Source organism: Marinobacter sp. CH_CUG1437-1, from assembly GCF_037029655.1.
In the GTDB taxonomy this organism is placed as follows: Bacteria; Pseudomonadota; Gammaproteobacteria; order Pseudomonadales; family Oleiphilaceae; genus Marinobacter; species Marinobacter salsuginis.
Window position 1 is genome coordinate 1 of record NZ_JAYMEW010000002.1, and the last position, 56,963, is coordinate 56,963.

A 56,963-nucleotide genomic window follows, 5' to 3' on the forward strand; every position below is an offset into this window, starting at 1 on the left:
GACAAGTACTGTTCCGATTAAGATAGTGGCGAGACCTGTGGAACCTACCACCAGGTTAAAACTCCAGTTTTTCTGAGCTTCTCCCTGAGCTTCAAGCCCTCCTTCATTAAATCCCAAAACGACAAAAGCTAGCCCGATACTGATCACGGCCAGCCCAATCATCATGACGGTGGTTTTCATTCTCTGCTTATTGATGAACGTGTGGTTGAATGAAAGGTTTCTGACTAGAGCCGTATAAAGAACGTAATCATTGTATTCGTTCAAATTTGGATGGATTTTGAGAAAAGCATCACTGGGAGCTGAAGCTTTGTAGTAAAGCTCTGTGCTGGTCTCAGAAAGAGATCCTGCGGAAACCATCAAAAAATAGAGAGGGATCAGAACACCCATTACCAGTGCCGCTATAAGACGTATACGCCCTAGAGTTATCTCATGCGATTCTTTTACTAGTGATGGCAGCAGCTTTTGCCGGAAAGACTTTTTATTCTCACTCATAATTACTCGGACTCCCTGTATTTCTGCGCTCGGTCTATTCCTGACCACTTCCATGAGCCCACACAAACAATATAGCACCAAAAATTTTTTCGGCACCCATTCAGACAAAGAAGCTGACCAGAAACAAATCTCTCAGTGTCCTCCATAGACCCAAAATTTAGGTTCGGCAAAGGTATTGGGAGTGGCTATGGAAACCTGGTAACCTATAGCTATATTGTTGTTATAGAAACTTTTTTTAGGGGTTGGCCGTGGCCATTTTCGTGAGATTTTAAGAGTGAACACCAGCGAAATTAACTTAGAGGAATCAAGAAATGGAAACTCAAATCTCACTCAAGAATCTGACCCTGTCACCGCTCAACGTCCGGAAAGTTAAAACCTCAGCAGTAGAAGAAGCCCAGCTCCGCGCTCTGATCGAATCGCAGGGTATTCTCCAGAATCTCATTGTCATTTCATCATCCGATGCCGAGGGACGGTATGAGGTTATTGCCGGTGGACGTCGACTCAGCGCCCTGAACCACCTTCTTGCCGAAGGAAAGATCAATGCTGACTTTCCAGTCCGATGTGTCGTGAAGACCGAATCCGAAGCCATTGAAGCAAGTCTGGCCGAAAACTATCGCTCGGACATGCATCCCGCTGACCGCTTCGTTGCCCATAAGGCCATGCTGGGTGCAGGACGATCCATCGAGGACATCGCGAAACGATTCGGTAAGCCTGTCACCAAAGTCCTAAAGCTTCTGAAACTTGGGGCTGTCTCGCCGGTGATTCTGGACGTATTCAGAGCACAGGAGATGAGCTTTGACATGGTCGTGGCCTTTACCGTCAGCGACGATCACAAGGCTCAGGAATCCGTCTACGCAGAGGTAAAAGATGAGTAAACCCCTCTCCCCGATTTGTGCGGTAAAAGCTGCTGAAAACCGATGTTACAGCTGAGGACACAAGCTTTAAATTTGTCGGGCAGGAAGCCTATGAGGCAGCCGATGGCACCCTTTCAGAGGATTTGTTCGCAGATAGCCATTACGTCAACGACGTAGATCTCCTGAATAGATTGACCGATGTCTTCGATTCTGTGCTAATCCAACATACGGTCTTTATAGGCCGAGAATAGTTTCCTCTTGTCGTTGATCGCATTTAAAAGGTCGACTGTGAAATAAAGGCCGGTTTCGCCGCTACCGTATTGAGAAACACCGAAGGAGTACCGGTTATCAAAGTGAAACATTAGACTTATTCCAATATCATCTGTGTCGGGCCGATCGACAAAAGAGCTGGCCAAGGATACTCCAAAAGGTAAAGGCAATGGCGAGTCTTCCTCTCGCCAATAGTTTACGCCAACGATTTCCAGCGCAATGCCGGGCTTGGTTTCAAATCCATCAGGTGCCTCGGACAAATGCTCGTAGACGATGCTGGGATGTAAAAAGAACCACTGCCGGCTTGGAGGGCCAACCAAATAACCTTGTTGGAAATGCTTTGATTCACGTCGGGTGTTAAAACCCAAGTCAAAAAGAGTTTGAGACCGGGCAGTCTGTAAAAATCTCCCCCAGTCTTCACTGAGGTCATCAATCTGGTCTAGTGTCCGACCCGCAGTTATCTTAGTGTATGCGCTTTTATATTGAGTAAACGCTTGGCCATACTCCTGAAGAAGCGCATCGCACGTTTTCTCGAACTGAGCTACACAGGCCTCGTTATCTCCCATTCGAATGCGGGCGCTTTCTGCGCGATCCTGAAAATGGAATAAGACCGATCCATCGATGCCCCGATCAACTGAAAACCCCGGTAAGGACATTGAATTGACATCGTCTTGATTCAACTTTTCACGAAGCTGAGCGAATGGACGATCAAAGTTCTCTATCGATACGACTTCTGCGATTCGAAGCGCCTGACTTCTAGACGTTTCTGCAAAGCTCAGCAAAATTTTTCGCCACTCTGCTTCGTAGGCTTGCAGCTCGGCCCAGCCACCTCGACCAAGAGGTTTAAAAAGAGCACTGCAAAAGTTCCTGTTAATGGCAGCACTGGCCTCCGCCAATTTCTCGAAATTTGGAGAATCAACAGGGGTGATACCGTCACAGTAGATGCCTGCCTTGGTTGTTTCAGCGCTTTCTTGTGCAACACCTGGCTGGCAAACAAACATCACCAAAAGCGCGAAAAACGAAACTCTCATTTTGCCCTTCCCTCTCGCCCTAGTGGACGCTTCAAGATTTCAAGCCTTGTACCGTGCCGTAGAATTTTTTTGCTATCTGAAGAAACGCTCTCAGTGATCCGGTATCGGTCACTTCAAGCCCTTTGAATGCGTCCTTCAACTCGGACGCAGCTCCAAGAAGGTGATTTGACCTGTACTTCTCAAAAATGATATCGCGTTCAGCAGGCTTTGGAATGACTCGCAAAATGACTCGCAATAGTGGGAGAGCTACTTTAGGGTTGTTCAAATAATGCTCAAAGTCATGGGTGTTATATTGCGTAACAGCGTCGATATCAACCAACTGATACCCGGCTTCATAATCATCGAAAGCGATCCAAGTACCATCGTTTGGCGGATCAAACCGACATGGATATGTGAAGGGATCAAAACGGTGTCTGATATTGGCCATGTATACTGCACAACCAGAATCACCGGGGTTCACGACAGATTTGTAGGGATTACTGATATTAGTGACTTGGTTTAACAACGCCGCCACATTGGCTATAGTCCAGACTGATTGGAGTTTGTGGGTCTCGGGATCGAGATCTGGAATTTCATCGTCAGCGACAAAGTCGCCTCTGTATAGCTGGGAAAGCGTGTCATGAACCGCAGCGGTTCCAAGACTATGTGCAATAACATGAATCTCACGCTCTGGCATGTAGTCTCTAACGAGGGTGGCAAGCTTTTTACCAATATCGACTCGGATTTTTGCGCCCAGCAAAGTCGTATAGAAAACCACGTCTAGCCAGTGTGTGTAGAAGAACTCATCGGAACCGAACTCCTGTTCGAAGGCGTTTAACTTCGAAGTGAGTTGACCCAAACCATGCCCCTGAAGCAAAGAGATTCCAGCCAGGCGCTCCCCGACCTGCTTGGCATTGTCCGCCATCTTCTGCCGCATCTCATCTAGAAAACCGCTGTAATTGATTTCAACAATCTCTGCCAGGTCACCAATGCTCTTGCTTTTCAACCCCTGAATCTGCGTAAGAGTATGGTCTATTGCCTTAACAAAGGTTTTTGTCATCTCGCCGGGCTCGTGGGAGCCCATGCCGTGAACCAGAACAATAATCGGACGATCGGACATGAGTGTTCCTCAAAAGGTTGCTCAAGTGAGGGAACAAGAGGAAATGCGTGGGAAGGAAGGAATACAAAACCAAGGAGTTTCCCTACTCCGTCTGTTCTTTATTGAGCGTAGCCCTGTATAGAGCATAATTCTAGTATCGGTGTGGCAATCAAACTTAATCGCTCTTCATGCTCAAAGTACCCCCGTTAGCTGAACCGATGTCTCCCTTTAACGGGTCAGACTGTGAGCCGTTGACCTGCCCCCTCTAGCTGATCCACTTTCTGTTAGTAAGGTCACCCTGTTCGCTTAATTTGTGATCATATTTTGAACAAATAGTGGAAGTGGACTAAATAAATCCTATACGAGGCAGATTTAGCTATCGGTATAGGAGGTACCATGCTGGTTATTATCCATGGATGGAGCGACGAGGCCTCATCGTTCAACCCACTCGCACGAAAACTCACAGCTCCCGGACCGGATCGACTCTACTCATCGGGGGTCCGCCAACTAAGGCTCGCCGACTACATATCTTTAGATGACGAGATTGGCTATAACGACCTTGTTGAGGCTATGCAGAGAGCCTGGCTAAAGGAAGGGCTTCCGACAGCTCCTCGAAGTGTGGATGTGGTTATTCACAGCACTGGAGGCCTACTGGTTCGTCACTGGCTCACCAACTATTTCAAACCCGAGACTTCGCCCATTAAACGGCTGTTGATGTTGGCACCGGCCAATTTTGGCTCTCCCCTCGCTCATACCGGGAGGAGCATGATTGGGCGTGCGATCAAAGGTTGGAAAGGCACTCGCCTATTCGAAACCGGCACCCAGATATTGAAAGGTCTTGAAATAGCAAGCCCGTACTCTTGGAGTCTTGCTGGAAAAGACATTTTCGCCGATCAGCAATACTATGGTCCGGGTTATATTCTCTGTACCGTTTTGGTTGGCAATACCGGATACAATGGGATATCTGCGCTTGCCAACAAACCCGGAACCGACGGGACTGTAAGGGTCTCCACCGCAAATTTAAACGCAACGAAAATCGACCTCGACTTCACAATGGCTCAAGAGTCCGTCGCTATCACTGGGCGTCAGGACCACGGATCTACAGCCTTTGGCATTGCCGATCAAGAGGACCACAGCTCCATTGCGGCGAAGGACGGAGGGCCCCATAGGAAATCGACCTGGAATCTCATCCGGGAAGCTTTACAAGTTGAGGATAGTGATTTTTCCAAGTGGCAAGACACGCTCACGAAGCACAACCAAGAGGTAACTCAGAAGGCCGAAAGACGACGAGGCTCTCACCATGACAGTTACCAGAATACTGTAATTAGAGTTATTGATAATCAAGGTTCCTCTGTTCAAGACTATGTTATTGAGTTTTTTGTTAACGATGACAGTGGTCGACGTAACCGCCACAGAACGAGATTAATCCAAGAAAGCGTGGTAGCCAACGTACACGCTTGGTGTGACGATCCCTCCTACCGAAGCTTTCTTGTCAATTGCACCGAGCTTCCCAAAATTTTGGATCAAGAATCAGACGATCTAAACATCAGTATTACTGCCTCACCAGATATTATGAGTAGGCCAGTCGGGTACAGAACTTACACTGATGAAGACATCGCGACTCTACGTTTAGACCAAAACGCAATTAGGGATTTGTTTAAAGCTCATCGAACGATTTTGATTACTATTAAAATCAAGCGCTATCAGAGTGATAAGGTTTACCAGTTTAAAACTATAAAATAGGGAAACTGTTTTTTTAATTATTTTCGAATTAATTTCAAGAATAAGTAATTAATTATTATAGGTCAACTAACATACCCAAAATCGGATAGTAAACAATTATGGATAAAAGCTGGTCAAATGCCGAGTGTTGGGCATGGGAAAGAATATGCGCAGGCAAACCCGCAGATTTCGATTATCGTGAATCGAGAGCCGATAAACTGCTAGCAGCGAATGACGTCAATAGATGGACTCCAGAAAGGATACTTCGAGTTCAATTTCTCAACGAAATTCTTTTTTCCGATGGGCTAAATTCAAAGGTATCTAGAAAAGGCATCAGGATATCCGGAGCGTGGTTTCAAGAAAAAATAGATCTCGAGAATGGTCATATTAGGCACGACCTCTGGCTCGATCATTGTCGATTCGATGACTCGTTAAATTTGAGCGCTATCGAAATTGAAGCGACTTTATCCCTGGAAGGCTCATTTCTAACGAAACCTAATGCTGAGTTAGATCTAAGTCATACGCGCATCGGCCATCAGCTAAACCTAAGCTGGCTACGAACCAAAGGAAATATCTATATCTCAAATGCGTATATAGAAAATTCGGTGCTTATGGAAGGAGTGTATTGTAAAGAAAACGTGAGCCTACACTACTCTAAAATTGGAGGGCGGTTAGACCTTGAGGCGAGTTCGATAGAGGGGGAGCTCAGAATGGGGATGTTGGAAGTTGGTAGCTCAGCCTTTCTTGAAAAAGTTTCTATCTTTGGCGGCATCGACTTAATGCATTCATCAATTGGAAAGAACCTTTATCTTAGCAGCGGTGATATTAGGCGTAGCTTGAATATGAATTGCATAAAGGTTGGTAGCATCATATTTATGGATGAAGAGGGCAAATATGACCTAGTCGACCTGACAGGAGCAAGGATTGGAAGTGAAGTTACGTTTGCCACTTCAAGGATTGCAGAGTCCTTGCTCATGAATGGAATGGAGGCTCCTGAGGTCAAACTAAATGAAGGGGCAAAATTTCGTGATATCCATTTTTCCGACGCTAGAATCGAAGGCGACGTAAGTATGTCAGGAGCTAGTGTCACTGAAACCTTTGATATGGTCTCAACGGTCATTGGCGGATTCCTATCAATGCATAAAGGAGCAACTTTCAAAAACATTTTTTTATATCGATCGCGAATCGGGGGGGACCTAGATTTATCGACCTCGCATGTGAAAGAAGATCTTGTTTTGAAGGCGCTAGAAATTTCAGGAAATCTTTTCCTTGATGAAGGAGCTCGACTAGTAAATGTTGACGTATCCGAAACAAAAGTCTCTGGATTAACTAGCTTCGCAAAATCAAAAGTGACCGGGCTTCTAAATATGAACAGCTTTGATTGCGCGGGAAGCTTGCTTTTTAAAGACGAATCTAGTTTTGACAACGTTGAACTGTCAGGAGCACATATTGGTCGTCAATTGATTATAGCCGAATCGGCTTTCCTTGGCACCTTAAAATTACACGCAATACAGATAGCAGGTTCACTACTATGTAGAAGTCAATCCCACTTTTATTCCGTGGACCTTTCTTCGGCTCATGTTTCCAGGGATGTTAGTTTTGAATTCTCCACGATTGAAAATTTTTTTAACTTTCGTGATCTCATCATCAATGGCGATTTGAATATTAAAAATTGCAAGGTCAAAGGTCCACTGCAAGCCGCCTTTGTTCGAATACAATCGAACCTAAATCTTACGGGCAATGACTTAGGCTCCGCCGATCTGAGTGGTGCTCGGGTTGGAGGAGAGCTTTGTTTGGGCGCAAAAGAAGAACCGAGGAATGACTGGATTTTCGACGACACGCCTATTTTAAAGCTTCGCAATGCTCAGGTCGGTGCATTACAAGATAGGAGAGATTGGGACCAATCCCAACGACGTTGGGTAGATAGCTGGCCCACTAGTCTTGAGTTGGACGGTTTTACGTATCTGAATCTGGGAGGTGGTGATGGTGCGCAAGGATGGATCTCCAAAAATCGTGAATCCAGTCTTGAAGATGTAAACATGAATAAACGTGATGTTGGTTGGTATATAGAGTGGCTCCAGAGAAATACCGAATACAGTTCACAACCCTTTGTTCAACTGGCAGAGGTCTTCAGAGTCGCCGGCGACTCAACAAAGGCCAACAGGATCCTTTATGAAAACAGAAGGCAAGAAAGGATTGAGGCATGGCGACAAAAAAGGCTTACAAAATGGCTTGGTTCGACTCTCCTGAACCTCACCATCGGTTATGGAATTGGCGGACGCTATTTTCGGGCCCTGGTTTGGGTCTTGGGATTCGCTCTGATTGGGGCATCGCTTTTGCATTTTTCCAATCAATCACATGTTGGGTTAGCTTCAGATTTCAGTGATAGGCTAATCTACAGTTTAGATATTCTCTTGCCCATCGTAGAGCTACGAGGCCATGAGAATGTTGCGCTTAAAGGAGGTATCGAAGTCTACTTTTATTTTCAGAAACTGCTTGGATGGATTCTGGGCTCATTTCTCATCGCTGGACTTGCGGGGCTTACCCAGAAGCAATAAACAAAGTTAAAAATTGATTCTCCTCTACCGAGATCGCCCTCCAGTGCAAGCAGTGCTCCTGTACCTAAAATCGCAAGCGTTATTTTTCTTGGGCAGTGCATGCCTTGCCACCGAAATCTGTCAACGTAGCTATTCCATTTAAGTCATCAACTCTTTAAAAAGTAGCCGCCTCTTACAGATTTAGGGTCCCTGATAGGGCTAGCTGAAGTTGCGGATAGGTACCGCCCAGCGTCGTGTCCTAGGTTAAGGTTTCCCTCATCCAATAGGCTCAAACGAAGATCATTTCATCGGTATTGACTGTCCAACCCGAATATCCGGTTTGCGATCATTCGATCGTTTCTGACTGTCCGCTTTCGTTTGCATTGCGTCCCCTGCTCACAAGGCTTGTTGCTAGCCTCCAATCTTTCAGTTCCGGTGAGACTATTCCGAACGCCGAGTCGGACGCCGAATTTAGGACTTTGTGTGGAAACCAGATTGCACGCGCCATTCAAGAATCTACTTTAAGTTTATTTAGCACTTTGTGTTGAATTTGGCTGGTAGGTATTTGATTTGTGGTATCTGGAATTTAGCACTTTCTGTGGTCGTCCATTTGTCTGCCGAATGCCCTTGCCGATTTCTAAAAATCATCGTCGATGTTATTTTGTTATACAGGTGTTCGTGCTGGAGCGCTTCTGAATACATGAACAAATGTGCCCTTGATGAGATGCGAACATGAGTGAAAAGAGTATTCTGGATAGGCTAACGGTAGCTGTCACCGAAAGCTCCGACATGGAAGAATTGGTCCGGCCTTTCCTAGAGATTTTAGAAGAAGTGACTGGGCTTGAATCAACCTACCTGACCCGAATAGATAAGGACAAGGGTCGTCAATACATCGTCTTTTCCCACAACACTAAGACACATCAGCTAAACATACCTGAGGGACTGTCAGTTGATTGGAGTGACACGCTCTGTAAGCGTGCCTTGGACGAGGAAAAACCATTTTCTAACGACGTGGCAGAATCCTGGAGTGACTCAGAAGCGGCATGTGAACTGGGCATTGGGACTTACCTGAGTGAACCAATTTGCCTGGACTCTGGTGCTCTGTACGGGACTTTGTGCGGTGCCAGTGGATCTCGCGTAGACGTCAGTCCAGAAGCCGGCAGGTTGTTATCCCTGCTTGCCAAGCTTATTTCACGCCAGATTGAACGCGACCTTCTTATTAAACAGTTGAAAAGAGAAAACCTGGCATACAGTACACAGGCACTTTCAGATCCGCTTACGGGCATTCCAAACCGACGAGCCCTTTTTGAGGAGCTGTCGAGAAGCCTCGCCTACAGGCAGCGTAGCGGTGAAGAGCTGTTTCTTGCATTCATTGATCTCGATGGTTTTAAAGGGATTAATGATCAATATGGACACGACGCAGGAGACCGTTTTTTGCTTCAAATCGCACAGAGGCTCACAAACCAATTAAGAGAAAGCGACTTCGTGGCTCGGTATGGAGGTGACGAGTTTGTTTTCGTTGGTCACGCAGAAGGTCGTGATCCAGCTAAGACTTGTCGGATTATTCGCGAGCGAATTGAGGAAGCAACATCTGGAACGTTTGACCTGAATGGCGAGAGCTTGATTTATAAGGGTGCCAGCGTCGGTGTCGTAGTATCTGTTCCGGGAGAGACGGATCGTGAAGCTCTTATTGCGCGAGCTGATCAGGAAATGTATCGCGTCAAGCAATCTCGCAAGCAAAGCTGATTTTTGTCATCTGTTTAGAATCCTCAAAGGGCCGTGGAGTCTCTTGAAAGCCTATATAAATCCACCCTGCTCCGTTTTTCAATGGCAAGGTCGTTGGCAGCCTCAGCATTCCAAGCTTTTTCGATAACTTCGATGTCGATCTCGGCGAGCTGACGAATAGCGATCTGGTTGAAAAGCTTGAAAGTGTATTGAGTGCCTTTGCCTCTGAACCCCAGACCGCCTGAAGAAAGCACCAGCGACCAAGCGGATGGTTGAAGTTATATTCCATCTGTCTGGGCTAGATTCAGAGACACAAAAAATCCGGCCCCGTGGGGCCGGACATCACGATCACTGTTTAGCCCTAGATTTCTCCAGAGCTGGGTTCGTTGCCTTTAAATCGCCTTCCTAACAACATCTTGGCGCCCTGCTCTCACGAGTGTGAAAACGGAACTCACAAATACCCAGCCGAATCCAATCACGCCAACATTAATGCCAAACGCAGTCTTCTCAGTACCATCCGGATGCACCATCGAGCCGTCGTACAACCCCTGCATGGCATAAGCCGCCAGGAACCCTCCGGTGATTAATAGTGCGATCACACTCGCTTTGCCCCTGCCATCAGTAGACACCCAGGTAAGCCACAGGGCGACCGCTCCAAGGGAAGAGTTGGTGATCAACTGCCAGACTTCGTGCAATTTTGCGTGGGCTACCCAGTCCGGATTGAACACATGGGTGTCGTTAATTTCCAAATACGGGACAGCAATTGCGTAAAGCACAATTGATATGGTTAACAGTATCTTATCGAGCATTTTTAATATTCTCTGTGCTATAGACTTTGAAGGGCACGAGGTTTGACAGCCCCTGTTAACGACTATCAAACCTTCATGATTTTGCGGGCGCCGCCGCCTTCAGCGTTCTTCCCAGATACCGGTCCTGGCCACTTCCTCTGCGAACGCAGCGAAGTCTTTCGGTGGTCTGCCAAGAGCCTGTTGAACGCCGTCGGTCAAATGGGCGTTGCGGCCATCAAGAACCGTTGCGAAGAGATAATCCAGCATCCAGACCACATCCTCGGGCGCTCCAGCGTTCTCCATCTCGGTGATAAAGGCCTTGTGCGGCACGTCTATGAATGAAATTTCGCGGCCGGTCGCGCGGGAAAGGTCCTTGGCCACGTCGGCGAAGGTTATGAGGCGTGGCCCTGTCACTTCATAGATACGGCCGTTGTGGTTGTCTTCAGTCAGCGCAGCAACAGCGACGTCTGCAATGTCATCGACATCAACGAAAGGCTCGACCTGGTCGCCCGCTGGCAGAGTAATGGCACCATTTAACACCATGTCGATGAATGCGCCTTCAGAAAAGTTCTGGTTGAACCAGCTTGCGCGGACAATGGTCCACTCGATGCCAGATTCCTGAACAATGGCTTCGCAGGCTTGAGCCTCAGCTTCGCCACGCCCGGACAACAGAACGAGTCGCTTCACTCCGCGTCGCTTTGCCAGGCCAACAAAGGCCTGGATGGCGTCCGTGGCACCCGGCATCGCGAGGTCTGGCGAGTAGGTAATATAAGCCGACGTGACACCGGAAAGGCAGGCATCCCAGCCTTTCTCGTTGCCCCAATCAAAAGATGGAATAGCCGAGCGGGATCCCACTCGAACCTCATAACCGTTATCTTTCAGTTGATCAACGACGCGTTTCCCGGTTTTCCCGGTACCGCCTACGACAAGAATTGTTTGATGTGCCTGGTTGGATGATTTCATTGACTTGCTCCCTTTGATGTAAGTGCAAGTCTATTCTCGTGAAACAGCGTCGCGTGTTATTGCCTCAGCATGTCACAGTTTGTGCAGAGGGCGACAACTTGGGACTCAGCACCGACGGTAGGAAAGTCGATAGGATCGAGGAGTCTGCCCTGCCCAACGCTTGAAAGCACGAGTAAATCCACTCTGCTCCGCAAAACCGGTCAAAAAGGCCACCTCGGCAAGACTGTAATCAGTCTCCCGGAGCAGCCTTTGAGCGAGATCTCTCTGCGCCATATCAACAACGTTCTGAAAGGAGTAGCCCTGCTCCGACAACCTCCTCTGCAACGTCCGGGCGCCCATTTTCAGTTCGGATGCAATCCGTGACAGCCTGGGCACACCCTCACTGAGCACGTTCACGACAACGCGCCTGACTTGTTGCTGCAGGTCTATGTCGCTTTTGAGCGAATTCAGTTGCTGTTCAAGATGTTGGTCAAAGAACCGGGCAATCGTCTCGTCGCCCAGTTTATTGGGACTTTCAATACTTTCTTTACTCGCAAGTACAGCATCTCGTCCAGTCTCGAAATGAACCGGGCAACCGAAATGGGTTTCGTAAACTCTGGTATCGCCCCTCGGCGCATGCTTGAAACAGATCGCCAAAGGAACAAAGTTCGATGAACTGACTTCTCTGCTGATGGTGTTCACCGCAGCCATGCTGGCCTCATTGGAAAGCAGCATTCCAGGGCAACCATCGCCAGCCTTCTCAAGGTTGAAGAGGAACCCCTCCGCGGTTTCTTCAAGCGAATACGTCTCTGCACTGCCCAGAACATGCCCGTACCGCTCTGCCCGTTTGAAAGAGCCGCGCAGGGTCGGCGCGGATTTCCAGGCCAGACCGAAAGCGCCGTACTCGTCGCTTCGCATCGAGGCACCGATCTTCAGCGGTAATAAAAGGCCGTTGGGGTCACGATCAACCAGAGCAGCAAAAAAATCATAATACTCCGATGAAGACACCATCTGGGTCGGATCGATGGGGCCCTCCATCGAAAGGCCAAGTTTGCCCATCAAGTCCCCCGTTTCGACACCCGAGGTTGCCAGACTTAAGACTTTATAAACATACAGTGACGTTATTTGGGCCATGAGGATATAAATAATCCAAACTCGAGTGATTGTGCAACTTCTTGAGCTGGGAGAGATTCCAGTGCTTTTTCGTAGCTCACCTTATTGTCTAGCTCATCCTGCGAGAGGATCCGCGCGGCCCTCACGAGACAAAAAGCGTCGTCTTTGGCCCATCATGTATCGATACATCTTTAGGGCGAAGACGAGGTATATGGATAAGAATGGCAGGAAGAACCACAACGGCTCACTGAGATAATGCTGCATGAGGCGCCATACAATCATGTTTTCCAGCGTCATCCCCATTGGATAGAGCACTATAAAACCGCTGTATCGGAGCCACGCCCAAACACGGTTGGTTTTTTGGAGGTAGTAAAGGTAGCGCAACGTATCCGCGCCAGCCCACGCCACGCCCAACAGCATAACCATCCAGTGCGGCCCCACCGGCAGGAAAAAGAACAGGAGACCAGAAACTGCGATCCGGGCACCAACCTGAATACTGCTTGCGGCCAACGTTGACCCTGTACTGCCTTTGGCGGCCGAGATAACCTCAATCACAGCCAATATCTGAGACAAGGCTATGGCGAGCACTAACCAGATAAGTTTGACCGAACCAGCCACTGACAGGATCAACACCAGCACGATCAGGCCCTGTAAGATCAGCTGGGCGAGGTTATAACGAGTTATTGCTTTCGGCTGCATACAGTGCCCTCAAATACACCTAACCGTTCAATAAACAACTGGTTGTTTACCCCTTTTCCCTGGATATAGGGGTATGTCCATACGCGCGGTAATGGTTTCTGCCTACAAACCAGTGCACATCTTCCTCGTATACTAATACTGAGCTTACACACTAGTTTCGGCAATACTTCTGAGTAAATGAGGTCTAGCCGACAACGGATCGTTTGGAGGTTTTACCCCATGAACATTTTTCCCTTAATTACTCTGTTCGGCGGCTTGGCAGCATTTTTCACCCTGGCAGTTGCCCTGAGGTTCTTAGTTGCCAAAACCCAAACGCCCGCAAAACAAGAGGGCAAACCGTTGGCCGGTTAAGGATCAACGGTTTGTCAGGTGTAAATCAAAAAAGGGTGGCCCTGAGGGTCACCCTTTTTTGCACGTTTTTCTGGACAGGTTATTCAAAACCTTCCAATACAATCTTACCTATCGCTGTGCCACCTTCCAGCTCGGCGTGCGCTGAACGCAGATTCCCCGAATTGATCAGCCCGAGATTCTTTCCGGCGGTTGTGCGAATGTGACCCTCGTCGACCAGGCTCGCGACTTTTTCCAACAGATCGTGCTGTACCTGCACATCATCGGCGCTGTGCATGGAGCGAGCGAACATGAACTCAATATGAAGCGACAGGCTCTTCGGCTTGATTTTCATCACATCCAAAGTGTTCGGGTCGTCAATCATGGCGATTTTGCCAAATGGCTTGAGCACCGCCACGTAGTCATCGAAGTACTGCTCCGTCGCATTAAGGCTCGCGACATGAGTAATGGGACTGATTTTGTTGTCAGACACGAGCTGGTCAATCTGCTGCTGCAGAGACTCGCGGTGGTTTATCACGAAATCTGCGCCCAGTGATTCAACCCACTGGCGAGATTCAGGCCGGGAGGCCGTGGCAACCACGGTGGCGCCTGTGAGTTTCTTGGCCAACTGGATCAGTATGGAACCAACGCCACCAGCCGCGCCAACTACCAGAATAACGTCTTTAGTTGGACTGATTTTCTCTGGTTGCTGCTGTTCGAGGCCCAAATGGTCGAAGAGCATTTCCCAAGCGGTGATGGTAGTCAACGGCAGTGCTGCCGCCTCCGCATCACTCAGGCTGGCAGGCTTACGACCTACAATTCGCTCATCAACGATCTGATACTCTGCATTGCTCCCCTGGCGGGTAACATCGCCTGCGTAGTACACCTCATCGCCCGGTTTGAATAATGAAACGTCCTCGCCCGTCGCGATAACTTCGCCGACGGCGTCCCAGCCCAGAATTTTAAATTGCCCCGCTTCAGCCGCCGCCCGCTTCCGCACCTTGCAATCAACCGGATTGACGCCAATCGCCCTGACCCGCACCAAGAGGTCTCTGCCCTCAGCAACTGGTTTGGGCAACTCAACATCCTGCAGCGATTTCGGATCGTCGATGGGTAGTGACTCAGTGTATCCGACAGCTTTCATGCTTTTCTCCAAAACAGGTTTCTAATGACGAGCAGTTTGACCGACCTTTACACTATGAAAAACAGGCCAATCCCATAAACATATTCAAAGATTTTTTGAAAATGACATTCGACGATCTTACCGTTGTGCTCAAAGTAGCGGAATTCAGGAACATTTCGGCGGCCGCCACCAGTCTCGACATGCGCCCGGCAACGGCCAGCGCGGCGGTTAAACGCGTTGAAAAGTCGCTAGGGGCTGAGTTGTTTGTTCGCTCAACCCGACAGCTTCGACTTTCAGCCGCTGGGGAAAAGTATCTGCCTCAATGTCAACAAGCTCTGGCATTGCTGGACGAGGCCCGCCAGAACATCCGGTCAGGGACGGAGGCCGTGGAAGGAGAGATTCGGCTTTCAGTGTCATCCGATCTGGGGCGAAACCTGGTGGTTCCCTGGATAGATGAACTCTTGGTGTTCCACCCGGGGCTCAGTCTGCGGGTTCAGATCACAGACAGCAATGTAGATTTTTTCCGGGATTCGGTCGATATGGCTCTTCGCTACGGGTCACCCGATGATTCCAATCTGTATGGCTTCAAGATCTGTGATGTCCCTCGCCTATTGTGCGCCGCACCGAGTTACCTGAACGAGCGTGGCGTGCCGATGCACCCAAAGGATCTTGCAGGGCACAACGGGTTGTTTTATCAGCTTCAGGACATCCCCTACGATCTGTGGGCTTTCAAGAAAGGCGACGAAGAATTTCGGGTGAAAATGAGGGGCAACCGGGCGTCTAACGATGGCGACCTGGTAAGACGGTGGTGCGTGGCCGGTCACGGCATTGCAGTGAAATCCTGCCTGGATATGTCGCACGATTTGCTCTCTGGCCGAGTCACCAATGTCATGCCGAGCTATGCCCCGCCCGTCTCGGAATTATGGTTGATTTGTCCAACAAGGCAATCCGTGACCCCATCCGTGCGTTTGCTGCGGGATACTCTGAAACAGAGGTGCCACGCGCTCATCGAGCGTATGACCCAAAAAGGTATTATCTCTTCCGACGTTTAATATGCCTTGGCAGAGCATACGGAATGCGGCTCGACGATTGGCGACCGCAGGACGCTAGCCGTCTTAAACTGTGCGCCAGGACTCGCCGTCTACCTTCTTGTTATTCCAACTTTCTACCCAGCTGGGCACGGCATTGCTCGGCATCGGTTTGGCAATACCGAAGCCCTGGCCGAAATAGCACCCGATTTCAATTAACTTTGCGCTGTGTTCTGCGGTCTCTACTCCCTCGGCAATGACTGCAAGATCAAAGGAGCTAGCCAGACCCAGCACGCCTTGTACGATTGCGAAATCGTTTGCGTCTTGCAGCATATCGCGAACAAAACTCATATCGATCTTCAGACGCTCAACCGGCAACCGGCGGAGGTAAGACAGCGACGAGTACCCGGTCCCGAAATCATCCAGCGAAAAGCTTACTCCCATCCGCTGGCATTCACTTATTAAGCCAGACACTGTCTCAAGGTTTTCTAGCGCCGAAGTTTCAACAATTTCCAGTTCCAGATCTCCAGGGCGCATTAATGGATGCTGTTTCAATATGTCTCTCAGACGGCTGGCGAAGTTAAGTTGTCGGAGATGAAACGAATTAATATTCACACTGATTGGCATATGAATGCCCTGCTTTCGCCACTCATCCATTTGCGACAACGCACTGTTCAGAACCCACTCGCCGATTTCCACGCTCAGGACATGGTGCTCAATCAAAGGCAGAAAATCGCTCGGCGGAACCAATCCCCGAGTGGGATGAGTCCAACGTATGAGCGCTTCCGCCCCGATGATTTCAGTGGTTTTCAGGTTCACCTTCGGCTGGTAGAAGAGCGAAAACTCGTTGTTCTTAAGGGCAGCGCCAATTTCAGCCACAATTTCATGGAATTGCCGAACGGCCTTATCGTTATCCATGTCAAAATACTGGTAGCAGTTACGCCCACGTTGCTTTGCGGCATACATAGCCTGGTCCGCCTGTCGGAGAACCTGGTCAGCGTCGAGCGACTCTTTCTGGGGATAAAAAGCAACGCCTATGCTTGCAGTGATTTGCAGTTCGCGATCGGCCAACAGGATTTTCTCCTCGACGGCAGTAAGAATCCGTCGCACAACGTCATCAACGGTTTCTGCATTCTCCAGCTCTGGTAAAACAACCACGAACTCATCGCCGCCAAATCTGGAAAATGTGTCGGTATCTCGGAGCTGGCTCGAAATGCGACTGGTAACAACCTTCAGCAACTCATCACCAGCCTCGTGCCCCATCGTGTCGTTCACTTTTTTGAAACCATCAAGGTCGATAAAAAGAACCGCAAGGCGGTCCCGGTTCCTGTCAGCCTTCCGCATAGCCTGATCCAGGCGATCTCCCAGCAACACCCGATTTGGCAACTGCGTAAGCCCATCATAGTGGGCCATGTTTTCGAGCTGACGTTGGTATTCCTTGAGTTCAGTAATATCGCTTATCAAAAATATATACCCACTGGGTTCTCCCAGCTCGTCAGGTATGGTGCTGATACTTAGCGAGAGATAAACCTCCCGTCCGTTTCCATTCTCGATCGAAGTTTCGCCTTGCCACTGGCCAAACTGATTCAGTGCGCTAACTACACTTGATGAGAAAAGGGCAGTACCCTGATTTGAAATGAAGCTGTTAGCCTTCTGGCCGATGATTTCGCTGCCAGTGAAGCCAGTAATCGTAGAAAAAGCAGCATTGACATCCAGTACCAGAAAGTCCGCATCGGTGATAAAAATCCCCTCATCAACGCAACTAAAAACGCTGGCAGTTTCCTGCAATTTTCTGTCGGACCAAAAACGTTCCGTAGCTATCGCAATCAACTGACTGGCTCGGTTGCCAAACTCCAATTCCCGACCGGGATGAGTGTTCCTGTAACGGTGTAAAATTCGAAAAGTCCCCATATGCTCGCCATTTGAGTTAACTATGGGGATTGAGTGCAATGGACTTTGGGAAGGTAATCGATAATTGCCGTCTTCAATGTTTAAATAACAGGCTTTGGGCAGGTAACTATTGTCCCCGCATCCACTTCCACCCAATTCAATAACACACCTCACCGGAAGAATTGATTCAACATTGTGCAAAACGGTTTGGTAAATATCTTCCAGTGATTCTTTCTTCGCCAGTTTTTCCAGCGCTTCACGGCCAAACAGTTCAAGTTCCTTGATTTGCTTTTGTTCAGTCACATCCGTTTCAACCGCAATGTAGCCCTGACTCTTCCCGCTCTCCCCTCTCAACGGCTCGCAATTGATGTGAACCCAATATGGCCGACCATCTTTGCCATAGTTGACCATTTCTTCATCAAACTTGCGCTCCTCCACAAGCGATGAACGAATTCTGTCCACCGTTTCCGGGTCTGTACCAATGCCCTGGAGTATCGCTCCAGGTTTTTTCCCTTTCATGTCTTCTATGGAGTAGCCAGAGATCTTGCCAAAACCCTTGTTGATCCACTCAACCTCACCTTCGAGGTTAGTAATAACGATGCCATTCGTTGAGCTGTCCAACGCTGCCGACAGTCTCCAGATCGGAGCCGTCAGCACTCGGCTCAAAACCTGCGAGACAATTATTCCCAACACTAAGAGGACCCCGAGCAACAGCAGAAGGTTAAATGTTGCCTGCGCCATTTTTTCCGCAAATGGGGCTGCCGGAGTTTGAATCACCACCCACAGTGGCTGACCGTTTTCGATGGCTTGCACCATCTGATATCGGCCCTGTCGAAGACGCTGGACAAACGAAAGGTCGCCCTCTGGTTCAATAAATACCAGTTCCCCTTCGCGGGAGTTGGCAGGCACTTGATCACTATTCTTCAGCCATGGGTCCCGTTTGCTGGCGACCGCTTTACCTGATTGGTCAAGCACGGCAAAGGAAAGGGAGTCGTCAATCCTCGGACGGGAAGTGAACTCATCCAGCACATCATTTACTGGTTGTCGTGACAACTCAAGGTCAGTCGCAAGGTGATTCAGAGGCCCGGAGAGCGTCGCTTCCAAGCTTCTCTCAGTATTACGCTCGTCGGTTTTACTGGACTGGATGATGGGAAGAGTTCCAGCACCCAGCGTTAAAGCGACCATTGAGTAGAAGAGAATGTCCTTTATCTGTTTGTGTCCCAGATAAAATGACGAGAGTTTCCCTTGCGCGATGTTCACTATCAAAACGATGAAACTGGCAAGGAGAACATTGAAGATGGCGTTGATAAATTGTTTCAATGCGATGAGAGACGAAGAGTCAATTGACAGTTCGATGGCCTGAGTAAGGTAAAGCAGGGTAATTGGAAAGCCCAGACAGCTCCAAAAGAGAACATCTGACGCAAGAAGGGATTTATTGAGGCGTCTGTGAAGGAAATAGACAATGATTGCTTCCAGAACAAAAACGGCCGATGCGTAAAAATGATCCCACATCACCCAGGTATAAAGCCCACCTGCGAGTGCAACGATCATGGATGATCTGGGTCCGAGGTATGAGATAGCAACGAACACGAAGATCGTGCCGAAAATCAAATCGACACCGAACGCGAGTCCAACCGAAAGCATGTTGCCCAGGCAAGCCAGAAAGGAAAGGAGAACGGTCAGCCCAACAGTTTGTATGTTCGGGGAAAACAAACCAGTATGACGAGCCATGGGCGCTTCCCCTCAGAAACAGGCTTTCGTTTATTGGTTATTTTTGTTTAAAAGAAACCCAAGCACTGGCTTAATTATAGTGCCCCCTTCAGGATTTGGATTTACCCGCCACATCCGGACTTCAGGTCCGAATGCAAGGGGCTCGCATCAGCCGCGTGGATTGCTGGCCAGCTCCTTCAACGCTCTAATAGCCTCTTCGGTCCGGTCACTCGGTACGAACATATGATCATGGTAGAAACCGGCGATCACATTGGTCGTGATCCCCCGTTCAGCCAGCAGGCTAGTTACCACAGATGTAAGGCCCAGGGCCTCAAGGCTGGAGTGTCCCTCCAGAGTGATTCGCCGGAATACCCTGTAATAATCCAGGCCCTCTGCTTTGGCCTCTTCTAGCGGGATTACCAGAGTCAGCCCCTCAAGTTCGGCAATACTGACAATAGGTTTCAGGTGCTCCAGCTCACCATACTTCGCTTTCTCTACAGTGCAGTAGACGTAGTGAGTTGGATCAACGGTTGGCGAAAGCTGTTTGATTAAATCCTGCAAAAACTGAGTTCGCATCATCTTTTCCTTTCCTCTAGCCGAATGTCGCGCACATATGACAATCTAGCACCGTTTTGGGCCGCTCATTGCAAACTGGTGCTTTCCTGGTGCAGCCATCGAACTGCAAAGCCTTTCATTCCCTCAGTGATGAGACTTCCCCGATAATCCATGAAACAAACGCCCGAACCTTATCCGTTCGAAATTTTGCCTCCGGTGCCACCAGGTAGTATTGGTACTCCGCAGGAACCGAGATATCCATCGGGCACCTGAGCAGCCCGGTTTTCAGGAGATCGGCCACAAGGCTGTACCGCATCAATGCAATTCCCCTGCCCGCAAGCACCGCTTCCACGAGCGTCGCTCCTTCGTTAACCCTCAGTATGATGGAAGAATCGGGTATTTGTGTGCCGAGTTTTTCCTGGAAGTCAGTCCAGGAGCTCTCCAGATCGGCTGATTCATCGATAAGCCAGGGCAGGCGCGCCAGTGATTCCCGGGTTACAGGCTTATTGTCAACGAGCATGCCATGACAGACAGGCATCAGTTTTTCTGCCAGCAAAAGCCTGGATTCGAGCCCGGGATAGTCGCCTTTCCCAAACCGAATCGCCAGATCGACTCCATCTCCCTGAAAACTCGCCAATTGCAGATTAGGTTGGAGGCTAAGCCTGATTTCCGGATGAGCCCGCTGGAATGACTCGATCCTTGGAACAAGCCAGCGACTGGCGAAGGATGGAACGGTTGCGACGGTCAATCGTCCTGGATCTGAATCGGGACGGAACAGGGCAACCCCTCTTTCCAACTCCTGAAAGCCCGTTTCCACATAGCCTGAGAGCACCCTGCCCTCGTGGGTCAATTCCACTTCGCGCGTCATGCGAACGAAAAGCTTCAGGCCCAGAAAATCTTCCAGGCCGCGAATATGAGTACTGACGGCTGCCTGGGAAATACTCAGCGCCTCGGCCGCAGACTTGAAGCTCAGCTCCCTGGCCGCGTATCGGAACGCCTGCAGCGCCCGCAGAGGAGGGAGTTTCTGCATTCGTCTGCTCACCCATAGTTAACTTTTAATTAAGCATAGACCAGTTTTATCCGTTTGTTCCAGGAACCGGCCATTGAAAGAATCAGGTGATACCAATCACCCGAGGAACATCACATGAAAATCGAAGTCCCCATAGTCAGCGCCTTTGTCGACGGCGAAGCCGGCGGAAATCCGGCAGGTGTCGTGTTGAATGCCGAACGATTCAGCTCTGAGCAAAAGCAGAAAATCGCTGCGGCAGTCGGATTGTCAGAAACCGCTTTCGTTTCACCTTCCAAATCTGCAGACATCAAGCTGGAATTCTTCACGCCTACCCAGCAGATCGCTCATTGCGGCCACGCAACAATTGCCACCTTCAGCTTTCTGAAACAAAACGGCTTGTTGGTTCGTGATCGGTCATCGAAAGAAACAATCGATGGCCTGAGATCAGTCAATATGGAGAGCGACTCGGCCTATATGGAACAAACAGCACCCCGGTTCGAAACGCTTGGCGAGGATGATCTGCAAGCAACCCTCCAGTCCCTTGGCCTGGCCGCCGACGATCTGATCGAAGGGGCTGTGCCGATGTTGGTCAACACCGGCAATAGCTTCGTCGTCATCGGCATCCGAGACAGCAAAACGATTAAAGGTCTGAAGCCGGATTTCGTCCTCATTGAGAAACTCAGCGAATCCCTGGATCTGATCGGATTCTACGTGTTTTCCCTTGATGGTGTTGGCGATGGGAGGGACGCAGGAACCCGCATGTTTGCACCCCGCTATGGCATTCTGGAAGAGTCTGCAACGGGAATGGCGGCGGGCCCGCTCGCCTGTTATCTGCGTGAACAATTGGGCATGCAAAAGCACGAGTTCACAATCGAACAGGGACGCTGGATGGCCACACCCTCACCGAGCGTTATCAATGTGAGACTGACCATTGGAAACGACAACGGGATCGAGAACCTGTTCGCGGGTGGTCGGGGATCAATCAAAGAAGTCGTTCACCTGGACCTATGATGATTTGAAGACGAGCGCTATCAGCACGAAAGCGCTCGTCTAAACCCATCACCTGACTTGATGTGTTGTATACCGCAAAGCAATTTTTTCTGAAGACGGGAAACCAAGAGAATAACCATCAAGCCAATACGGCGATGCTGTTTAACTTAACTCTCTTGAAAGGTGGAATATCACATGAACGCAATCAACAAGTTCTTTCTCGTTTTCTCTGTCGTCGCTTTCTCTGCTTTCGCACAGGCCGAAGGTGTAAGCCAGGAAGATATCGATCGTGGCAACAACCCGGCCATCGAAACGGTCGAGCTCGGTATCAGCAACTAAGCTGAGCACACCGAAAAGGGGCGGTCATCACGACCGCCCCTTTTTTTGCCTGCCTATTGATCCAGTTTCCTGCGCCGCGCTTAAGGGAAAAATGGAGCGGCAGAACGCCGCTCTTCAGGTGAAAGACACAAGCACCAACAGTCCGAAAAACACGCTGATAACAGTCGTGACACCAGAAAGGTCCGCGCTGCCGGTGTCGCCTGTTACCCACCGACGCGCAGCTTTCAGGAAACGTTTGGGCGTGTAGATGTTCTTGCGGTAATTGCTCTGATAGTAGTGCAGTAGAAACAACGGCATGGATTCCTTGTCGAAACGGTGCCACAGCTTCAGAACTCCGAGTATATCCTTGCGACAGGCCCAGCTCTGAACAGGCGATGGCAGCCAGCTCAAAGGTATCGCCGAGCCGAAATCGATGATGGCCGGCGCTCCATGACCAGAAACCAGGATGTTTCCGGAATTGCCCAGATCCATGTGCACAACGCCATGCTGATGCAACGTTTTTACATCGCTGAACAGCTTCGAAAAGAAGTTTGCAGGCACGCCATTGCTTGCCGCGACATCTTTTACCGACTTCCCTTCAATCAACCGGTAATGGATTGTCGGAGAGGCGTCGGACCGGCGACTTACCTGGTCTGGAGTGAAGTCGAGATGCTCGACTTTTCTTAGCATCCTGAATTCGTGGAACGCCAGAAATCTGAAGTAGTTTCCCAACAGGCCGTGGGAAAACCTGAACGCCTTGTAGACGTGTCTGTTGCCGCTGGCGTCCGCATCAACGGAGATGATTGGCTTATACCATTTCTGGTTTGCGGCATCGTTGACTTCGATGGGCTCCAGGCCGGACCCCATTGACGGGCAGTTCACTTGACCGTTCATACCCTCCTCCCAATTCGTGAAGAACGCAGATAATTGGGGCAAGAGGACCAAACTGGGCGTCTCCCAACCGGCACTCATGCCAATGCCGCTGCTAGCGTCATCTGGGGAGCATTATTGGGAGTTTCCGGGATCCTGAATAATTCCGTTGCTGTATCTTTGTCATCACGAAAAATGATGACTGCCTCTGGCCAACCGCTCAGGCGATGGCTTTTGTAGGCGAATGACCGCAAGGCGAGTTGGTCATGATGTCATGCCATCGTTCGCGCAGCAGCCGCTCCACGTGGTCCCGCAACCAAACAATGCCGGGGTCACGATCATGGCGCGTGTGCCAGATGAGGTACAGACTGGTCGGGTCGACTTCGAAAGGAAGCTGCCCCATCCATAGGCCATCCACGAACCCACAGTCCTGACTGATCAATTCGGGAACTGCGGCGATGAGATTCGAATCCCGTAGAACCTGGGGAACAATCGAAAAATGGTTGACCGTCGCGGCAATGCGCCGGTTCTGGCCCTTCTGGTCGAGGTAGCTATCCACGAAGCCATGGGCATCGCCGGACATTGTCACCAGCAGGTGCCGGGCCTCGAGAAATTCCTCCATGGTAATCTGTCGGCCAGCCAGGGGGTGGTCGGCGCGCATCGCCATAACATAACCGCCCTCAAAAAGCCACGTACTGCGCAGACTGTGATCATGTTGGGTCAGCATACCGACCGCCAGATCCACGTGGGCCTCGCGCAAGTCGTCGTAGGTGCCTTCGGGCGTATAGGGCACCGCGTGGATATCAACACCAGGCGCCTGCTCCTCCAGCAACTCAATTAACTGCCGCCAGATCATTTCAACAATCACATCTGTCACGGCAATCCGGAATTTTCGCTTTGATGTGGCCGGATCAAATTGCGTGGCGCTGACTGCGTTGGTCAATGCGTACATATGGTCGCCTACCTGATCCCACAGGCTGAGCGCATAGGATGTTGGCTCTATATTGCGGCCCTTTCGCACAAACAATGGGTCGTTCCAGATCTGGCGCATCCGGGAAATCGCATTCGATACCGCAGGCTGGGTCATGGCAAGCCGATCTGCTGCGCGGGTTACGGAGCGCTCGGTCATGATCGCATCAAAGATGTACAGCAGCTGGAGTTCTTGCGTTTTCATTCAATGTTCCTGGGGAATGGGTCCGGTCAAGTCTGGCTTGGAAGTACCTGGACCGCAATTGCGGTATGTATTTAGGCGTGGTTTTCTTGAGTAAGAAGCGAAGAAGCCTCCCGATCGGGAGGCTTTGGGTAAGGTTTACAGATTCCCTTTTACGAAAGTTCTCAGCTCACTCAGGCTCCCAGCTCCGGTCTTTTGGGCAACAACGCCGCCTTCTTGAAACAGCGCCAGAGTCGGAATGCCCCGGATGCGCATCTTTGCCGTTATATCGGGGCTGTCGTCCACGTTCACTTTGGCGATGGTCAACTGCTCGCCAAATTCATCAGCGATTGCCTCCAGCATGGGGGCGACGGTCTTGCAGGGGCCGCACCAGGGCGCCCAGAAGTCGACCAGTACGGGGCGATCACTCTGAACAACCGCTTGCTCAAAATTCACATCTGTTACTTCTATCATGTTGCTCATCGGCAAACCTCTTCTCTGTAAAAACCTGTTTCAAACACTGAAGCCTTCTGTTGGCGAAAACCAATAGCGGGACTGTATAAGTTGTATTTCTTCTGATGATGATCCCCTCCCCGGCTCTTACAGTCGCTTGCTAAAAACCAGCCCACCCCACGCCAGCGTGCGGTTCCCTGTACCGGATTTGATTTCGGAACTCTGTACACGCAGCACATAACTCAATTCAGTGCCTGCCAGGAAGCTGTGGGTGTAGCCCGCCCACACTTCTGCCAGCAGAATGTTCAGATCGTTGGCATCCAGTTCGTGGTCTGAGTCACGAAACTGCCCCTGAAGAAAAGCGTTATAGGCCCGAGCTTTTACCGACAAGCCGCCCCAGAAATAGTGTTCACGTCCCCCTGGAGCTGATACCCCGGGCGCTCGTTCGCCGTAAGCCATCAACTCCGGATTAAAGCGGTTATCCGGGGAGGAAATCAGACCATCCCGGAAGACGAGTGCCGCACCAAACTCAGTCAGGTATCCGGCTGATCCAAAATACGTCACTTTGAACTGTTGGTCTGATTCGCTGGCATCCAGATATTGGTGGTATGCCGCAGAGTACCGGAAAGTCAGCTCACCACCATTTGAGATCTGATGATCCCAACCGTTCGCACGATCGCTACCCACTATTTTGTGCACCGCGTTCTGGCCGGATTTGAAGATATCAAGCCCGAGTACGCCAACCGTCATAGATGTTGTCCACCCCGAATCAGCGCCTGGCGTCTGGTAGCTCTGGCTTGAGGAAAAGTAAACCAGGCTGCTGTATGGTCGATCGCTACGATCAATTGCCGATTCCTTGATTTCCTCGGGCGTAAAGCCGTAAACACCCAGTTCAAGTGCGGCACTCCCCGGTTCTCCAACCTCCCCGCCCAGATGAGGCAGCAAAACACTGTCCAACCCCTGACTCACACTGGACACCGGGTTACGGATGAAATCCTCTGAATTGGAAGAATAGGTAATCGCAACACCGGCTGTGTAATCCCGATCTGTCTGTGTTGGCGCAAACAGGTCATTATCAGTAGAGAGCGCAAGCACAGAATCAGCAGACTCGGCCTGCACAGTTGAAGCCATAGCCACAGCCAGAAGAGAAACGGTCAAGAAACGAAAAACCATAGCCAACTCCGAAAATGTGTCGGTAAAAACGTTGGCTGCTATTTTTCGAATACCGGGCCCGCACGACTAATCAAGCGTCGATATTTAAAACATCACTTGCGCTTATAAATAAGTAGTAATACGAGTGCCTTTTAGGGTCTTACGGCCACGCTTCATCACTGAAAATGATGCTTTCCATACTGTTTCAGAATTATTCCTCCACCTTCTCCATCCACATAATTCGCTCATCTGATATCCGAGCCATTGGGGTCTCGGAGTCAGCTGAACCGACTAACACTATGGAGAATTGAAAATGCGTAAATTTGCACTGATTACCCTCGCTTCACTCGTTACCATCGCTGCCCTGCCCGCCCATGCAACCCTGGCAGACCGGAAATCCGATCAGCCGCGTTCCGAGCAGGCCCAACCTGCGCCCTACAGTGGCCAGATCGTGATTCGTGGCGAGATCCAGAACCGGGACGCTAACCACGAGAATGCAGAACCGGCTCCCTACAGCGGTCAAATTGTCATTCGTGGTGAAGTACGTTCTGGCACCCACGGTTAAGCGTTAGACATTTCATTTGCGTCTTGGCACCAGGGATGGTGCGTTTTTCCTGATCCGATACCATTTCGGACTAAGGCCTGAACGGTGAATTCGAAAATTCAACAATTTCCTTAATGACCTCAGGTTTTTGCAAAAGCCGGCTATGGCCATAACCCGTTGTATGGGTCAAACGGCTCCTCGGAAACGCCGCGTGCAGTGCCCTGGATTCCGCAACCGGAACCTCGGTATCCCGGTCATCGTGAATCAACAACACGGGTGCTTCGATCGACGGGGCCAACCCAACAAGATCCAATCGGTCAACACTCAATCCAACCGTTTTTTCCATGTCGTTAACGAATAGGCGTTTACTGCGTTCCCCGAGGTTTACGAAGCGGGCGAACCGGCTCAGAACCCCCTCAATCGTTGCCGGTCCAGAAACCAGTACCAGGCGTTCAAAACAGTTTCTGGTGGATTGGGCATAAACAAGCGCAGCGGCTCCCAATGAATGGCCAACCCCAACGTCGAAAGACGAGCCAGCGTATTGATGGGCTTCCAGTACAGCCTCGATAAACCGCCCCGGATGTGATTCGGTGGCCGGCGACTCACCGTGCCCTGCCGGATGCACCGCGTAGATGGTGTATTCCTGGGGATCAATCTCACTGATCAGATCCTTGAATTGCCCGATCCAGCCGGACCACCCGTGCAAGAGCAGGATTTTCTTTGGGCCAACTCCGTAGATCGAGAGTAGACCGTCATTATTGAGCGGCACGACTCGTTCGAACAGCGTTCGGGATGAATTTCTGCGTTCTGTCTTGATTCGTGGGCTGGTCATAAGTTCGACAGCTTTTGAAGCCGCTTTTGCTGGCATCAATCGGCTGTAGAAACCGAAAGCAGCCTGGAACACAGTAAGCGAAAGGTTCATGTTCGTTTCCTCAGTCTGATGAACAATGAATCGTCGATTGAGCGGAACCGCTTTCCGTCTCGAATCGGTTTTCATAAAGTGTATATACATTGTAATCAGAGCTGCAAGCAGAATTGTATATTTCTTGCCCAACACCATCCCTCGCCAACAGGGTGCCTTTGAAACAGATGGACAACTATTCCAACCGTCCTGCCGCCTCCGGTCTGCCTGAAGAACAGAGAATGGCAGGCACATTCACTACGAAGGAGACAGTCCATGTCCGTCAGTTCGCAAACCACATCGTTCTCTCTTTACCACTATCGCGCGTGCCCTTTTTGCGCCTATACCCGCTCTGCGATGAAGCACATCGACATCGAAGTGGAGGAACGTGACATCGCCAGAAACGCTGCCTACCGGGCAGAGCTGATCAAAGGCGGAGGGCGGGCACAGGTTCCCTGCCTGAGAATCGAATCGAAGGGCAAGGTTCGGTGGCTATACGAGTCCCAGGATATCGTCCGCTACCTGCAGCGCCATGCCACCCAGTCGCCTGATCATAATCAAACCGTGTGAACGGTCCTCATCACCTACAGGAAAGTGAAAATGCTTAAACGAAAAGTTGATGTTGCCATCATTGGGACGGGCACGGCCGGTATGGGTGCCTACCGCGAAGCTCGCAAATATACAGACAGCATCGCGCTGATTGAGGGCGGCCATTACGGCACCACTTGCGCGCGTGTCGGCTGCATGCCCGGCAAGCTTTTGATTGCCGCAGCAGAAGCCGCCCACGGCGCAAAGCATGCCGGGGTTTTTGGGCTGAATGTCCCGACTGTTGAGACTGACGGTGCGGCGGTCATGGATCGCGTGAAAAAAGAGCGCGACCGTTTCGTGGGGTTTGTTGTTGAAGACGTCGATGAGTTTGATGATAGCCACAAGGTCCGTGGTTACGCTCGCTTTCTCGACGCCCATCGTTTGCAGATTGATACCGGGCTAGAAATTACCGCCGACCGGATTGTTATTGCAACGGGTTCCAGACCGTTCATTCCTGAAGTACTCGAAGGTGCGGGCAAACGCCTGCTTATCAACGACGATGTATTCGAACTGGAGCAACTTCCGCAATCCGTGCTCGTCGTCGGCACAGGCGTTATTGGACTCGAGTTAGGGCAGGCTCTGAGCCGGCTAAACGTTGACGTTACGATGCTTTCGCGCAACGAATCGATTGGCGGAATTGCCGACGACGAAATTCGTCAGATTGCAGCGGATACTTTCCAGTCCGAATTTGACCTGATCCTTCACGCGGATGTCCTCGGAGCAAAGGAAACCCTGAACGGTGTGCAGGTGACCTACCGCACGTCCAGAGGCGTGGTTCACACAGTCGTGGTGGACTATGTTCTGGCAGCGACCGGTCGAATTCCGAATACTGACAAGCTTGGCCTCGAGAATACCGGCATTGAACCGGACGCCCGAGGCGTTCCTGGCTTCGATCATTACACCTTGCAGACCCGTGAGTCGCACATATTCATCGCAGGTGATGCTAACAACGAGCTGACCTTGTTGCATGAAGCCTCAGATGAGGGGCGTATCGCAGGCCGTAACGCCGGCACGTTTCCCACGGTAGAAGCGGGTCATCGTCGTGCCGCGCTGGGCGTTGTCTTTTCCGACCCGCAAATTGCCAGTGTCGGCAAACGAGCGCACGAACTGCTGGCCGACAGCTTCATCTCCGGAAAGGTGAGCTTCCACAATCAGGGAAGAAGCCGCGTAATGGCCAAAAACCAGGGCATGCTGAAAGTCTACGCCGATAAGAGCACCGGCACGCTGATGGGCGCTGAAATGTTTGGGCCAGCAGCAGAGCATATTGGTCACCTGCTGGCCTGGGCCGTGCAGCAGTCTCTGACGGTGAACGAGATACTCGGAATGCCTTTCTATCACCCTGTTATTGAAGAAGGTGTTCGCACCGCCTTCCGGGATGCTGCAGAAAAGCTCAGACAGGCCGAACGTAAGGAGGCGCCTCATGCAGCTGCTTGAACTGTTTAAGCGTTATTACACACAGGCGACAAGAGTTGCCCTGGTGGTGGGTACGATTCTGTTACTGATAAATCAGCACGATGCGCTTTTTGGATATCAGCACATTCAATGGCTGCCGGCAGTCTTGACCTACTGCGTTCCATTTTGCGTTTTCATGCTTGGCAAATGGTCCAGCGACCGGGATTGTGAAAGGTCCTCTGGCCTCAATGTGCCAATTTCAAGGTACCGTTGAACCCCGAATTTCGCCGCACAGTTTTTTTCAGTGCGGCGAAATCATCCTTGAGGCAATTGCCTTTGCCTTAAACGCCGCATCCAGATCGCCTTCAACGTGCGCTTTAACGATGGCACCCTCCTTAAGCAAAAACAGCGCATTGGCCAGTTCATCTGCTTCAGTCTCTGAAGTACTGATTTCCAGAGCGTGCCGCTTCAGGAGCTCAAAAACTTTTGTTTTATGAGCCGCGCAGCGTCTGTGGACCGGGTGGTCCGGGTCGCTGTACTCACCGCAGGTATTAATGAAAAAACACCCGTAGAAACGCTGGAGTGACGGAACTCGGTCATTGAACCAGTCGTGAACCGCATCAAACATCTCCATCAGAGCCTCTCTTCCCGCCGGCTGGCTGTTCATTCGCGACTCAAGCCATTGGAAAAAAAGTTTGTCCCGGTGCTCAACGGCAGCCTCTACAAGGCTGTCTTTGCTCTCAAAATGGTTATAGAGCGTTTGCTTTGCAACACCCGCTTCCTGCAGCACCTGGTTAATGCCGATGGCGTGTATTCCATGTTCATAGAACAGTCTTAGTGCTGTATCGATCAGATCCTGTCTGCGTCCCATCGGTAAACCTCCACCTTTTTCATTGATTATATCTTGACCAAATTAGACAAACCTGTCTACTATTAAAAATAGACCGACTTGTCTACTTCAGGAAATGCCAGTTTGGGAAGCGAAGCAGGGTATTTTTTGACTGGTGTTGTTGTCGGTTTCATTTGCGAACCACCAATGAAAACGGCATGGAGACAAGCAGGATGGACATTCAAATTAAAGTCACCCGGAAGGAAACGGCTTTTGAGCATGAGGCAGGCTTGATTGATGGCTTGCAAGCGGGCCATCCGAAGGCCTTTGATGAAGCTTACCGGAGATACCATCCGGTAATGCTGCGAGTGGCCGCCAAGTACACCTCTGCGGCCGTTGCTGAAGATATCGCGCAGGAGGCCTGGATGGCTGCCATTGGAGCCATCACGTCGTTCGAGGGCCGTTCGTCGCTGAAAACCTGGCTGTGCCGGATCGTCACCAACAAAGCCTTCAACACCTACCGTGAAAACCGAAGGGAATTTCCTGCTTCGCCAAGCCTCGCTCTGTTATCCGATAACGCACTAGACAACCAATTTGGTGGCACCGCCGGGCATCTTAGCGAACCGGAGTTGGCTACCCAGACTGCAAAGGTTCAGGAACGCATTCGCGTGGAAATGAAGAATATGAACCGGGATTACGCCAACGCGATTCTGCTAAAGGGCATGAGCGCGCTCACCGGTTCGCAGGTTTCGGATGTGCTGCAGATCTCCCATGGAAATCTGCGAGTCATCCTACACCGTGCACGAAACGAGCTGGCCGCCCTGCTCTGATCCAGGCGGCCGCACCAATCTGTTTGCCAAGAAATGGAGAACCAACATGACTTCCCAACGTCCACCACTGCCACCCTTCACCCGGGAAAGCGCCATTGAAAAAGTTCGCCTTGCCGAAGATGGCTGGAACAGCCGGGATCCGGCAAAGGTTGTCCTCGCCTACACCGAGGACACACGCTGGCGTAACCGGGCCGAGTTCGCCAACGGCCGGAAGGAGGTCGAAGAATTCCTCACCCGCAAATGGAATCGTGAACTGGATTACCGTCTGATCAAAGAACTCTGGGCCTACACCGACAACCGCATTGCCGTGAGATATGCCTATGAGTGGCATGACGACAGCGGAAACTGGTTCCGCTCCTATGGCAATGAAAACTGGGAATTTGGTGCGGACGGTCTCATGCGGCGTCGATTCGCATGCATCAACGACAGCCCTATCAAAGAGTCAGATCGGCTTTTCCGTTGGCCCCTGGGGCGCAGACCGGATAATCACCCCGGTTTGAGCGATCTGGGGCTTTGATTCCAGCTGCACACTATGTTTCGCCAGGGCGGCGGCCTGTCGGTCGCAAGCCGCCCCGCGCCAACAACAGCGACGCGCCTGCTCTAAATCAGTGTTCTGATGGAGCAAGGAACGTACTGGTTTCGGTAACCAACGCCCTCTCCCCATGCAGGGTGCTGATCTGAAAAACGATGTCGTTGGCGCCAGCATTGAGGGAGGATGCAGGCAGGGCCACGGAATAAGGAACCTCAACCTTTTCTCCGGCCTCAACTACCACGCCCAAGGGGCCTGTGGTTGACGCTCGCAATGGATCTTCAACCTGTATGATGAGGTACTTCTGGCTGCTGTCTTTGTTCGTGAGTTTCAGCAGATAGCTGTTTTCGGTCTCGCCCTCACTCGTATACCGGTACATACCCCGGTCCCTTTCAACATCGAGCGTGATCAGAGGCCTGGACACCACGCCCCATGCAAACAGCCCAATCATAACAACCAGGAAGGCGAAATACCCCACCAGTCGTGGTCTCAACAGATTTGTTTTCCCGCCCTTCAGGTCGCGTTCACTGGCGTAACGCACCAGGCCACGGGCGTATCCCATCTTGTCCATGATCGAGTCGCAGGCGTCGATGCAGGCGGCACATCCAATACACTCCATCTGCAACCCGTCCCGAATATCAATCCCTGTCGGGCACACCTGCACGCACAGCTGACAATCAATGCAGTCTCCCAGCTCCGCTGAAGCTGGCGTAACACCCTTTCTCCGAGAACCTCTGGGTTCACCCCGTTCAGCGTCATAGGAAATAACCATGGAGTCTGCATCCACCATGGACGACTGGAATCTGCCGTAAGGGCACATGTGGAAACACACTTTCTCGCGCAGCCAACCAGCATTCAGATAAGTGGCCGCCGTGAAGAACAGAACCCAGAACACGGCCCATCCTGATGCTTCCAAGACAAAAAGATCTCCGACAAGATCGCGTATCGGTGTGAAATACCCTACAAACGTTATCGCCGTTAAGAGACTGATGAGGAGCCAGAGCCCATGTTTGGAACCGCGGCGAACGAGCTTCTTCACGCTGAGAGGCGCTGCATCAAGCTTGATCCTTTTTGATCGATCGCCCTCCGCCACTCGCTCCGCCCAAAGGAAGACCCAGGTCCAGACACTCTGAGGGCACGCGTAGCCGCACCACACTCGACCCGCCAGTACCGTCAAGAAAAACAGGCCGAATGCACAGATCAAGAGAATCCCGGAGAGCAACACCAGGTCTTCCGGCCAGAACGTGGCGGAAAAGATATGGAACTTCTTCTCTGAGAGATCCCAGAGGACTGCCTGTCTGCCACCCCAGTCGAGCCACGCCACACCAAAATACAGCGCAAAGAGAACAAGACCTCCGGTAATTCGCACACGACGAAAGAAACCGGAGAAACTTCGGGGTTGGATTTTGTGGTCGGCCTCGAGGACTTTCGAAGTTGACTCGATTTGCTTTACAGAGATAAGGCGACTCATTTGTTGCGCACCTTGCCATCACCAGGGAATAAAAGGTGACGCGAGGTTAACGGATCGCACTTAACGGGGGCAGGACCACTTTTTTAATATTTGATAGGGACAGATGACGGAACTTCAGAACATGAGTGCGGGTAGTCTCTGCAACGCATCTGTTCGTGCTTCGTTCCACGGATGGGCAAAGCTGATTCTCAGGCAGTTCGAAAACTTTCCGGAAACCGAGAAGAGGCTACCGGGCGTTATGACAATACCTTCCTTGAGGGTTTTGGCGTAAAGGCTCAGAGTGTCCACTTCTGGCGGCAATTCCACCCACAAAGCCAAACCACCCTGAGGCGCGGTTGCTTTCAGAGGCACAGGCCAGTTTCCCAGCAAATCCATTAAACGGTCTCGCTGCAGACGCAGGCGTTGCCGATACCGTCGGAGGTAGGATGCGTAGCCGCCCTCAGCAAGAAAGTGTGCCACGCCCTGCTGCAGGAACCGGCTACTGGCCAACTGAGTGGTCAATTTCAGTTGCAGTATGTTTCGATGCCACCGGCCACCTGAAACCCATCCCAAACGCAGGTCTCGCGAGAGAACTTTTGAGAAAGAACTGCAATGGATGACGCGGTCACACTCATCAATCGCCTTCAGGGAATCGGGAGTGTTTAACCACCCTGACTCGCCGTATATATCATCTTCAATGATGGCCAGGTCATGTCGTTCGGCAAGCTCAAGCAACCGTCGACGGTTTTCGGAAGGCATGACAGCCCCGGTAGGAGTGGCAAAGGACGGGGAAACCACGCACGCCTTGATGTCCCAGACTTGGAGGCTCTCTTCAAGCGCCCGGACATCCATTCCAGTCGTCGGCGAAGCCGGGATCTCGATCACCCTGAGCTCCAGTTGTTCAAGCAACTGGAGAACCCCATAAAAACCCGGGGCTTCAACCGCAACCACGTCGCCGCTCTTGCAAACCGCCATCAAGGCCAGGAACAAGGACTGCTGGCAACCAGAAGTGACGCAGAACTGATTGGCCTCCACCGTCCACCCTCTTTTGGCGGCTCGAAGCGCAAGCTGGGTCCTCAACGCCTGATCACCAGCCGGCTCGTCATAATATTGAAAGCTCGCAGACTGGCGACGCAGAGCCCGGCCGATCGACCGGTTCAGCTGGATTATACCGGGTGGCGGCTCGTCGCTATGTAGGTCGGGGAGCAAATCAAAGGCAGCACTCCGGGTCATGATGTCCTGAAACACCTGGCTAACTGAGACAGGCTGGGGCGCGGCAGGCATGGCGGCTTGCCTGGGGGGCTCGAACTCGCTTTGCCCCAACGACACAAAAAAGCCGCTTCGCTCCCGGGCCTGAATCAATCCCTGAGCCTCAAGCCGCTGCAGCGCATGCTGTACGGTGATCTTGGAATAGCCGTAATGGCTGCAGAGTTCTCTTATGGATGGGACTCGTTCGCCGGGCCGCCATCGACCACCCTCGATACTCTTTCGAAGAGTATTCTCAAGCGCCTGGTATTTGGGCAAATCGACTGTCATTGCCTGATCCATCTCCACACACACTCAGGAATCTATTCGGAACATCGAGCGAAAGCGAACCTTACCCGATTTCCAAATAAAAAAGCCGGGCGTGGACCCGGCGAACTGAGTTTACTCTGAAAACCGCCAACAACTCACGCCAAATGGGATACCTTCTGTTTTAGCCCGTCGATCCAGCTGTTGAGATCGTTCAGTGATCTGGACCCGGCCTCCTGCCCCATGAACTGGTCGCGTCTGAGAAGAACCAGAGTCGGTATCGCCCTGACGCCGAATTTGGCGGCGATCTCGTGCTTCTGATCCACATCCACCTTGATGACCGCGTTGTCAGGATTCAGTTCACTGAAGTTTTCAAGCACGGGATTCATTACCTTGCACGGCGCGCACCAGGGTGCCCAGAAGTCCAGTAGCAGCCATTCGTGTTTATTGGCGAGTTCGCCCAGTTCTTCAAAGGTATTCAGATTAATTAGCGGCATGGTCACCTCTCAAACGGGCTCTGATCAGCTTGTCGAGCGAGAACAGGCCGGGGCCACACATGGCCAAGCCCATCAGAATAAGGCCCCAGACCACGTGATATAACTCTGCTGCTGGTGCAATCGCTTCAAGACTGATGACCGCAACAATGTTGATGACGAACAGACCCAGCGAGGACACCAGGGAAAACAGGCCAATGACCAGCAACACCGGGAAAACCAGTTCGCCAAAGGTCGCCAGGAAGGCCGCAAACTCGGGGCTCAACAGCGGAACACTGTATTCTTCCTCAAACAGAAACAGCGTGGTTCCCCAGTCATCAATCTTCGTGAGGCCAGCTTTGAAAAAGATCCAGGCCACATAAAGGCGCCCGAGAAACAACGCGATAGGTAGCAGGCTGCCAACCAATCGCTGAACCGAATCGTTCAAACCGTAGAAACTGTAAGCCAAGGTTTTCATGTCGATCTCCTCTTAGTGAATGGTTTTGGCGCCAACAATGACGCCTTTTGCGATCATGTCTTGCAGCCAATAGGTAAAGTTGCTGTCCTTCAGAACATCCTCGCCAAAGACTTCGGCGATACTCCGCTGGTTTCTGACTGCCTCCAGCAACAGCACATCTCTCTCAGTAATGACTTCCGCCATTCCCTTCCAACCCGCGCGATAGACCAGCGCATTCTGCCCTCGGCCCTTGGCGATCATTCTTTTCGCCTGAGCGAAACTGAGTGTGTCCTTCGGGGTCTCGCTTTTGTGCGCCTCCCAGATACTGACTACTGGGTACATTGAGCGGAAAAACTGCAGCCCTTTGTTGAGAATCAGAGAGCAAGACGCCAGGTCCTCTCCAATTGCGTTAAAGCTCGCGACATTCACCTCTTCGTACTGGCTCCTTTCGACGCGTGATACGTAATTGTCGAGTCGCGCTACATCGGAGAGATAAGGAACGCGGTCTGAAATCCGATGGGAGATAATCCAGCTCGGAAAGCCCCAACCGAATTCGCCCCAGTCTCCGCTCTGTTTCCGGATCATCCTGAAATAGTCGAGGGCCAGCCCTTCAAAGTCGGCAGGGCCTAGCAGTGCCCTCACGGTTGGATAACCTTGCTCGAGGGCTCGAACTGCCTTCGCCTCAACCCCAAATCGATACACCTCGGAATCGGGCTGCACCGGCTTGCTCGTACCGCCGAACAGGAATTCGAGGAAATGAGCCTGGTAATCAGAGAGATTCATGGCTGCGCTCACTCCCCAGTACCCGGCGCTGTGCCTTTCTGGCCTTGGTAGCCTCCCCAAGAAGCTCGCGCCAGGATGGGAGATTGTTATCCCATTCAATCAACGTGGGCTTTGGGCCGATCACATTGAGCACGCGTTCGTAGGTTTGCCAGCCAGCCACGGATACCGGGCAGGCGTGGTCGTCGATCAGCAGCTCTTCTTCGCCCACGGGCGTCGAGCCCGCAAGATGAATCTCGGTAATCGCAGAGTGGTCGAGTGATCCGACATAGCGATCAACAAAATTCTCCAGATTTGAGACTTGCCCATTTCGGGCGTTCACCATCAGATTGTTGATATCGAGGATCAGTCCACACTGCGTGCGAGCTACGATTTCACCGATAAAACTCGCTTCGTCGAAATCACTCTGGTCAAACTCGATGTAGGCGCAGACATTCTCGATAGCGATCTGACGACCGAGGTACTGTTGTATGCGATCAATGTTGTTCACTGCATGCAGCAAGCTGTCTTCGGTATAGGGAATGGGTAGAAGATCACCACCGTGAAAAAGCCTTCCACCGATCCTTGCCCAGGTGAAACACAGATGGTCCGACACGAGTACCGGATCCACCCGATCCACAAGGCGTTTCAGTTTTTTGAGATAATCGTCAGGAACAGCCTCAACCGACCCCAAACCTGCCGAGGTGCCGTGCAGGCTGATCGGCGTGCTGGCCGAGACCTCTTGTAGAAGATCGACAGAGATGCCGGCGTCTGCGAAGAAGTTCTCCGAGTGAACCTCAAGAAAATCGATTGAGGGTGCCTGCTCCAGAACGTCCTGGTAGTGCTCTGGTCGTAGCCCTACCCCAACGGCGGTGCTCTTGAGTTCCGACTGGCTTTGGCCTGAGTCCTGACGATTACTCATGACCCTTAACCCTTGCTTTTCTCAGCAATGATTTTCAGAGCCGTTTCCTTGTCAAAACCACCCAGATCTTCACAGGTGCCCTTCTCAACAATCTTGTACTCACCCGGGTCGTTGGCGACCTTTGCCTGGCCAGCACAGGAGTGCGTTCCCGCAAGGTTCGCACAGTCGTTACCGCCAACCGGGGAAATGCCATAGCATTTTTCCTTGCCGCCTGCGTGAGCCAGTGGCGCGGACATGGCGCCGGCCAGTGCAGCGGCCAGTGCCGCGCTAAAAAGAAGCTTCTGGTTCATATCGATCACCCTGAAAGTTTGATTGAGGGTCCTTGTTCTTGAGATCAAGGACCCTGCGATTTGCTCCGATCACTGGCAGCGCTTTACAGCTCGGCTGCTTCCACGGTTTTGATCTCCGGCCAGATGTCGTTGGCATTTGCGATGAAGCCAGGTACATCAGTCAGCCAACGCTTCTGCACATCTTTGTTCAGGTTCAGGTAGAGTTTGTTATCGACAATCCGCCAGGCCTCGGGATCAACGTCGAACTTCTTCTCCATGGTTACGCCGAATGCGCAGTAGCCGCCGTATTGGGGCGCATAGGCACTGGGGTCGGCACGGAACAGATCACGGTTCTCCGCGCTGGAGAAATGGTAAATCGCGTTCTTGTAGGTGGCGGTGTATTCGGCCGAACCTTTGGTGGCCTCTGAATCAGAGAAGTAGGCCACCGGGTCGTAACCGCTGATGGCGACATCATTGGCGTCGGCGTTCATGTCGATATCGGCAGCAAAAACACCAGAAGCCGCGCTCATGGCAGCAAAAGCAACGAAGGCACGAAGTTTGTTGAAACGAGTCATTGGGTATCTCCTTTGAATGAATGATGACTACGTTTGAAACATTAAGGCCTCGGGCGGTACTGAATGCGTACGATCGTTCAAACTTCTATGCCAATTATCTGGAGTGGCTTATGGACAGGCTTTCTTACATTCTCGACCAGCTCAACGTAAACGCCGGCGTGTTCTTTCGGGGCCAGCTTTGTGGACTCGCGTCCTTTGAAGAGGAGGGAACCGGATACATCCATGTACTCCGTTCGGGGGTGCTCGATATCATGGAAGCAAACCGGGAAAAAATGACACTCACGGAGCCGACCATGATCTTCTCGGTGCGCTCCCAGCCCCATCAGCTGTTCGGCGCAAACAAGGAAGGTGCCGAGATGATTTGCGCCTCGATCAAGTTTCAGACTGGTTCCCGAAACCCGTTCCTCCAGGCGCTGCCCCCTTCCGTTGTACTTCCCCTGTCTTCGGTTCAGGGCCTTGGCTCATTCGTAGATGTGTTGTTCGCGGAAGCCGAAGCAGCCCAGGAAGGGCGGGACGCGGTTATGAACCGACTCGTTGAGGTCATTTTCGTAAATGTGCTCCGGCATATCGTTTCCGAGGGGGAAACACCCAAGGGCATGCTATCCGCGCTCGCGGACCGTCAGCTGAGCAAGGTACTGAATTGCATCGACAGCAATCTCAGTGGAGATCTTTCTGTTGATAAGTTGGCTGACGTGGCGACCATGTCCCGATCAACCTTCATCCAACACTTCAAGAATGTGCTTGGTCTGGCACCTGGCGAATACGTCCAGAATGCCCGTATCTCTGCTGCCAAGAAGCTCATTCTGAAAGACAAGCCCATGTCGATAATTTGTTTCGAAGTAGGCTACGAAGACGCCTCGGGGTTCTCCAGGGCCTTCAAAAAGAATACGGGCATGACGCCCAGGGAATGGAAAAAGTTGAACGCAACAGCTACCGAGGCTCAGAACACCGTAGCTGAGGAGAACGCCAACGTCGCGTGAATGGTGCTCAACGAAAAGCGGGCAAGGATTCTGAATCCTTGCCCGCTTTTCGTTTGGTTTAGCGTTTTACTTCAGAACAATCTGCCCGCGGATGACCTTTTGCCCGCTGTATGGGCTACTCACGGTCTCGCTGAAATCGTCGATATCGGACTTTCGGTCCGCCAGAGATGCGCTGGCGGATGCCGAGATCAGGGCGATGGAAACAACAAGCAGCGCTTTGGCAGTAAGGTTTTTCATGATGGGTTTCTCCAGTGGTTGATGTCTACGGGAGAAATACTAATCACCGGAACACCCCGACAAATGGACAGGTGTTCTAGTTTATGGGCCGATTGTCCAAACCGGGGTTAATCACCGTCAGTAGTCCACAATCAAGTTCTCTGGCGGCCATGGCTTGCGCCCAACACGCCTTGGCCACTCGCTCGATTACGCTTCGAATCCAGATAATGCCAGGGTCCCGGTCGTGGCGGGTGTGCCATGCGAGGTACAGGCTGGTTGGCTCCACCTCAATTGGCAGACTGGTGATCGAAATACCCGCACAGAATTCGCAGTCGCCGGTAATAACTTCAGGGATGGTAGCAACCAGGTCGGAGTTTCTGAGCAGATTTGGGACGGCGGAAAAATGGTTTACCGTCACTGCGACGCGTCTCTCCAGGCCACGCCTGTTAAGTGTATCGTCGACAACACCGTGAGCCTCACCAGACATGGTTGCCAGCAGGTGTTGAGCATCCAGAAATGAATCCAGGTCCACGGGCCGACCACTCAAGTCATGGCCGCTTCTCATGGCCAGCACATAGCCGGTGTCAAAAAGCCAAAGGCTTCGCAGGCTGTGATCATGCTGTTCGAAAAATCCAATCACAAAGTCGACACTCGCTTCTCGCAGATGATTCGCTGCCGTGGCCGGCGAGAAAGGCACCGCATGCAGATCAATCCCGGGCGCACTTTGCTGCAACTCGGAGACCAGCGGTTGCCAGACCATTTCGAGTATCAGATCGGTGACCGCAACCCTGAACGTCCTGCGGGATTCGCCAGGCGTGAAGCGGGTGGAGTTTACCGCGTTGGACAGCTCGTGCAGGGGGTTGCGAATCTGGTCCCAGAGGCTTTGCGCATAGGACGTCGGCTCCACCTGTCTTCCGCGTTTAACAAACAGAGGATCCTTCCAGGCGATGCGCATTCGGGAAACTACATTCGAAACCGCAGGCTGGGTCATGCCCAGGCGGTCCGCCGCTCGTGTAATGGAGCCTTCAGTCATGATGGCGCTGAAGACATGCAACAAGTTGAGTTCCTGATTTTTCATGGTGCCTCGCTTGCGTGTGAAGAGGACATCGGAGAGAACGTGATACCTGTTTCTCAGACGCCCTGGAGGCCTGACTGTTACTGAAACCACGCAAGATTCCCTGAACTTCTTTGGTTTGATCGGCTGGACATCACGGGCACTTCCACCTAGCATCATGCAGATACACTTAAACACAGGGAAACCCACCGTGTCCGGGCACTCATTAGACCAGGAAGCAACGCCTCTCGATGTTGCCAGAACCTGCGCCGCTCTCTACTCCCGCGTGTTTTCCAGGCTGGTAACCCGTCACTACAACCATCACCTTTCGGACACCGGCCTCAGGATTACCCAGTTTTCTATTCTGAATGCCATCAAACTGTCGCCACCAAACTCCATCAACGAGCTGGCCGAGCTTCTCGGCATGGAGCGCACATCCCTTCAGCGCACGGTTGAAAAACTGATCGCCAAGGGGCTTCTGCAGTCCCAGCCTACAGGGCATAAGCGTTCTCTGGGGCTTTCGTTGACGCCGGAGGGCGAAGACATATACGTGCAGGCACTGGCAAGGTGGGAGGAAGCTCACGATGAGTTCACCAACATGGTGGGTGCAGATGACTGGTCAGAGACCGTGGGAAAACTCCGGCGCTACAGCAGTAAACTCCAGTCGACCCTCTGACTTCTTCAGCCTCAATCACGCATGGACTCGAGCAGTGCTTCGACCTCTGATTGAGTATAGCGAGGGGTAATATGCTGCGGACAATTCCAGTCAAACGCTTCAACCCGAATGATCATGCCCTTCTCTACCTGGGCGTTGTAATCGCCATCCTGCAATTGCTCGAGGAGGTCAGGCTGGTCTGAGCCGACCAGTGTCATCCGGCCAAGCAGTTTCAGCCGCCTTTTGTTTGGGTAGTCCATCATGAACAGGGCGACTCGGTCATTGGTAAGGACATTGCCCGTGGTGATGTATTGGCGATTGCCGGAGTAATCGGCAAAGCCGATTGTCGATTGATCTATCACCTTCAAAAAACCGGCCGGTCCTCCCCGATGCTGAATGTAGGGCCAACCTGTTTCGCTGACACTGGCAATGTAAAAGCTGTCACGGGCCTCGATGAACCCACGCTCGCGGTCTCTCAGCAGATTGTTACGGTCAGGCCCGGACTCGATGGATGAATACCCCGAACGGCTGCCCATCTTTTCCTGGACCTGCTTTACCGTTCTGGTAAACGCGATTTCGGCAAACTTGTGCGCCATGGCGGGCTCCCGAGGTTCTGAAAATGTTATCCCATTTGCTATCAGTAACCCGACTGGCCCAGGTGTTACATCGCGTCTCCATTTTTTTAAAGGGGGCTTGGCTTTTTTTGAGATTTCATCCGAGCGCCTTTTCCACCGCCTCCAGGAAGCCAGTCATGTCCACCACCTGTTCGGAATCCGGATCAACGGTTTTACCTTTCAAATCGGCAGTAACAATTCCTCTGTCGACGGTATCCGTTAACGCGGCCTTCAACTGAACGGCGTATTGGCTCAAGGGTTCGTTACCTTCCCGCTCACCGAGGGTTTCCAGTGCGTTGGCCAGCGCGAAGATCAAGGCCGATGGATTGAAGTGGGCGATCTTTCCGTCACTCTCAAGATACTTCAGGTAAAGATCATGTGCCGTGCCATGGGGCGCCTCGAACAGCATGGTGCCGTCCTTGCTTTCGATGATGGAGCTCGCGGTCGCCAGACTGCCGCCAAGAGCGGCGGAAATGTCCGAGAATATATCCCCATCCAGGTTCTGGGAGGGATAAAGCGCGTTTCTGGGGGGATCGGTGATCATCTTTTTAAGCTGGCTTGAGGGCCGCATAATCATGAAAGATGGTGGTGGAGTATCCTCACTGGCCAACTCGCGGCGCACTTCGGTAATCACATCGCTGTAGACTTCGTCGTACTCCATGTACTCGCGCTTTAGACCGAAATACACCTCCTTGTCTTTGCGCGAGGCATCCCGGAACACTTGCAGAACCCAGTCCTTGATGGCCTCGCGGTCATTAGACATGAGAAGCATCGGATCGCCTTTTCTGACCCGGCGGGCATGCTTCTCGTCACCGTCGACGATCACCTTGAGAATGCCATCTTCCTTGGCCGCCATGTTGAAGCTGCCGTACTGGTCGCCGCCTCCGGCACTCATGCGAGAAATTGACACATGGGCACCCCGGCCCGGAATACCAAACTCCTTGAGTTGGTTCACCAGCTTGAGCAATTTACGCCCGGTGGTGTTGTCCGGCACGCCCCACAGCGCTCGCTTCGGTGGGTTGGAAACAATTCGTGCTGCCTGGGCATCAATCAGCTCGTAGAAGTACTTCAGACCCAGATCCTCGATCTGCTTCTTGTAGTCACTGTGGTAGATGTCCTCGATCGCTGCTCTCATGGCGCCGTCGTAGCCGGGGATCACGGTGTCTTTCAGGCCCAGGTAGACATCCCGTTTCTCGGCAATAGCTCGCTGGAAGAAGCGATGTGCCCAGGCTTTAACGTCCTCCAGGTCATTGGTTGCCAACAGCCAGGGATCGCCCTTGCGAACCTCTCGGCGATGCAGCTCCACAGGGTCTCCGCTACTCCCGACGAACATCAGCTTGACGACACCGGTTGCCATGGACAGTTGGTTAAAACTGTCCTTGATGCCACCGAATTCCATGGTATCCACCTCAATGTCGCGCCCTACCCACTCCGGACGGCGAATGTTGAGGTTACGGAACTTGATGTCTTCCCGGGTTATGTTGCCACTGATGCCCTTCCGGATAGCGCCGTTTGGCGATTTGGTCGCCAGCGGGTGCAGGTTGTTGCCGTCCACATCCGGATGCTTACGGAGCAAGTCCTCGAGCTGCTGCCGGTTTACGGTCATGCCAGCATTTTTGACTCCCACACCATAACGTTGGAGAGCTTCAATGGCATCGATGACTACCTGGCCATTGGTCAACAGTCGGTTTTCCGCAGACAGGTCGATTTCTTCAAGCTGTATATCAAGCCGTGAGTTCACGAACTTCTTCAGAATATGGTCAAACGCTACCTGGGCCATTTCGTCGCCGTGGAGGATCACAAGAGGCGAGGTGACCCTGATTCTGCTGTCCATGGAAATCTCCCTGTTATTTGTTGGCCTGTTCAGTCCTGCTGTGATGCCGACGGCTTGATACCCAACCGCTCATTGACCAAATCCCGGATCTCCCGGTATCGGTCGGGATTCTTCGCTAGCGCCTCCAGGTTATCTTCGGGGAATATTTCTTTCTTCTTCTTTTCCGCTTGCTCACTGGTAAAAATAGACGGCAAAAGCTGTTCCAGGCAACGCAGCATGACCTCCGGCGACACCGAAGCACCCGGGGATGCGCCGAGCAAGGTACCGTAGGTCTTGTCACTGGATACCAGGATCTCGGTGCCCATCTGCAGATCCCCATCCCGGATGATCTGTACCCGCTGGCCAGCCTCAACCGCTTTCCAGTTGAACTTCTTACTCATGCCCGGAGCGAAGCTGTCCAGCTCTTCGAACATGCTCTTTTCGCCCTTGAAGGTCTCTGAAACCAGATATTTGACCAGAGGGAAGTGCTCCAGGGCGACGTTCAGCAGGCTCGGAATATCGTGGAGGCGCATTGAGCGAAGGTAGTCGAGGAACCCCCGCCCTCTTTCCAGTACCGGTTTGAACGAGGCGAACGGGCCAAACAGAAGGTAATACTTTCCGTCTGATACCCGCAGATCGAGGTGCGGAACGGACATCGGCGGTGCACCCACCTTTGCCTTACCGTAGGTTTTGGCCCTGTATTGCTTGGCCTGTTCGGCGGTGATCTCGGCCTGCAGGAAACGCCCGCCAACGGGAAAACCGGTGAAACGACGGGCAAAAGGCAGATGGCTCTTTTTCAGGATCGGGAATGCACCACCGCCCGCACCGACAAACAGAACGTCTGCCTTGTACTGTCGATCACCACCCCTGCTCTGGGTTTCCACAAGCCAGCTGCCGGCCGGGCTGCGATGTACGCGCTTCACGTGGGTGCCGTATTCAATCTTTACCCCGAGGTCGTCAACGGCGTGCCGGGCCATTTGCTCTGTCAGCGCACCAAAGTTGACGTCCGTGCCGGTTTCGATAACCGTCGCCGCCATCTTCTCATGGCGCGGCCGCTCCTCCATGGTGTAGGGAATCCAGCTCTTGATCTCGTCGAAGTCTTCTGAATAGCGCATCTGCTCAAAGAAATGGTGCGCCGACATCTCGTTGAAGCGGAGTTTCAGTTCCTGAATCGACGGTTCCGAGACAATGGTGCAGTGCTTGGTCTGGTTGATGAAGGATTTGGGATCCTTGATAGCGCCCTTCTGGATCAGATAGGCCCAGAACTGCTTGGCCACGTTAAACTGGGCGTGAATCTTTACCGCCTTTTCGACCGAAATAACCTCTTCGTCCACCGGTGTGTAGTTCAGCTCACAGTTTGCCTCGTGCCCGGTACCTGCGTTGTTGAACACCCAGGAATTCCCGGCCCCGGGGCCGTCCAGTCTTTCCAGAATGGTGATATCCAGTTCCGGTGCCAACTCTTTCGCCAGGGTGGCGAAAGTGGTGCCCATTATTCCTGCGCCGATAATGATTACGTTCATTAAAACCTGCCCGCGTGAGTCAAATGTCTGAATCCGTTAAAAAGTGTATACCTTGACGGTAGCACGCTTCGCCAGGCGCGGAAAACGCGGAGACAGCGGTTACTCATCACTTAAAATCTATCAACGGGGGTCTACCCCTCTCCAGCAGTTTACGTTAAGGTAAACATCACCTGGCACGAATCACACCAGATTCTGCCAGGCTGTCTACAATGACATTAACTACACTCCCACAAGGAGTGTTTGTTCCTCAGGCCACTACCCCAGGAAGAGGATTATGACAACAACAAAGTCCAAAGTTGTGTATTCCCCAGTGTTTACCGACGGTGCGGAATTCCGTATTCCCACGTTCAGGCTTCTGAAACAGGACGGCAAGCTCTACAAGAGCGCCAAAGCTCCTGATCTCGACAAAGACAAGGCCCTTCGTATCTACCGGGCCATGGTTACCACCCGAATTCTTGATGAACGCATGCTTGCCGCCCAACGGCAGGGCCGCCTGAGCTTTTACATGCAGTGCACCGGTGAAGAAGCGGCCGTGATTGGCAGCGCGGCGGCGCTGGATGATGGCGACATGATTATGGCGCAGTATCGGGAGCAAGGTGCCCTCGCCTACCGCGGTTTTACCATCGACGAATTCATGAACCAGCTGTTCGGCAATGAGATGGACTATGGCAAGGGTCGCCAGATGCCGGTTCATTATGGCTCGAAAAAGCTGAACTACATGACCATCTCTTCACCGCTGGCCACCCAGATTCCCCAGGCCACGGGCTATGCTTACGGTCAGAAACTTCGTGGCGAAGGTCATTGCACCATTACCTATTTCGGTGAAGGCGCCGCTTCCGAGGGCGATTTCCACGCGGCCCTGAACATGGCGGCGGTTCATCGGGTGCCCGTGATCTTCCTGTGCCGGAACAACGGTTACGCTATTTCCACACCGGCCGCCGAACAGTTTGCAGCCGACGGCGTTGCACCCCGGGCCTACGGCTACAAGATGGATGTGATCCGGGTGGACGGAAACGACATTCTGGCGATGTATCAGGCCACGCAAGAGGCCCGCAAGCTGGCCGTAGAACACAACCGTCCGGTATTGATCGAAGCCATGAGTTATCGGCTGGCGGCCCACTCCTCATCAGACGACCCGTCCGGTTATCGCAGCAAGGATGAAGAGGCAGTATGGCGGGAAAAAGATCCGATCCTGCGCATGCGCCTGTGGCTGGAAAGCAAGAAATGGTGGAGTGAGGACGACGAAAAGCAGCTGCAGGAGAACATGCGCCGGGAAGTGCTCGAAACCATGAAACGGGCGCAGAAACGGCCGCCACCACCGCTTGAATCATTGGTCAGTGATGTCTATGACGAAGTCCCGCCGGCGCTGGCTGAGCAGTTCGACAAACTGAAGGCGCATATTCGCCGGTATCCGGACGAGTACCCGAAGAGTGCCGAGCACGCCAAGGGAGGAGCATGATATGACCAAGATGAATATGCTCCAGGCCATCAACAACGCCCTCGACACTGCCATGGCGGAAGACGAGCGAGTGCTGTGTTTCGGTGAGGACGTGGGTGTCTTTGGCGGCGTTTTCCGTGCTACCAGCAACCTGCAACAGAAGTACGGCAAGGCCCGTTGCTTCAACACGCCCCTGGTAGAGCAAGGCATCATCGGGTTTGCCAACGGCCTGGCGGCACAGGGCTCGGTACCGGTAGCCGAGATCCAGTTCGCGGACTACATCTTCCCGGCGTTCGATCAGATCGTGAACGAATCCGCCAAGTTCCGCTACCGCTCGGGCAACCTGTTCAACGTTGGCGGGCTAACCATTCGCGCCCCTTACGGCGGCGGTATTGCCGGCGGCCTGTATCACTCCCAGTCCCCGGAAGCCTACTTCGCCCACACCCCGGGTTTGAAAATCGTGGTACCGCGCAACCCGCATCAGGCCAAAGGGCTATTGCTGGCCGCCATCCACGATCCCAACCCAACCTTGTTCTTCGAGCCCAAGCGGCTTTACCGGGCCTCGGTGGGTGAAGTGCCAGACGAGGACTACCGCCTGCCCCTGGGTGAAGCCGAAGTCACCAAGGAAGGCACGGATGTGACGGTTCTGGGCTGGGGCGCCCAGATGGAAGTCATCGATCAGGCCGTGGAACGGGCCGAGAAAGATGGCATTTCCTGTGAGGTCATCGACCTGAGGACCATCTTGCCCTGGGATGTGGAAACCGTCGCCAACTCCGTGTTCAAGACCGGAAGGCTGGTGGTCACCCACGAAGCTCCCCTGACCGGCGGCTTCGCCGGTGAAATCGCTGCCACGATTCAGGAGCGCTGTTTCCTGTATCTGGAATCTCCGATCGCTCGGGTAACCGGGATGGACACCCCGTTCCCGCTGGTACTGGAAAAAGAGCACCTGCCCAATCACCTGAAGGTCTACGAGGCCATCAGGGCGAGCGTTGAATTCTAGGCTGATATCAGGACAGGAGAGCGACTATGAGTGATTTTATTCTGCCCGATATCGGCGAAGGTATCGTGGAATGTGAACTGGTCAAATGGCTGGTCAGTGAAGGCGATGTGATCGAAGAAGATCAGCCGGTGGCTGAGGTAATGACCGACAAGGCCCTGGTGGAAATTCCGGCGCCCTATAAGGGCCGGGTGACCCGCCTCTACTACAAGGAAGGCGATATCGCCAAGGTTCATGCCCCGCTGTTTGAGCTGGTGGATGAGAACGAAAGTGGTGGCCAGGCGCCGGCTAGCTCTGCGGAGCCTGCGGAGCCAAAGGCTGCCCCCGTGGCTGAAAAGCAATCTCCCTCAGGCGCCGAGTCCAGAGATAACACCACCGAAGACTTTATCCTGCCGGATATCGGCGAAGGCATCGTTGAGTGCGAGGTGGTGGAATGGCGGATTGCCGAGGGTGACGAAATCGAGGAAGACCAGCCTGTCGTGGACGTTATGACCGACAAGGCCATGGTCGAGATTACTGCTCCCAAAGCCGGGCGGGTAACCAAGCTTTATCACCAACAGCAGGCGATGGCCAAGGTTCATGCGCCGCTGTTCGCGTTCATTCCCCGGGAACGGGAAGAGCCAGAAGAGCCCAGAGCCAAACCGGAGCCCGCTGCGCAACTCTCAACCGCAACGGCCTCACCGGTTGCTAAGGCCAGCGGACAGCGTATTCCCGCCAGCCCGGCCGTCCGTCGCCTGGTGCGGGAACACGAGCTCAACCTCAGCGACATCGCCGGCTCCGGCAAAGATGGCCGGGTGCTGAAGGCCGATGTGCTGGCGCATATTGAGAGTGGTTCAAAATCTGCGCAGGCTCCGGATTCCGGCCACGAAGCGCAAGCTTCCGGCGGTACCGTGACACGCCGGCAGAACGCGCCCGAGCAGGACGTTCGTGTGGAACCGATCCGAGGCATGAAAGCAGCCATGGCGAAAAGCATGGTGAAATCGGCGTCCACCATTCCTCACTTTATCTACAGCGAGGATATTGATGTCACCGATCTGCTCAAGCTCAGGGAACAACTCAAACCAGAGGCGGAGGCTCGGGGCTCACGGCTGACGCTCATGCCCTTCTTCATGAAGGCCATGGCCCTGGCGGTCCAGGAATTCCCGGTACTCAACAGTCAGCTCAACGACGACGTCACCGAGATTCACTACCTGCCCCAATGCAACATTGGTATGGCGGTGGATGGCAAGGCCGGGCTTATGGTGCCGAACATCAAGGGCGTTGAGAGCCTGTCTTTGCTGGGCATCGCTGACGAAGTGGCGCGCCTGACCGAAGCAGCCCGATCCGGCCGAGTCAGCCAGGAAGACCTCAAGGGCGGCACCATCACCATCTCCAACATTGGCGCACTGGGTGGCACCTACGCCGCACCCATTATCAATGCACCCGAGGTGGCGATCGTGGCCCTGGGACGCACCCAGAAACTGCCCCGGTTTGACGCCAACGGCCAGGTGGTGGAACGGGCCATCATGACGGTGAGCTGGGCCGGCGATCACCGCATAATCGATGGCGGCACGATCGCCCGCTTCTGCAACCGCTGGAAAGGTTACCTGGAATCGCCCCAAACCATGCTGCTGCATATGGGCTGACGGACAATCATGGCGCAGAAGACTCAACTGCAGCAGTTCTACATCCCCGAAGAGCAGTCGATCTATCTGCTCAGCCATGATGATGCCAAGAAGCTCAAGGACTGGGTGGCGCTTTGCGCCGCCCAGCTCCGCCAACTTGGCTATCAGGACATCGAACTGATTGGTAAGGGCGCCTACGGCTTTGTCTTTGCCGGCCGCCTGCCGGGCACAGCCATCGGTGGCCCGGAACATGTGTTCAAATTCACCCGCATCAACCTGCCCAGACATCTTCAGGACCGGCTTGAAGACGAAGCGTACATTCTTGAACAGGTCCGTCACCCCAGGGTGCCGCGGCTGATTTCCTATCAGCGAGCCAATAACCAACCGATTCTGGTGATGGAACGGGCTGCCGGGCTGAATCTGGAAGAGGTTTCCCTTCGTGATGGCCGCCTGAAGCCACGACTCATTATCCGCATTGCCGACCAGCTTGCCGACATCCTGCGCAACCTGCGCCGGGAAAACGGCCCTGCCGGAAGACCGATCGTTCACGGTGATATCAAACCATCCAATCTGGTGTTCGACGCCAGCACCGAAAACATCGCGCTGATTGACTGGGGCTCCTCGGTGTTTGCCCAGCTGGACGCTAACCAGCAGTTCATTACCGCCAATGTGATGGAGCTGATGTCCGACAACCTGCAGCAAACCAACGCGCGGCTTGGGGATGTCTATTTTATTGGTGAGGAACAGCTCAACGGCGGCCTGTCTTCGCCCCGCTTTGATGAACAAGGCGCGGCGGGTACGCTCTATGCCTTGGCCTCCGCGCAATCCTGCCGTTTTGGTCATCGGGCGATCCCGGCCACCTCCCTGGGACTGCCCATGGAGTTCGCCCGGATGCTCGATGGCATGCTGTCGCCGGATCCTGACACGCGGCGCAAAGCCGGTGATTACTACCTCAGGGAAATGCCGCGGATGGCTCGCACGGTGATGATCGATCTGCCCGAAAAGCCGGTCGCGGCCCAGGTACCGGTTTGGGTTCGAGCCTCGGATCAGGAAATCGACACCGTGGTTTACAGCTCCCGCAAATCCTTCCTCCGGGAAGAGGGAGCGCCGGAAACCCTCAACGACGTTAACGACGTTCAGCTCGACCGCTACTACAAGAACTTCATGCAGGGCATGGGCGAAACCGAGAAAGCCTTTCTGGCGGCCGTCAGCCGCCTGGGGCGTTACCCGGTGGAAGGTGGCCTGGCCGTGCGCTGGGAAACCGATGGAATCTACATCGACACGTCGCTCAACCTGCACGATCCGGCCCTGAAGTCGGCATTTGTTCAGGCGGTCAACAACATGGTTTACCTCGCCCAGGCAATTTACCGACAGGGCATTTTCAAAAGCTGCCTGTTTAACGCCCGGAACACTCTGCACATCGACCGTGACGAGCCGGATCAACCCTTTCTCCTATCACCGGGAATGAAACTGCATTACGAGGTCAGCGCTGCGCCGGAGGTGGAGGATGAAAGCCGCGTGCATTCCTACTTCGAGGACGGCCCCGATCCGGAGGAGTTTCTGGTTCTGCCTGATATCATAATCCACGCTTTGGAGGCCCTGAACGACATCCACCACACCGGCATGATTATCTTCGAAGCCCTGCCCCGGCACCTAAAGATTCACAGCCACTACCGGCTGCTGGATCCCGACCGGGAAGCGGAGTTTACTCGGCTATTGGATGAAATCCTTTCCGCTGTCGAACAGATCACCGGGCTCGGAGTTTCCGGGTATATGAAGATGCCCTACAAGGACACGCGCTTTTTCCCGCATATCGAGCGTTTGCCCGACCGGTATTACCCGCGCAACCCCAGGTCTGAGCACGCTTAGACGCCAGGCCGATCCCATCCGTTTTGTCCGCTGTTTCGGACGCTTTGTCCGGTAAAGCCGACAATTTCAATCAAGAAACTCCCGAGATGTCCCAGGTACCGGACACTTCATTTCCAAAATCAGTGAACGAAACCGCTCAAGGCTCCTGAAAACACGTAAAAACAATGACTTGGCAACTGGCATGGTTCCTGTATCAGAACCGGACATAACGATAAAAACTGCCTGAAGAACAAATCGTTAAGAAAGACTGTTTTTCACGTTTGCTCGGATAACAATAAGGAACAACTATGCGATTTCTCCTACTGGCTCTGTTGCTGGTCAGCCCCCTGTGTTTTGCCAAAACCGTCGTTATCGTTCAAAGCTATCACATCGAATACAAATGGGATGCCGATTACATTGAGGCTGTCCGTTCGGTTCTTGGGAATGACCACGACATAAAGGTCTTTGAACTGGACACCAAACGCCTGCCCAAGCCCGAATGGCCAGACAAGGTGGCTGAGATTCAGGGCAAGATCGCCGAGATCAAGCCGGATGTGGCCATCCTGGGTGATGACAATGCATTTTCACTGATGGCGGAGCATCTGGTGCAGCGCGAGATTCCGGTGGTATTTTTGGGAGTGAATGGTGGCCCGGTTCAGCACCCTACCCTTGAGCACCCTCTGGTTACCGGAATACTGGAACGCCCCTTCTTCGCCGACAGTATCCGGCATCTGCGAAAAGTCCTTCGGCAGAGGGATCGCTTCCTGGTGCTGATGGATGACTCACCCACCATGCGCAATGCAGTGAACGAATATTTCGGTGACAAACGCCAGGCCACTATTTACGGCTCGGACCTGGATATCGTCCTGACCAACGACCGGGATACCTGGCTGAAATCGGTGGTAAACGCTCATGAGCGCTATGACGCCGTGGTTCTGGGAACCCACCACACTATCCGGGACAAGGACGGCAACTACGCTACTCCTTATGAATTGCTCAAGGAGGCCTATTATAGCGCTCAGCTTCCACTTTTCTCCTTCTGGGATATCTTCGTTGGTGAAGAACAGAGCATCGGCGGTTTCACCATCTCAGCCCAACAGGAGGGGCTTACGGCAGCCAGACTGGCCTCGCTCATCCTCAATGGCATGAGACCAGACCAGATACCGCAGCTGAAATCCCTCAGCGGCCATTATGTCTACAGCGAAAGCGGACTCGAGCACTGGAACCTTCAACTCTCTCCGCTGATCGCCAGTCAGGCTAACTTTGTGGAGTAGATTCGTCGCTTTTCCATTAACGACCGCTGCGCCGATCCGGAAAATCTCGCCCAAGACTTCAGATTTGGTCGGCGCAGCCGATAAGAAACAAAACAAATTAATAGAAGGGCTATGCTTTGGCTTCCTCTTTCCTAAACTCCTTAGAAAGAAAATTAGGTGTTCCCGGCAAGTTATTAATTGCTCCCCTTTTTATTCTTTTACTGTTCGCTGCTGTCACGCTTTTCAGCGTTTTTGAATTCCAGAAACTGGATCAGAGAATGAACACGGTTGCCCGGGATTTGGCACCGGATACCGCGATAGGAACCGACTCGATCACCAGCGTCTATCGAATGAGACTTCGCGTGTTCGATTATTTTTCGACCGGAAACGAAAAGACCCTTGAACGCTTCGGTGAATCGGAGGCGGATTTCAGGGCGGTGATGGCAAAAGCCCAGGAAGACATCCAGGAGCCCGAGCGAGCCAAACTGGTTGATCGCATTGAAGAGACAACCAATCAGTACATTGATTCGTTCAGAAACGAACTGGTTCCAGCAAAGCGTCAGGTGCTCAGCATCATCGATGAGAAACTGGATGTGCATGGGCCGAACGCAACAAAAGCCCTCAGACTCGCTTTAAACGGCGTCGCCAATCGTGAACCAGACAGCGAATTGAGAGCTGGCCTGGAACAGCTCCTGAATGATGCACTGATCATGCGAATGACCGCTCAGCGCTATCTGGCGACTGGCGACGAGGACTCGCAAAAGGCACTGGGATGGGCCATCGAGGACCTTTCTGATGCATTGGAACTGATTGATGCAGAAAACGGCCCGGAATTCGTTCAGGTGTACCTCAATACCGTCGTCGAGGAGCTTGAAGCCTACCGAACCGGCGTTCAGCAGATGCTGGAACAACAGAGTATTCTGGTGAGCGTCAAAACCCAGAAGCTGGATGTCCTTGGGCCGGAAATTGCTAGTATGGCACGGCAACTTGAAAGCAGTATCTTCGCGTCTCTGGATCAGGAAGCGGATGAAGCAACGGCGGAAACATCCCTAGCACTCAAGTTCACTCTCGCCGCGTTTACAGTGTCTGCAGTGCTCGGGCTGATCGTTGCGGTGTTGATGAGCCGTTTGATGGGCTCTAGTGTGAAGCGTGCAAAAACTGAAATCCTCGGTTATCTCGACGACATCGCCAACAATAACGGCGACTTGTCCACCAGGCTGACCCCGGGTCGCCCGGACGAAATCGGTGATTTCATTGGTGCCGTCAACACCTTCCTGGAAACCCTCGAGAAGACAATCTCGCAAATCGTGAGGGCTTCCCGCCAGCTTACGGGCGAATCGGAGTCCCTCTCCGGCATCACCAAGCGCACCACCGCCAACTCCGAGCAGCAGCGCGATCAGATCACTCAGGTGTCCGCCGCCATGCAGGAGATGGTCTCGACCTCTGAAGAAATCGCTTCGAACACCAGCGAAACTGACGAATCCGCCCGCAAGGCAGCTTCTCTCGCCGATTCCGGCCAGGAAACCGTTGGCTCTGCCATCAGAGCAGTCACTAACCTTGCCAATCAGGTAGAAAAAGGATCGACGCGCATCCAGCAGTTGGAAAATGAGTCAGCCGAGATTGGCAATGTGCTTGCGGTGATTCAGAGCATTGCAGAACAGACCAACCTTCTGGCCTTGAACGCCGCTATCGAAGCGGCCCGTGCCGGCGAGGCAGGTCGGGGTTTTGCCGTGGTTGCCGACGAGGTCCGCGGGCTGGCCAAACGGGTGCAGGAATCAACCGTCGATATCGAGCGCATTGTGTCACAGCTTCAAAGTGGCGCAGCCGGTGCAGTTGTAGATATGAGCAAGGCCAAGCAGATGGCCGAAGAAGCCAGCGAGGAGGCGAGCAAGTCCGGCGAAGCACTGACCGATATTCTGGCCGCGGTCAACAGCATCGTCGAAATGACAACCCAGATAGCCAGCGCCACCGAACAGCAGAGAGCCACAGCATCCGAGATGACTCAAAATGTGGAAATGAGCAGCGGCGCTATTGAAGAACTCGCCGGGGATATCTCCCAGGTAAACCAATCAAGCCAATCTCTGGCCACCATGGCTGATGAGTTGAACACTCTGGTGAGACGCTTCCGTGCCAGTGAATCCTGAGCAGACAATGGTTGCAGATGTTAACCACTTCACGAGAGCGTCCATAATTACCTGATACCTTGGGGCTTCAAGTTACAGAATGTAACCGGAAACGGACTGCCCGGAGGTATCCTGCCATGACGCGCTCTCAATCATCCCGGAAGCCCGGCGTACGCAGCCCTGTCATCGCCATGCTGACAGCGGCTGCCGGCCTTGGCACTGCTCAAGCCGCCGAGCCAGAGAAAGTCATCTTCGCCGCAGAGAATGCGCTTTACGGGGCCGGCCATGATATCGGACGCGCGGATGGTTGGATCGATGAACAACTCCGAACGGCCATACGCGCCTATCAAGGTAAGAATGGGCTGCAAACCAACGGCAACCTGGATGCAGCAACACTGGAAGCACTCGGCGTGACCAAAACCTCAAGCGCAACCATCGCTGCAAATTCGGTCGGCAGTCGAAAGGCATCAATGGCAAAGCTTGGTTTGTCCCTGCCCGAGCCGGCACCCGATTCTCCTGCCGTTGCCAGAGCTGAACCGAAGCCAGAGCCAGAGCCTGCGCCCCAACCTGTCGCGACGCCCACCCGAACTCCTTCCGAGCAGGTTGCCCAGACACCCTTACCTGACATTAAAACGCCGGACAAACAAGTAGCTACTGGGGATACTTTAAAACAACCTGAAGTTACGATTGAGGAAAAGGCGCCCTCAGAACCCCAAGCCCCAACGCCAGATCCCACGCCGGAACCTGTGGTCGCCGAAGTAACAACACCGGAAGTCAACGAAGAACCAGACCCGGTGCTGGCCCAGCTCCCTACGGAACCGACCGGCGCGGGATACGCCGAGCGGGAAGCAACCGATACCAGGAAAGCCCAGCCAATCGAGGAAGAGACCACTGCATCAACACCCACGGCTGCCGAGAAACCTCATAGCACCGGGGGCGGCTTTTTCAGCAAGTTGTTCGATTTCTTTTTCGGTTGGCTGGTATGAGCGTCAGCTCTGCAACCGGTCTTTGAAGACTTTCCAGTCGATCACGTTGCCTTCAGAGTCGAAATGGACATAACCACGAAAGCTGGGGTCATCTTCCCAGGCTTTCACAAAGCCGACGGTTTCACCGTCATCTGAAACGATTTCAAAGGCTTCACTGTGGGCTCTGGCCATTACTTTGTCGGGATCTGTGTCAGAACGTCTGAGGCTTACGGAAGAGTCTAGAGGTAAGGTGCTTTGAAGGAATTCCTGGATCATCGTCAAGCTCTCCTTTCGGGGTGAACCGGTCTGGTTCTGGAGGTAGCGTAACTATAAGCTGATCCGCTAATAGAGAATACAGATTCAGATCAATTTTCTTAGACTTTTTCGAGATAAAAATACTTTAAGAACAAGGGCATATTTCATTATTGTGACAACATGTAACCTTCCGAACCGGTTATTTTTCAACCAACTCAGAAGGTTACCTTAGCCACATTCGATCGCGTCTACCGATCAGAATTTCCAGAACGGGGTGCTCAATTTCTGTTCAACGAGCTCCGGGGAAAATCCCACATCGTTCAGCAAACGGCGATCCATTGTCATTACCAAATGGACAAAGTTGCGCTTCATCCGCCAGCCTTTGTAAAGAGAAGCAGCTCTTTTCATTTCATTACTCCTTAGTCAACCCAGAATTCGGTCGGTAAAACCGGGACCTTGTTTAATTAGGATCCTATTCTAGGCTTGACAAGGAGTTTTCTGAATACTTGGAAACCCCTATAAACAGGGGCTCCCAGCATTTTAGCGTTTCAGAATGGTGTCATTTTAATTGCAGTTTCATGACGCCTTGGCGTTTGAAATCAGCACCTGGTAAAGGTCGTCCTTGAGCTGTGCCCGCTTCTGCTTCATGCGGTGCAATTTGTCGTCGCCAATGGGAGAGTCCCTCTTTTCCAGCCCTTCAATTTCGTGATCAAGATGCGTGTACTCCTGAAGCTTTTCATTGAACTTCAGATCATTGCTCTTGAGTTCCTGGATAAGGTCTTTGTACTGGGGGAATTCTACGTGAAGCTCGTGGCTGGAAATGCCCATCGTTATACGCTCCTTTTGTTTGCAGAGTGTTGATCAAAGCTGATCACCTTCAGCATAGACGAGCGTGCCAGTTTCTGGGCGTCTTTGACAAATCGCTAATTACGCACGACGTTCCATGGGTATAGCATGGCAGAACGTTATCCAGTTACGCCTCGGGACACTTGCGAATGACCTTTGCACGAATTACCGGCACCGGTTCTTACCTGCCTGACAACATTGTTACCAATAAAGACCTCGAGAAAATGGTCGACACCACCGACCAGTGGATTCGCGAGCGCACGGGCATTGAAAGGCGGCACATCGCCATCGAAGGCCAGACTACGGTGGACCTGGCGGAGCAGGCTGCCAAGAATGCCATCGACGCGGCAGGCATCAAGGCTGAAGACATTGACCTGATCGTGTTTGCCACCTCCACGCCAGACAAGATCTTTCCGAGCTCCGCCTGCATCCTGCAGGCCCGCCTGGGAATCCATGGCTGCCCTGCCTTCGACATTCAGGCCGTATGTAGCGGGTTTGTCTACGCCCTCGCAACCGCCGACAAATTCATCAAGACCGGAAGCAGCAAAAAAGCGCTGGTTATCGGCGCTGAGGTGTTTTCCCGCATCATTGACTGGGACGACCGGGGAACCTGTGTTTTGTTCGGTGATGGCGCCGGTGCCGTGATCCTGGAGGCCGATGAGGAAACCGGCATCCTGTCTACCCACATCCACGCGGATGGTCAGTATGAAGATCTGCTGCACGTACCCTGTGGTATTTCGGACAACTACGATCAGGTAAAAGCCGGACGCGCATTCGTTGAGATGAAAGGCAACGAAGTGTTCAAGGTGGCGGTCAACACGCTCGGGAAGATCGTTGACGAAACCCTGGCCGCCAACCAGATGCAGAAATCGGAAATCGACTGGCTGGTCCCCCACCAGGCCAATCTCCGCATTATCTCGGCGACG

General features: G+C 52.6%; 56 protein-coding genes (1 of these 56 running past the window's edge). 23 read left to right on the forward strand and 33 right to left on the reverse strand.

The annotated features are described in order from the left end of the window. Positions 1-492 (reverse strand): hypothetical protein (locus tag WA411_RS05385; RefSeq protein WP_336119305.1); only part of this gene is annotated, 492 nt, incomplete at its 3' end. A 311-nt stretch (positions 493-803) separates the two neighbouring features. Here WA411_RS05385 and WA411_RS05390 point away from each other — a divergent pair. Next, positions 804-1,367, forward strand: coding sequence for a ParB/RepB/Spo0J family partition protein (locus tag WA411_RS05390; RefSeq protein WP_291908581.1), 564 nt, complete (start codon positions 804-806; stop codon positions 1,365-1,367). A gap of 194 nt (positions 1,368-1,561) precedes the next feature. Here the strand turns inward: WA411_RS05390 and WA411_RS05395 are convergent, their stop codons facing one another. Then, positions 1,562-2,647: a hypothetical protein gene (locus WA411_RS05395; RefSeq protein WP_291908584.1), complete on the reverse strand. Its 1,086-nt coding sequence runs from the start codon at positions 2,645-2,647 to the stop codon at positions 1,562-1,564. Between the two features lie 31 nt (positions 2,648-2,678). Further along, positions 2,679-3,746 (reverse strand): hypothetical protein, encoded by a 1,068-nt coding sequence (locus WA411_RS05400; protein ID WP_291908587.1) that lies wholly within the window; start codon positions 3,744-3,746, stop codon positions 2,679-2,681. A gap of 375 nt (positions 3,747-4,121) precedes the next feature. Here WA411_RS05400 and WA411_RS05405 point away from each other — a divergent pair, with 375 nt between their 5' ends. From WA411_RS05405 to WA411_RS05415, 3 genes are all read left to right on the forward strand, one after another. Beyond that, entirely contained in the window at positions 4,122-5,468 is a 1,347-nt protein-coding gene (locus WA411_RS05405; RefSeq protein ID WP_291908589.1) for an esterase/lipase family protein, read from the forward strand. A gap of 98 nt (positions 5,469-5,566) precedes the next feature. Further along, positions 5,567-8,005, forward strand: a complete 2,439-nt coding sequence (locus WA411_RS05410) for a hypothetical protein (protein ID WP_291908591.1) — start codon at positions 5,567-5,569, stop codon at positions 8,003-8,005. A 711-nt stretch (positions 8,006-8,716) separates the two neighbouring features. Further along, entirely contained in the window at positions 8,717-9,730 is a 1,014-nt protein-coding gene (locus tag WA411_RS05415; protein ID WP_291908593.1) for a sensor domain-containing diguanylate cyclase, read from the forward strand. Positions 9,731-10,101: 371 nt separating this feature from the next. Here the strand turns inward: WA411_RS05415 and WA411_RS05420 are convergent, their stop codons facing one another. From WA411_RS05420 to WA411_RS05440, 5 genes are all read right to left on the reverse strand, one after another. Then, on the reverse strand, positions 10,102-10,518 hold the full coding sequence (locus WA411_RS05420; protein ID WP_291908595.1) for a hypothetical protein: 417 nt from the start codon (positions 10,516-10,518) through the stop codon (positions 10,102-10,104). 99 nt (positions 10,519-10,617) lie between these two features. Beyond that, on the reverse strand, positions 10,618-11,460 hold the full coding sequence (locus tag WA411_RS05425) for an NmrA family NAD(P)-binding protein (RefSeq protein ID WP_291908597.1): 843 nt from the start codon (positions 11,458-11,460) through the stop codon (positions 10,618-10,620). 105 nt (positions 11,461-11,565) lie between these two features. Next, a complete protein-coding gene (locus WA411_RS05430) occupies positions 11,566-12,573 on the reverse strand; it encodes an AraC family transcriptional regulator (RefSeq protein ID WP_291908600.1) in 1,008 nt (335 codons plus the stop codon). A 93-nt stretch (positions 12,574-12,666) separates the two neighbouring features. Further along, positions 12,667-13,251, reverse strand: a complete 585-nt coding sequence (locus WA411_RS05435) for a protein tyrosine phosphatase-like domain-containing protein (protein WP_291908602.1) — start codon at positions 13,249-13,251, stop codon at positions 12,667-12,669. Between the two features lie 430 nt (positions 13,252-13,681). Then, positions 13,682-14,722 carry a zinc-binding alcohol dehydrogenase family protein gene (locus WA411_RS05440; RefSeq protein WP_291908605.1) on the reverse strand — a complete coding sequence of 347 codons (1,041 nt, stop codon included), beginning with the start codon at positions 14,720-14,722 and terminating at the stop codon, positions 13,682-13,684. A 101-nt stretch (positions 14,723-14,823) separates the two neighbouring features. Between WA411_RS05440 and WA411_RS05445 the strand changes: the two genes are divergently transcribed. After that, positions 14,824-15,753: a LysR family transcriptional regulator gene (locus WA411_RS05445; RefSeq protein ID WP_291908608.1), complete on the forward strand. Its 930-nt coding sequence runs from the start codon at positions 14,824-14,826 to the stop codon at positions 15,751-15,753. A gap of 63 nt (positions 15,754-15,816) precedes the next feature. Here WA411_RS05445 and WA411_RS05450 read toward each other — a convergent pair whose 3' ends face one another. The 3 genes from WA411_RS05450 to WA411_RS05460 form a co-directional block, all read right to left on the reverse strand. Next, the gene (locus WA411_RS05450; protein WP_291908610.1) at positions 15,817-19,350 is read right to left on the reverse strand and encodes an EAL domain-containing protein; all 3,534 of its coding nucleotides are present in this window, start codon (positions 19,348-19,350) and stop codon (positions 15,817-15,819) included. 147 nt (positions 19,351-19,497) lie between these two features. Next, positions 19,498-19,905: an ACT domain-containing protein gene (locus WA411_RS05455; protein ID WP_228289938.1), complete on the reverse strand. Its 408-nt coding sequence runs from the start codon at positions 19,903-19,905 to the stop codon at positions 19,498-19,500. A 115-nt stretch (positions 19,906-20,020) separates the two neighbouring features. Continuing rightward, positions 20,021-20,914, reverse strand: coding sequence for a LysR substrate-binding domain-containing protein (locus WA411_RS05460; protein WP_291908614.1), 894 nt, complete (start codon positions 20,912-20,914; stop codon positions 20,021-20,023). A 114-nt stretch (positions 20,915-21,028) separates the two neighbouring features. On the opposite strand from WA411_RS05460, the gene WA411_RS05465 reads away from it, so the two are divergent. After that, the gene (locus tag WA411_RS05465; protein ID WP_291908616.1) at positions 21,029-21,904 is read left to right on the forward strand and encodes a PhzF family phenazine biosynthesis protein; all 876 of its coding nucleotides are present in this window, start codon (positions 21,029-21,031) and stop codon (positions 21,902-21,904) included. 174 nt (positions 21,905-22,078) lie between these two features. Then, on the forward strand, positions 22,079-22,222 hold the full coding sequence (locus tag WA411_RS05470; protein ID WP_167352731.1) for a hypothetical protein: 144 nt from the start codon (positions 22,079-22,081) through the stop codon (positions 22,220-22,222). A gap of 114 nt (positions 22,223-22,336) precedes the next feature. Here WA411_RS05470 and WA411_RS05475 read toward each other — a convergent pair whose 3' ends face one another. From WA411_RS05475 to WA411_RS05490, 4 genes are all read right to left on the reverse strand, one after another. Continuing rightward, positions 22,337-23,095, reverse strand: a complete 759-nt coding sequence (locus WA411_RS05475) for a hypothetical protein (protein ID WP_291908618.1) — start codon at positions 23,093-23,095, stop codon at positions 22,337-22,339. Positions 23,096-23,291: 196 nt separating this feature from the next. Continuing rightward, a complete protein-coding gene (locus tag WA411_RS05480; protein ID WP_291908620.1) occupies positions 23,292-24,245 on the reverse strand; it encodes a LysR family transcriptional regulator in 954 nt (317 codons plus the stop codon). 135 nt (positions 24,246-24,380) lie between these two features. After that, positions 24,381-24,704, reverse strand: a complete 324-nt coding sequence (trxA, locus tag WA411_RS05485) for a thioredoxin (RefSeq protein ID WP_069185233.1) — start codon at positions 24,702-24,704, stop codon at positions 24,381-24,383. A gap of 117 nt (positions 24,705-24,821) precedes the next feature. Then, the gene (locus WA411_RS05490; RefSeq protein WP_291908624.1) at positions 24,822-25,805 is read right to left on the reverse strand and encodes a lipid A deacylase LpxR family protein; all 984 of its coding nucleotides are present in this window, start codon (positions 25,803-25,805) and stop codon (positions 24,822-24,824) included. 334 nt (positions 25,806-26,139) lie between these two features. Here WA411_RS05490 and WA411_RS05495 point away from each other — a divergent pair, with 334 nt between their 5' ends. Continuing rightward, positions 26,140-26,391, forward strand: a complete 252-nt coding sequence (locus tag WA411_RS05495) for a hypothetical protein (protein WP_291908626.1) — start codon at positions 26,140-26,142, stop codon at positions 26,389-26,391. Between the two features lie 70 nt (positions 26,392-26,461). Here WA411_RS05495 and WA411_RS05500 read toward each other — a convergent pair whose 3' ends face one another. Then, complete coding sequence (locus WA411_RS05500) at positions 26,462-27,292, reverse strand: alpha/beta fold hydrolase (protein ID WP_291908628.1); 831 nt, start codon at positions 27,290-27,292, stop codon at positions 26,462-26,464. Between the two features lie 255 nt (positions 27,293-27,547). Here WA411_RS05500 and WA411_RS05505 point away from each other — a divergent pair, with 255 nt between their 5' ends. From WA411_RS05505 to nrtS, 3 genes are read left to right on the forward strand one after another with little or no spacing between them, the layout of a single operon-like run. Then, the gene (locus WA411_RS05505; RefSeq protein WP_291908630.1) at positions 27,548-27,841 is read left to right on the forward strand and encodes a glutaredoxin family protein; all 294 of its coding nucleotides are present in this window, start codon (positions 27,548-27,550) and stop codon (positions 27,839-27,841) included. Between the two features lie 30 nt (positions 27,842-27,871). Beyond that, positions 27,872-29,293, forward strand: coding sequence for a dihydrolipoyl dehydrogenase (locus WA411_RS05510; protein ID WP_291908632.1), 1,422 nt, complete (start codon positions 27,872-27,874; stop codon positions 29,291-29,293). Further along, entirely contained in the window at positions 29,280-29,525 is a 246-nt protein-coding gene (nrtS, locus tag WA411_RS05515) for a nitrate/nitrite transporter NrtS (protein ID WP_069185238.1), read from the forward strand. The genes WA411_RS05510 and nrtS overlap by 14 nt, the downstream gene beginning before the upstream one ends. A gap of 27 nt (positions 29,526-29,552) precedes the next feature. Here the strand turns inward: nrtS and WA411_RS05520 are convergent, their stop codons facing one another. Then, positions 29,553-30,122, reverse strand: coding sequence for a TetR/AcrR family transcriptional regulator (locus tag WA411_RS05520; protein ID WP_291908635.1), 570 nt, complete (start codon positions 30,120-30,122; stop codon positions 29,553-29,555). A gap of 191 nt (positions 30,123-30,313) precedes the next feature. On the opposite strand from WA411_RS05520, the gene WA411_RS05525 reads away from it, so the two are divergent. Both WA411_RS05525 and WA411_RS05530 read left to right on the forward strand, forming a co-directional pair. Then, the gene (locus WA411_RS05525) at positions 30,314-30,910 is read left to right on the forward strand and encodes an RNA polymerase sigma factor (protein ID WP_291908637.1); all 597 of its coding nucleotides are present in this window, start codon (positions 30,314-30,316) and stop codon (positions 30,908-30,910) included. Between the two features lie 46 nt (positions 30,911-30,956). Next, a complete protein-coding gene (locus WA411_RS05530) occupies positions 30,957-31,427 on the forward strand; it encodes a nuclear transport factor 2 family protein (RefSeq protein WP_291908639.1) in 471 nt (156 codons plus the stop codon). 88 nt (positions 31,428-31,515) lie between these two features. Here WA411_RS05530 and ccoG read toward each other — a convergent pair whose 3' ends face one another. The 8 genes from ccoG to WA411_RS05570 form a co-directional block, all read right to left on the reverse strand. Beyond that, entirely contained in the window at positions 31,516-32,910 is a 1,395-nt protein-coding gene (gene ccoG / locus WA411_RS05535; protein ID WP_291908641.1) for a cytochrome c oxidase accessory protein CcoG, read from the reverse strand. A gap of 114 nt (positions 32,911-33,024) precedes the next feature. Beyond that, positions 33,025-34,425 (reverse strand): aminotransferase-like domain-containing protein, encoded by a 1,401-nt coding sequence (locus WA411_RS05540; RefSeq protein WP_291908643.1) that lies wholly within the window; start codon positions 34,423-34,425, stop codon positions 33,025-33,027. Positions 34,426-34,559: 134 nt separating this feature from the next. Then, positions 34,560-34,898, reverse strand: a complete 339-nt coding sequence (locus WA411_RS05545) for a thioredoxin family protein (RefSeq protein WP_291908645.1) — start codon at positions 34,896-34,898, stop codon at positions 34,560-34,562. Further along, complete coding sequence (locus tag WA411_RS05550) at positions 34,885-35,352, reverse strand: DoxX family protein (RefSeq protein WP_291908646.1); 468 nt, start codon at positions 35,350-35,352, stop codon at positions 34,885-34,887. Before WA411_RS05550 ends, WA411_RS05545 begins: the two co-directional genes overlap by 14 nt. 12 nt (positions 35,353-35,364) lie before the next feature. After that, positions 35,365-36,114, reverse strand: a complete 750-nt coding sequence (locus WA411_RS05555; protein ID WP_291908648.1) for an HvfC/BufC N-terminal domain-containing protein — start codon at positions 36,112-36,114, stop codon at positions 35,365-35,367. Continuing rightward, positions 36,101-37,012, reverse strand: coding sequence for a DUF692 domain-containing protein (locus WA411_RS05560; protein ID WP_291908650.1), 912 nt, complete (start codon positions 37,010-37,012; stop codon positions 36,101-36,103). The genes WA411_RS05555 and WA411_RS05560 overlap by 14 nt, the downstream gene beginning before the upstream one ends. A 5-nt stretch (positions 37,013-37,017) precedes the next feature. Next, complete coding sequence (locus WA411_RS05565; protein WP_222464453.1) at positions 37,018-37,302, reverse strand: BufA1 family periplasmic bufferin-type metallophore; 285 nt, start codon at positions 37,300-37,302, stop codon at positions 37,018-37,020. 83 nt (positions 37,303-37,385) lie between these two features. Further along, positions 37,386-37,856, reverse strand: a complete 471-nt coding sequence (locus WA411_RS05570) for a YHS domain-containing (seleno)protein (protein WP_222464452.1) — start codon at positions 37,854-37,856, stop codon at positions 37,386-37,388. Positions 37,857-37,966: 110 nt separating this feature from the next. Between WA411_RS05570 and WA411_RS05575 the strand changes: the two genes are divergently transcribed. Beyond that, entirely contained in the window at positions 37,967-38,836 is an 870-nt protein-coding gene (locus tag WA411_RS05575) for an AraC family transcriptional regulator (RefSeq protein WP_291908654.1), read from the forward strand. Between the two features lie 66 nt (positions 38,837-38,902). Here the strand turns inward: WA411_RS05575 and WA411_RS05580 are convergent, their stop codons facing one another. Beyond that, on the reverse strand, positions 38,903-39,073 hold the full coding sequence (locus WA411_RS05580; protein WP_291908656.1) for a hypothetical protein: 171 nt from the start codon (positions 39,071-39,073) through the stop codon (positions 38,903-38,905). Positions 39,074-39,149: 76 nt separating this feature from the next. Next, positions 39,150-40,130 (reverse strand): LysR family transcriptional regulator, encoded by a 981-nt coding sequence (locus tag WA411_RS05585; RefSeq protein WP_291908658.1) that lies wholly within the window; start codon positions 40,128-40,130, stop codon positions 39,150-39,152. Between the two features lie 187 nt (positions 40,131-40,317). Here WA411_RS05585 and WA411_RS05590 point away from each other — a divergent pair, with 187 nt between their 5' ends. Next, positions 40,318-40,782, forward strand: a complete 465-nt coding sequence (locus tag WA411_RS05590; RefSeq protein WP_291908660.1) for a MarR family winged helix-turn-helix transcriptional regulator — start codon at positions 40,318-40,320, stop codon at positions 40,780-40,782. A gap of 11 nt (positions 40,783-40,793) precedes the next feature. Here WA411_RS05590 and WA411_RS05595 read toward each other — a convergent pair whose 3' ends face one another. The 3 genes from WA411_RS05595 to WA411_RS05605 all read right to left on the reverse strand — a co-directional run bounded on the left by WA411_RS05595 (position 40,794) and on the right by WA411_RS05605 (position 44,708). After that, positions 40,794-41,357: a pyridoxamine 5'-phosphate oxidase family protein gene (locus WA411_RS05595; RefSeq protein WP_222464447.1), complete on the reverse strand. Its 564-nt coding sequence runs from the start codon at positions 41,355-41,357 to the stop codon at positions 40,794-40,796. 115 nt (positions 41,358-41,472) lie between these two features. Continuing rightward, positions 41,473-43,209 carry an isocitrate/isopropylmalate family dehydrogenase gene (locus WA411_RS05600; protein ID WP_291908663.1) on the reverse strand — a complete coding sequence of 579 codons (1,737 nt, stop codon included), beginning with the start codon at positions 43,207-43,209 and terminating at the stop codon, positions 41,473-41,475. Positions 43,210-43,238: 29 nt separating this feature from the next. Next, on the reverse strand, positions 43,239-44,708 hold the full coding sequence (locus WA411_RS05605) for a malate:quinone oxidoreductase (protein WP_291908666.1): 1,470 nt from the start codon (positions 44,706-44,708) through the stop codon (positions 43,239-43,241). A gap of 274 nt (positions 44,709-44,982) precedes the next feature. Between WA411_RS05605 and WA411_RS05610 the strand changes: the two genes are divergently transcribed. The 7 genes from WA411_RS05610 to WA411_RS05640 all read left to right on the forward strand — a co-directional run bounded on the left by WA411_RS05610 (position 44,983) and on the right by WA411_RS05640 (position 54,957). Next, positions 44,983-46,167, forward strand: coding sequence for a thiamine pyrophosphate-dependent dehydrogenase E1 component subunit alpha (locus WA411_RS05610; RefSeq protein ID WP_291908667.1), 1,185 nt, complete (start codon positions 44,983-44,985; stop codon positions 46,165-46,167). A 1-nt stretch (position 46,168) separates the two neighbouring features. Next, on the forward strand, positions 46,169-47,146 hold the full coding sequence (locus WA411_RS05615) for an alpha-ketoacid dehydrogenase subunit beta (protein WP_069185257.1): 978 nt from the start codon (positions 46,169-46,171) through the stop codon (positions 47,144-47,146). A gap of 26 nt (positions 47,147-47,172) precedes the next feature. Then, positions 47,173-48,768 carry a dihydrolipoyllysine-residue acetyltransferase gene (locus WA411_RS05620; RefSeq protein WP_291908670.1) on the forward strand — a complete coding sequence of 532 codons (1,596 nt, stop codon included), beginning with the start codon at positions 47,173-47,175 and terminating at the stop codon, positions 48,766-48,768. Between the two features lie 9 nt (positions 48,769-48,777). Further along, positions 48,778-50,616 (forward strand): protein kinase domain-containing protein, encoded by a 1,839-nt coding sequence (locus WA411_RS05625; RefSeq protein WP_069185259.1) that lies wholly within the window; start codon positions 48,778-48,780, stop codon positions 50,614-50,616. A gap of 287 nt (positions 50,617-50,903) precedes the next feature. Further along, positions 50,904-51,869: an ABC transporter substrate-binding protein gene (locus WA411_RS05630; RefSeq protein WP_222464442.1), complete on the forward strand. Its 966-nt coding sequence runs from the start codon at positions 50,904-50,906 to the stop codon at positions 51,867-51,869. 257 nt (positions 51,870-52,126) lie between these two features. Beyond that, on the forward strand, positions 52,127-53,992 hold the full coding sequence (locus WA411_RS05635; protein ID WP_291908675.1) for a methyl-accepting chemotaxis protein: 1,866 nt from the start codon (positions 52,127-52,129) through the stop codon (positions 53,990-53,992). Between the two features lie 116 nt (positions 53,993-54,108). Further along, complete coding sequence (locus WA411_RS05640) at positions 54,109-54,957, forward strand: peptidoglycan-binding domain-containing protein (RefSeq protein ID WP_291908677.1); 849 nt, start codon at positions 54,109-54,111, stop codon at positions 54,955-54,957. A gap of 3 nt (positions 54,958-54,960) precedes the next feature. Here WA411_RS05640 and WA411_RS05645 read toward each other — a convergent pair whose 3' ends face one another. The 3 genes from WA411_RS05645 to WA411_RS05655 form a co-directional block, all read right to left on the reverse strand. Then, the gene (locus WA411_RS05645) at positions 54,961-55,212 is read right to left on the reverse strand and encodes a hypothetical protein (protein WP_209397549.1); all 252 of its coding nucleotides are present in this window, start codon (positions 55,210-55,212) and stop codon (positions 54,961-54,963) included. Positions 55,213-55,446: 234 nt separating this feature from the next. Next, a complete protein-coding gene (locus tag WA411_RS05650; RefSeq protein ID WP_167352733.1) occupies positions 55,447-55,599 on the reverse strand; it encodes a hypothetical protein in 153 nt (50 codons plus the stop codon). A gap of 168 nt (positions 55,600-55,767) precedes the next feature. Continuing rightward, positions 55,768-56,019: a YdcH family protein gene (locus WA411_RS05655; protein ID WP_136632255.1), complete on the reverse strand. Its 252-nt coding sequence runs from the start codon at positions 56,017-56,019 to the stop codon at positions 55,768-55,770. 167 nt (positions 56,020-56,186) lie between these two features. Here WA411_RS05655 and WA411_RS05660 point away from each other — a divergent pair, with 167 nt between their 5' ends. Next, a protein-coding gene (locus tag WA411_RS05660; protein ID WP_069185264.1) for a beta-ketoacyl-ACP synthase III crosses the window boundary here: on the forward strand, positions 56,187-56,963 show its 5' portion. 192 nt of this gene lie beyond the right edge of the window; 777 of the gene's 969 nt are visible here — the first part of the coding sequence; it begins with the start codon at positions 56,187-56,189; its stop codon lies beyond the right edge, outside the window.

Coding starts and splice junctions, on each gene's coding strand:
- WA411_RS05395 (WP_291908584.1), bottom strand. CDS start 2,647: ATGAGAGTTTCGTTTTTCGCGCTTTTGGTGATGTTTGTTTGCCAGCCA.
- WA411_RS05550 (WP_291908646.1), bottom strand. CDS start 35,352: ATGAAAACCTTGGCTTACAGTTTCTACGGTTTGAACGATTCGGTTCAG.
- WA411_RS05545 (WP_291908645.1), bottom strand. CDS start 34,898: ATGCCGCTAATTAATCTGAATACCTTTGAAGAACTGGGCGAACTCGCC.
- WA411_RS05575 (WP_291908654.1), top strand. CDS start 37,967: ATGGACAGGCTTTCTTACATTCTCGACCAGCTCAACGTAAACGCCGGC.
- WA411_RS05600 (WP_291908663.1), bottom strand. CDS start 43,209: ATGGACAGCAGAATCAGGGTCACCTCGCCTCTTGTGATCCTCCACGGC.
- WA411_RS05585 (WP_291908658.1), bottom strand. CDS start 40,130: ATGAAAAATCAGGAACTCAACTTGTTGCATGTCTTCAGCGCCATCATG.
- WA411_RS05560 (WP_291908650.1), bottom strand. CDS start 37,012: ATGAGTAATCGTCAGGACTCAGGCCAAAGCCAGTCGGAACTCAAGAGC.
- WA411_RS05505 (WP_291908630.1), top strand. CDS start 27,548: ATGTCCGTCAGTTCGCAAACCACATCGTTCTCTCTTTACCACTATCGC.
- WA411_RS05555 (WP_291908648.1), bottom strand. CDS start 36,114: ATGAATCTCTCTGATTACCAGGCTCATTTCCTCGAATTCCTGTTCGGC.
- WA411_RS05620 (WP_291908670.1), top strand. CDS start 47,173: ATGAGTGATTTTATTCTGCCCGATATCGGCGAAGGTATCGTGGAATGT.
- WA411_RS05400 (WP_291908587.1), bottom strand. CDS start 3,746: ATGTCCGATCGTCCGATTATTGTTCTGGTTCACGGCATGGGCTCCCAC.
- ccoG (WP_291908641.1), bottom strand. CDS start 32,910: ATGAGTCGCCTTATCTCTGTAAAGCAAATCGAGTCAACTTCGAAAGTC.
- WA411_RS05640 (WP_291908677.1), top strand. CDS start 54,109: ATGACGCGCTCTCAATCATCCCGGAAGCCCGGCGTACGCAGCCCTGTC.
- WA411_RS05450 (WP_291908610.1), bottom strand. CDS start 19,350: ATGGCTCGTCATACTGGTTTGTTTTCCCCGAACATACAAACTGTTGGG.
- WA411_RS05445 (WP_291908608.1), top strand. CDS start 14,824: ATGACATTCGACGATCTTACCGTTGTGCTCAAAGTAGCGGAATTCAGG.
- WA411_RS05480 (WP_291908620.1), bottom strand. CDS start 24,245: ATGAAAACGCAAGAACTCCAGCTGCTGTACATCTTTGATGCGATCATG.
- WA411_RS05440 (WP_291908605.1), bottom strand. CDS start 14,722: ATGAAAGCTGTCGGATACACTGAGTCACTACCCATCGACGATCCGAAA.
- WA411_RS05470 (WP_167352731.1), top strand. CDS start 22,079: ATGAACGCAATCAACAAGTTCTTTCTCGTTTTCTCTGTCGTCGCTTTC.
- WA411_RS05605 (WP_291908666.1), bottom strand. CDS start 44,708: ATGAACGTAATCATTATCGGCGCAGGAATAATGGGCACCACTTTCGCC.
- WA411_RS05510 (WP_291908632.1), top strand. CDS start 27,872: ATGCTTAAACGAAAAGTTGATGTTGCCATCATTGGGACGGGCACGGCC.
- WA411_RS05405 (WP_291908589.1), top strand. CDS start 4,122: ATGCTGGTTATTATCCATGGATGGAGCGACGAGGCCTCATCGTTCAAC.
- WA411_RS05625 (WP_069185259.1), top strand. CDS start 48,778: ATGGCGCAGAAGACTCAACTGCAGCAGTTCTACATCCCCGAAGAGCAG.
- WA411_RS05635 (WP_291908675.1), top strand. CDS start 52,127: ATGAACACGGTTGCCCGGGATTTGGCACCGGATACCGCGATAGGAACC.
- WA411_RS05490 (WP_291908624.1), bottom strand. CDS start 25,805: ATGGCTTCAACTGTGCAGGCCGAGTCTGCTGATTCTGTGCTTGCGCTC.
- WA411_RS05390 (WP_291908581.1), top strand. CDS start 804: ATGGAAACTCAAATCTCACTCAAGAATCTGACCCTGTCACCGCTCAAC.
- WA411_RS05520 (WP_291908635.1), bottom strand. CDS start 30,122: ATGGGACGCAGACAGGATCTGATCGATACAGCACTAAGACTGTTCTAT.
- WA411_RS05475 (WP_291908618.1), bottom strand. CDS start 23,095: ATGAACGGTCAAGTGAACTGCCCGTCAATGGGGTCCGGCCTGGAGCCC.
- WA411_RS05420 (WP_291908595.1), bottom strand. CDS start 10,518: ATGCTCGATAAGATACTGTTAACCATATCAATTGTGCTTTACGCAATT.
- WA411_RS05500 (WP_291908628.1), bottom strand. CDS start 27,292: ATGAACCTTTCGCTTACTGTGTTCCAGGCTGCTTTCGGTTTCTACAGC.
- WA411_RS05565 (WP_222464453.1), bottom strand. CDS start 37,302: ATGAACCAGAAGCTTCTTTTTAGCGCGGCACTGGCCGCTGCACTGGCC.
- WA411_RS05460 (WP_291908614.1), bottom strand. CDS start 20,914: ATGCAGAAACTCCCTCCTCTGCGGGCGCTGCAGGCGTTCCGATACGCG.
- WA411_RS05570 (WP_222464452.1), bottom strand. CDS start 37,856: ATGACTCGTTTCAACAAACTTCGTGCCTTCGTTGCTTTTGCTGCCATG.
- WA411_RS05410 (WP_291908591.1), top strand. CDS start 5,567: ATGGATAAAAGCTGGTCAAATGCCGAGTGTTGGGCATGGGAAAGAATA.
- WA411_RS05425 (WP_291908597.1), bottom strand. CDS start 11,460: ATGAAATCATCCAACCAGGCACATCAAACAATTCTTGTCGTAGGCGGT.
- WA411_RS05415 (WP_291908593.1), top strand. CDS start 8,717: ATGAGTGAAAAGAGTATTCTGGATAGGCTAACGGTAGCTGTCACCGAA.
- WA411_RS05430 (WP_291908600.1), bottom strand. CDS start 12,573: ATGGCCCAAATAACGTCACTGTATGTTTATAAAGTCTTAAGTCTGGCA.
- WA411_RS05495 (WP_291908626.1), top strand. CDS start 26,140: ATGCGTAAATTTGCACTGATTACCCTCGCTTCACTCGTTACCATCGCT.
- WA411_RS05465 (WP_291908616.1), top strand. CDS start 21,029: ATGAAAATCGAAGTCCCCATAGTCAGCGCCTTTGTCGACGGCGAAGCC.
- WA411_RS05615 (WP_069185257.1), top strand. CDS start 46,169: ATGACCAAGATGAATATGCTCCAGGCCATCAACAACGCCCTCGACACT.
- trxA (WP_069185233.1), bottom strand. CDS start 24,704: ATGAGCAACATGATAGAAGTAACAGATGTGAATTTTGAGCAAGCGGTT.
- WA411_RS05650 (WP_167352733.1), bottom strand. CDS start 55,599: ATGAAAAGAGCTGCTTCTCTTTACAAAGGCTGGCGGATGAAGCGCAAC.
- WA411_RS05540 (WP_291908643.1), bottom strand. CDS start 34,425: ATGACAGTCGATTTGCCCAAATACCAGGCGCTTGAGAATACTCTTCGA.
- nrtS (WP_069185238.1), top strand. CDS start 29,280: ATGCAGCTGCTTGAACTGTTTAAGCGTTATTACACACAGGCGACAAGA.
- WA411_RS05530 (WP_291908639.1), top strand. CDS start 30,957: ATGACTTCCCAACGTCCACCACTGCCACCCTTCACCCGGGAAAGCGCC.
- WA411_RS05630 (WP_222464442.1), top strand. CDS start 50,904: ATGCGATTTCTCCTACTGGCTCTGTTGCTGGTCAGCCCCCTGTGTTTT.
- WA411_RS05610 (WP_291908667.1), top strand. CDS start 44,983: ATGACAACAACAAAGTCCAAAGTTGTGTATTCCCCAGTGTTTACCGAC.
- WA411_RS05645 (WP_209397549.1), bottom strand. CDS start 55,212: ATGATCCAGGAATTCCTTCAAAGCACCTTACCTCTAGACTCTTCCGTA.
- WA411_RS05525 (WP_291908637.1), top strand. CDS start 30,314: ATGGACATTCAAATTAAAGTCACCCGGAAGGAAACGGCTTTTGAGCAT.
- WA411_RS05435 (WP_291908602.1), bottom strand. CDS start 13,251: ATGCAGCCGAAAGCAATAACTCGTTATAACCTCGCCCAGCTGATCTTA.
- WA411_RS05595 (WP_222464447.1), bottom strand. CDS start 41,357: ATGGCGCACAAGTTTGCCGAAATCGCGTTTACCAGAACGGTAAAGCAG.
- WA411_RS05580 (WP_291908656.1), bottom strand. CDS start 39,073: ATGAAAAACCTTACTGCCAAAGCGCTGCTTGTTGTTTCCATCGCCCTG.
- WA411_RS05455 (WP_228289938.1), bottom strand. CDS start 19,905: ATGCGAACTCAGTTTTTGCAGGATTTAATCAAACAGCTTTCGCCAACC.
- WA411_RS05655 (WP_136632255.1), bottom strand. CDS start 56,019: ATGGGCATTTCCAGCCACGAGCTTCACGTAGAATTCCCCCAGTACAAA.